At 50.5% G+C, this 50,857-nt stretch carries 35 protein-coding genes and 9 pseudogenes; 15 read left to right on the top strand and 29 right to left on the bottom strand.

What is annotated here, in order from left to right:
• Positions 1-201: 201 nt before the first annotated feature.
• The 12 genes and pseudogenes from glmM to JCM15908_RS13650 form a co-directional block, all read right to left on the bottom strand.
• Positions 202-1,595: pseudogene (gene glmM, locus JCM15908_RS13660) on the bottom strand (phosphoglucosamine mutase).
• A 24-nt stretch (positions 1,596-1,619) separates the two neighbouring features.
• On the bottom strand, positions 1,620-2,246 hold the full coding sequence (bamK, locus tag JCM15908_RS10050; protein WP_025003228.1) for a BamK family beta-barrel-assembly machinery protein: 627 nt from the start codon (positions 2,244-2,246) through the stop codon (positions 1,620-1,622).
• Positions 2,247-2,907: 661 nt separating this feature from the next.
• A complete protein-coding gene (locus tag JCM15908_RS10040; RefSeq protein ID WP_025003227.1) occupies positions 2,908-4,347 on the bottom strand; it encodes an NADH-quinone oxidoreductase subunit N in 1,440 nt (479 codons plus the stop codon).
• A 12-nt stretch (positions 4,348-4,359) separates the two neighbouring features.
• Positions 4,360-5,871, bottom strand: coding sequence for a complex I subunit 4 family protein (locus JCM15908_RS10035; protein WP_025003226.1), 1,512 nt, complete (start codon positions 5,869-5,871; stop codon positions 4,360-4,362).
• 4 nt (positions 5,872-5,875) lie between these two features.
• Positions 5,876-7,900 (bottom strand): NADH-quinone oxidoreductase subunit L, encoded by a 2,025-nt coding sequence (gene nuoL, locus JCM15908_RS10030; protein WP_025003225.1) that lies wholly within the window; start codon positions 7,898-7,900, stop codon positions 5,876-5,878.
• 12 nt (positions 7,901-7,912) lie between these two features.
• A complete protein-coding gene (gene nuoK, locus JCM15908_RS10025; protein WP_025003224.1) occupies positions 7,913-8,221 on the bottom strand; it encodes an NADH-quinone oxidoreductase subunit NuoK in 309 nt (102 codons plus the stop codon).
• Entirely contained in the window at positions 8,218-8,757 is a 540-nt protein-coding gene (locus JCM15908_RS10020; protein WP_025003223.1) for an NADH-quinone oxidoreductase subunit J family protein, read from the bottom strand. Before JCM15908_RS10020 ends, nuoK begins: the two co-directional genes overlap by 4 nt.
• 13 nt (positions 8,758-8,770) lie before the next feature.
• Positions 8,771-9,304: a 4Fe-4S dicluster domain-containing protein gene (locus JCM15908_RS10015; protein ID WP_025003222.1), complete on the bottom strand. Its 534-nt coding sequence runs from the start codon at positions 9,302-9,304 to the stop codon at positions 8,771-8,773.
• A gap of 43 nt (positions 9,305-9,347) precedes the next feature.
• A complete protein-coding gene (gene nuoH / locus JCM15908_RS10010) occupies positions 9,348-10,442 on the bottom strand; it encodes an NADH-quinone oxidoreductase subunit NuoH (protein ID WP_025003221.1) in 1,095 nt (364 codons plus the stop codon).
• A gap of 46 nt (positions 10,443-10,488) precedes the next feature.
• Positions 10,489-12,062: pseudogene (locus JCM15908_RS13655) on the bottom strand (NADH-quinone oxidoreductase subunit D-related protein).
• An 18-nt stretch (positions 12,063-12,080) separates the two neighbouring features.
• Positions 12,081-12,971: an NADH-quinone oxidoreductase subunit B gene (locus JCM15908_RS10000; protein WP_025003220.1), complete on the bottom strand. Its 891-nt coding sequence runs from the start codon at positions 12,969-12,971 to the stop codon at positions 12,081-12,083.
• Positions 12,962-13,311, bottom strand: a pseudogene (locus JCM15908_RS13650) (NADH-quinone oxidoreductase subunit A). The gene JCM15908_RS10000 and the pseudogene JCM15908_RS13650 overlap by 10 nt, the downstream one beginning before the upstream one ends.
• Before the next feature lie 298 nt (positions 13,312-13,609).
• On the opposite strand from JCM15908_RS13650, the gene JCM15908_RS09990 reads away from it, so the two are divergent.
• Complete coding sequence (locus JCM15908_RS09990) at positions 13,610-14,332, top strand: SDR family NAD(P)-dependent oxidoreductase (protein WP_025003219.1); 723 nt, start codon at positions 13,610-13,612, stop codon at positions 14,330-14,332.
• A 516-nt stretch (positions 14,333-14,848) separates the two neighbouring features.
• Here JCM15908_RS09990 and JCM15908_RS09985 read toward each other — a convergent pair.
• Entirely contained in the window at positions 14,849-15,760 is a 912-nt protein-coding gene (locus JCM15908_RS09985) for an ATPase (protein ID WP_025003218.1), read from the bottom strand.
• A 108-nt stretch (positions 15,761-15,868) separates the two neighbouring features.
• On the opposite strand from JCM15908_RS09985, the pseudogene JCM15908_RS13645 reads away from it, so the two are divergent.
• A pseudogene (locus JCM15908_RS13645) lies at positions 15,869-18,240 on the top strand (mechanosensitive ion channel family protein).
• Between the two features lie 274 nt (positions 18,241-18,514).
• Here JCM15908_RS13645 and JCM15908_RS09975 read toward each other — a convergent pair.
• Together JCM15908_RS09975 and JCM15908_RS09970 are read right to left on the bottom strand one after the other, a co-directional pair.
• Positions 18,515-20,086, bottom strand: a complete 1,572-nt coding sequence (locus JCM15908_RS09975; protein WP_025003217.1) for an Rne/Rng family ribonuclease — start codon at positions 20,084-20,086, stop codon at positions 18,515-18,517.
• A gap of 283 nt (positions 20,087-20,369) precedes the next feature.
• Positions 20,370-20,648 (bottom strand): HU family DNA-binding protein, encoded by a 279-nt coding sequence (locus JCM15908_RS09970; RefSeq protein ID WP_025003216.1) that lies wholly within the window; start codon positions 20,646-20,648, stop codon positions 20,370-20,372.
• Positions 20,649-20,978: 330 nt separating this feature from the next.
• Between JCM15908_RS09970 and coaW the strand changes: the two are divergent.
• Positions 20,979-21,811: pseudogene (coaW, locus tag JCM15908_RS13640) on the top strand (type II pantothenate kinase).
• A 150-nt stretch (positions 21,812-21,961) separates the two neighbouring features.
• Positions 21,962-22,453: a 3'-5' exonuclease gene (locus JCM15908_RS09960; protein ID WP_025003215.1), complete on the top strand. Its 492-nt coding sequence runs from the start codon at positions 21,962-21,964 to the stop codon at positions 22,451-22,453.
• A gap of 3 nt (positions 22,454-22,456) precedes the next feature.
• Here the strand turns inward: JCM15908_RS09960 and JCM15908_RS09955 are convergent, their stop codons facing one another.
• The 8 genes and pseudogenes from JCM15908_RS09955 to nhaD all read right to left on the bottom strand — a co-directional run bounded on the left by JCM15908_RS09955 (position 22,457) and on the right by nhaD (position 32,138).
• On the bottom strand, positions 22,457-24,505 hold the full coding sequence (locus JCM15908_RS09955; RefSeq protein WP_025003214.1) for a TonB-dependent receptor: 2,049 nt from the start codon (positions 24,503-24,505) through the stop codon (positions 22,457-22,459).
• A 41-nt stretch (positions 24,506-24,546) separates the two neighbouring features.
• On the bottom strand, positions 24,547-24,690 hold the full coding sequence (locus JCM15908_RS14850; RefSeq protein ID WP_234396439.1) for a hypothetical protein: 144 nt from the start codon (positions 24,688-24,690) through the stop codon (positions 24,547-24,549).
• Between the two features lie 5 nt (positions 24,691-24,695).
• Positions 24,696-25,028, bottom strand: a complete 333-nt coding sequence (locus tag JCM15908_RS09945; protein WP_148295571.1) for a carboxypeptidase regulatory-like domain-containing protein — start codon at positions 25,026-25,028, stop codon at positions 24,696-24,698.
• An 85-nt stretch (positions 25,029-25,113) separates the two neighbouring features.
• Positions 25,114-25,932: a GLPGLI family protein gene (locus JCM15908_RS14185; protein WP_025003212.1), complete on the bottom strand. Its 819-nt coding sequence runs from the start codon at positions 25,930-25,932 to the stop codon at positions 25,114-25,116.
• Positions 25,933-26,350: 418 nt separating this feature from the next.
• Positions 26,351-26,683 carry a cupin domain-containing protein gene (locus tag JCM15908_RS09935; protein WP_025003211.1) on the bottom strand — a complete coding sequence of 111 codons (333 nt, stop codon included), beginning with the start codon at positions 26,681-26,683 and terminating at the stop codon, positions 26,351-26,353.
• A 101-nt stretch (positions 26,684-26,784) separates the two neighbouring features.
• A pseudogene (locus JCM15908_RS13630) lies at positions 26,785-30,043 on the bottom strand (TonB-dependent receptor).
• Positions 30,044-30,759: 716 nt separating this feature from the next.
• On the bottom strand, positions 30,760-31,011 hold the full coding sequence (locus JCM15908_RS15635; RefSeq protein ID WP_373277430.1) for a hypothetical protein: 252 nt from the start codon (positions 31,009-31,011) through the stop codon (positions 30,760-30,762).
• 14 nt (positions 31,012-31,025) lie between these two features.
• The gene (nhaD, locus tag JCM15908_RS13625) at positions 31,026-32,138 is read right to left on the bottom strand and encodes a sodium:proton antiporter NhaD (protein ID WP_373277429.1); all 1,113 of its coding nucleotides are present in this window, start codon (positions 32,136-32,138) and stop codon (positions 31,026-31,028) included.
• A 135-nt stretch (positions 32,139-32,273) separates the two neighbouring features.
• Here nhaD and JCM15908_RS09920 point away from each other — a divergent pair, with 135 nt between their 5' ends.
• Genes JCM15908_RS09920 through ligA form a run of 4 tightly spaced genes read left to right on the top strand, consistent with a single transcriptional unit; the run spans position 32,274 to position 35,491 of the window.
• The gene (locus JCM15908_RS09920; protein ID WP_025003210.1) at positions 32,274-32,696 is read left to right on the top strand and encodes a (deoxy)nucleoside triphosphate pyrophosphohydrolase; all 423 of its coding nucleotides are present in this window, start codon (positions 32,274-32,276) and stop codon (positions 32,694-32,696) included.
• Positions 32,697-32,727: 31 nt separating this feature from the next.
• The gene (locus JCM15908_RS09915; protein ID WP_025003209.1) at positions 32,728-33,393 is read left to right on the top strand and encodes a B3/B4 domain-containing protein; all 666 of its coding nucleotides are present in this window, start codon (positions 32,728-32,730) and stop codon (positions 33,391-33,393) included.
• A gap of 23 nt (positions 33,394-33,416) precedes the next feature.
• The gene (locus tag JCM15908_RS15630; protein WP_373277428.1) at positions 33,417-33,545 is read left to right on the top strand and encodes a hypothetical protein; all 129 of its coding nucleotides are present in this window, start codon (positions 33,417-33,419) and stop codon (positions 33,543-33,545) included.
• Positions 33,521-35,491, top strand: coding sequence for an NAD-dependent DNA ligase LigA (gene ligA / locus JCM15908_RS13620; protein ID WP_373277427.1), 1,971 nt, complete (start codon positions 33,521-33,523; stop codon positions 35,489-35,491). Before JCM15908_RS15630 ends, ligA begins: the two co-directional genes overlap by 25 nt.
• A gap of 278 nt (positions 35,492-35,769) precedes the next feature.
• Here the strand turns inward: ligA and kdsB are convergent.
• Together kdsB and JCM15908_RS09895 are read right to left on the bottom strand one after the other, a co-directional pair.
• Positions 35,770-36,518, bottom strand: a pseudogene (kdsB, locus tag JCM15908_RS13615) (3-deoxy-manno-octulosonate cytidylyltransferase).
• A gap of 24 nt (positions 36,519-36,542) precedes the next feature.
• Positions 36,543-37,520: a GNAT family N-acetyltransferase gene (locus tag JCM15908_RS09895; protein ID WP_036893132.1), complete on the bottom strand. Its 978-nt coding sequence runs from the start codon at positions 37,518-37,520 to the stop codon at positions 36,543-36,545.
• A gap of 108 nt (positions 37,521-37,628) precedes the next feature.
• On the opposite strand from JCM15908_RS09895, the gene JCM15908_RS09890 reads away from it, so the two are divergent.
• The 3 genes and pseudogenes from JCM15908_RS09890 (at position 37,629) to JCM15908_RS13610 (ending at position 39,557) form a co-directional block, all read left to right on the top strand.
• Positions 37,629-38,429 (top strand): Rossmann-like and DUF2520 domain-containing protein, encoded by an 801-nt coding sequence (locus tag JCM15908_RS09890; protein ID WP_025003207.1) that lies wholly within the window; start codon positions 37,629-37,631, stop codon positions 38,427-38,429.
• A 17-nt stretch (positions 38,430-38,446) separates the two neighbouring features.
• The gene (locus JCM15908_RS09885) at positions 38,447-38,965 is read left to right on the top strand and encodes a KdsC family phosphatase (RefSeq protein WP_025003206.1); all 519 of its coding nucleotides are present in this window, start codon (positions 38,447-38,449) and stop codon (positions 38,963-38,965) included.
• Between the two features lie 17 nt (positions 38,966-38,982).
• Positions 38,983-39,557, top strand: a pseudogene (locus JCM15908_RS13610) (Maf-like protein).
• A gap of 133 nt (positions 39,558-39,690) precedes the next feature.
• On the opposite strand, the gene ypfJ reads toward JCM15908_RS13610, so the two are convergent.
• Positions 39,691-40,575 carry a KPN_02809 family neutral zinc metallopeptidase gene (gene ypfJ / locus JCM15908_RS09875; protein WP_025003205.1) on the bottom strand — a complete coding sequence of 295 codons (885 nt, stop codon included), beginning with the start codon at positions 40,573-40,575 and terminating at the stop codon, positions 39,691-39,693.
• 218 nt (positions 40,576-40,793) lie between these two features.
• Here ypfJ and JCM15908_RS09870 point away from each other — a divergent pair, with 218 nt between their 5' ends.
• The 3 genes and pseudogenes from JCM15908_RS09870 (at position 40,794) to JCM15908_RS13605 (ending at position 44,742) form a co-directional block, all read left to right on the top strand.
• Positions 40,794-42,533 carry a bifunctional metallophosphatase/5'-nucleotidase gene (locus JCM15908_RS09870; protein WP_025003204.1) on the top strand — a complete coding sequence of 580 codons (1,740 nt, stop codon included), beginning with the start codon at positions 40,794-40,796 and terminating at the stop codon, positions 42,531-42,533.
• 58 nt (positions 42,534-42,591) lie between these two features.
• Entirely contained in the window at positions 42,592-43,419 is an 828-nt protein-coding gene (gene nudC / locus JCM15908_RS09865) for an NAD(+) diphosphatase (protein ID WP_025003203.1), read from the top strand.
• A gap of 22 nt (positions 43,420-43,441) precedes the next feature.
• A pseudogene (locus tag JCM15908_RS13605) lies at positions 43,442-44,742 on the top strand (NCS2 family permease).
• Positions 44,743-45,555: 813 nt separating this feature from the next.
• Here the strand turns inward: JCM15908_RS13605 and JCM15908_RS09850 are convergent.
• Both JCM15908_RS09850 and lepA read right to left on the bottom strand, forming a co-directional pair.
• On the bottom strand, positions 45,556-46,152 hold the full coding sequence (locus JCM15908_RS09850) for a Crp/Fnr family transcriptional regulator (protein WP_025003202.1): 597 nt from the start codon (positions 46,150-46,152) through the stop codon (positions 45,556-45,558).
• Positions 46,153-46,172: 20 nt separating this feature from the next.
• Positions 46,173-47,954 carry a translation elongation factor 4 gene (gene lepA, locus JCM15908_RS09845; protein ID WP_025003201.1) on the bottom strand — a complete coding sequence of 594 codons (1,782 nt, stop codon included), beginning with the start codon at positions 47,952-47,954 and terminating at the stop codon, positions 46,173-46,175.
• 201 nt (positions 47,955-48,155) lie between these two features.
• Here lepA and JCM15908_RS09840 point away from each other — a divergent pair, with 201 nt between their 5' ends.
• Positions 48,156-48,548, top strand: a complete 393-nt coding sequence (locus JCM15908_RS09840; RefSeq protein WP_036893130.1) for a DUF8479 domain-containing protein — start codon at positions 48,156-48,158, stop codon at positions 48,546-48,548.
• 182 nt (positions 48,549-48,730) lie between these two features.
• Here JCM15908_RS09840 and JCM15908_RS09835 read toward each other — a convergent pair whose 3' ends face one another.
• A complete protein-coding gene (locus JCM15908_RS09835; RefSeq protein WP_025003199.1) occupies positions 48,731-50,314 on the bottom strand; it encodes an NAD(P)/FAD-dependent oxidoreductase in 1,584 nt (527 codons plus the stop codon).
• Between the last annotated feature and the right edge of the window lie 543 nt (positions 50,315-50,857).

Here is a 50,857-nt window from a genome sequence, read left to right as displayed (position 1 = left end):
GCTAACCGTATACAAATTCGAGGCCTCCGAAAAACGGCCCGAATCGTCCCGGAAAAAGGCAAAAAAGCAGGCCTGTCCGCCTAAAAACCTTCCTCCATGACTCCTCTGCCGGAACAGCATCAGACAAAGTAAAAACATATAGCCGGAAAGCCCCTCAGGGACTTTCCGGCTATAGTTTCCGATACGCTCAGACAACCGGCCCTACCGCTGCAAACCGTACACGACCTGCATCATCTGCCTTCCCAATTTATCGGCCATTTCGGCAGTCGCGGCTTCACTGTAGACACGGATGATAGGCTCCGTATTGGACTTGCGCAAATGAACCCATGCGTCGGGGAAGTCGATTTTCACCCCGTCAATATCGTTTACCTGAACATTGTCAACATGCTCATACTGCTCCTTCACCTTCATCAGGATAGCATCGACATCGGTATCTGGTGTCAGGTCTATGCGGTTCTTTGCCATGCTATATTGGGGGAACGTCTTGCGGAGTTCGCTGGCTTTCATTCCCTTCCGGGCCAAAGAACTCAGGAACAGGCCTATCCCCACAAGTGCGTCGCGTCCGTAATGGCTTTCCGGATAGATAACGCCGCCGTTTCCTTCTCCGCCAATGACGGCCCCGACCTCCTTCATCTTTGTCGTAACATTCACCTCGCCTACGGCAGAGGCATAGTAAGTTCCTCCATGACGTTCGGTAACATCGCGCAAGGCACGGTAGAAGAAAGATTGCTGACCGTGCTTCCCTGAACGTGCTCCAATATGTAGTCGGCAACGGTTACGAGGGTATATTCCTCGCCGTACATCTGTCCGTCTTCCTGTATGAATGCCAGACGGTCAACGTCCGGGTCTACGACTATTCCCAAGTCGTAGTTTCCTTCAGCCACCTCGGACATAATGCCGCCCAAGTTCTTTTCTATAGGCTCGGGATTGTGAGAGAAATCGCCATCGGCTTTCCCGTTCAGGAATTTATACTCTACCCCGAGCTTATCCAACAGCTTGGGCAGAATGATGCCGCCTACGGAATTGATGGAATCTACAACGACGCGGAAATGCCGCTGCCTTATTGCCTCAATATCTATCAGCTTCAGCGACAGCACTTCGTCAATATGGCGGTCGTCAAGGCTGCCGTCCTCCGCATAGCTGCCCATTCCGTCAACGTCGGCAAATTCAAACGCCTCACGTTCTGCTATATCAAGAACCTCGTTTCCGTCTTCCTTCGTAAGAAACTCACCGTGTTCGTTCAGGAGTTTCAGGGCGTTCCAGTTCCGGGGATTATGCGAAGCCGTGATGATGATTCCGCCGTCAGCTCCTAAAAGGCGCACGGCAATTTCAGTAGTAGGCGTCGTTGCCAGACCGATGTTCACGACGTCTGCACCTATTCCCATCAACGCACCGCATACAATGTTCCTGACCATATCGCCGGAGATGCGCGCATCGCGCCCGACTACAATCTTCAGCTTCTTTCCGGGATTCTTGTTTGCTATGAAAGTTGCATAGGCAGAGGTAAACTTCACGATATCCAACGGACTCAGCGTTTCCCCGACACGGCCTCCGATGGTTCCACGGATGCCGGAAATGGATTTTATAAGTGTCATATAATGTTTTTTTACTGTTCTATATTAAAGCCCGCGCTGGAAGGTCAAATCGTAAAGACATGGATAGACACCGTTCACCGCAGCCTTCTGTCCCTGAGACGAGGGCACTATCAGCTTCACGTGTGCCAAGGGCTCAAGCCTGCCTATCTTCAGATAAGGCATTGCAGCCAGCCATCCATTGGGAACGGCCGTGGTCTGATAGGCTTTATACATCAGACTGGATCGTGAATCGAACGAAGCACTGAAAGTACCGCTGGTATTAGTTACGGACATCTTGTCTACCATTCCGCCATAATACAGGACATTGTTGGTCAACTGCAAGGAGTCGGTCATCAGATTCCGTTCCGAGAACCGGCAAAGAACAGTGGTGGTTTCACCTTTCTTTATGTCCTCGCCCACGCCCTTGCTGACAATTTGCATATATACGCCTGTATTGGAAAACAAAACATATTCGTTCTTTGCAACATTCGTCATGGAGTTCTGCCGGGCAAACTGCTCTTCGCTGATAACCTTAATCCCCTGCTTGGTAATATAGGCGTTAATGGCATTGGTCTCGCGTTCCAACTGGTCTGCATAAGTATCACTATCACTGCAGGCTGCAAACAAGAAAACTCCCAGAAAGAGGGACAACAAATAAAATATTTTCTTCATTATCTTTGCTAAAATTATCTTCTTTGCAAAGGTAAGAAAAGTATTTAAGAATCAGGAGAATTGAAATTAGAAAATATATTAATAAGCAGTTTGTCAATATGAAGCAGCATGCTTGAGGAAGTGGGTACAGCCTTCTTCTTCAATGTCGCCAAACACCATTCCGCATGGCGCAGGAAAGCATGTTTGGAGGAAGGCGCAGCTATTTATCCGTACCATAGAACTTAAACTTCATGGGTACGGTCTTTTCAAGATGTGGCGGAAGAGTAACAAGATACATACCTTTACGAATAAATAACTATATGGCAGGGACTGAAGCAAAAGGCAGAAGTATAAAAGAAATTCAGGTTCATTTTCCCTGTTACCCGCTATCATCATGCGGACACGGCTTTTCCGGCAAACGAAGAAGCCGCTTTCGCCATGCCGAAGTGCCGCTTTCGCAAACCGAAAACAGCTATCCCGGAAGAACGAGAACAAACAGCTGACATACAGAGCATTATGATTTGACTCTTCAGCACAGAATAATAACGGGCCAAAAACAATAAAGAGAATAAATATAAAGATAAACGGCAATACACGACAAAGCAAACGAAGAAGTGCCCAAAGGGAATTATATCCCTTTGGGCACTTGCTTATTTTTGTTCAGGAATCTACCTGACCTGTACTATACAGCTGCTGCTATCCATTCGTAAACCAAACTGAAAACACCGAAGACCATGATGCCTGCCGTGCAGACAGCAAGAGCGAACTTGGAGTTGCAATCGCTCTGAAATGTTGGCAGAGGATGGTCGGCATGCTTTATATACATGGCCTTGACTATCTTCAGATAATAGTAGAGCGAGATAACGGTATTGAGCAGGGCAATGAAGACTACAGCGTAGGACCATGCTCCCATCGTCGTACTGATGTCTGCACCGTTCAGACCCGACATAAACACGAAGAACTTTGAGAACATACCTGCAAAAGGTGGAATACCACCAAGAGAGAACATGGCCAAAGTCATCAGGAAGCTCAACCGGGGATTGGTCTGATAGAAGCCGTTATAGTCGTCGATGTTCGTCTTTCCGCCATTGTTTTGCTCTACGACGGCAATAATCGTGAAAACAGCCATATTGGCTACGACATAGATGAGCACGTAGTAGCTGAGAGAAGCTACAGAGGTTGCCCAGTCGTTACCGATGGCAGCCAGCATGATATAGCCTGCCTGAGAGATGGAACTGAAAGCCATGAACCGCTTCAGCTCACCCTGACGCACTGCAAAGAAGTTGGCTATGGTGATGGAAAGTACAACTACTATCATCATCAGCACATGCCAGTACTGCATCATCCCTCCAAAGACATGGAAGAGAATACTCAGCAGCGTAAAGGCAGCTGCTCCCTTCGAGATAACGCTCAAGTAGCCGGTAATGGTTGTCGGTGCACCCTGATAGGTATCGGCAGTCCAGAAGTGGAACGGAACAAGGGAAATCTTGAAACCGAGACCACTGAAGAAGAACACCAACCCCATAATGGTCAGCGGCGTAGCCTGCATCTTCGTAGCAATATCTTCAAAGTAAAGCGTACCGAACGCACCATAGAGAAAGCTGATACCATAAAGCATCACACCACTTGAGAACGTCGCAGTAATAATAAACTTGGCGGCAGCCTCGGCAGAGTTCTTGCGATAGGTATCGAAAGCAACCGCACATGCCAACGGAACAGAAGCCATCTCAAGACCGAGGAAGAACATCAGGAAGTTGCCTGCACTCATCATCGCAAACATACCCAACAGGGTAGATACGATAAGCATGTAGAACTCGCCTTCCTTACCGCTCTTCTCCACCCATGCACGGCTCTGGAGAACAACTATGAAAGTACCCATGGAGAGGATGGCCTTCATCACGTCGACGGAGGCGGAGGTTACATACATTCCACCGAAAGCTGTCTGTGCTTCCATCGGAAGAAGACACACAAAGGTGTTCAGAAGCAGGAGAACCGAAGCCAGCGGATTGAACCACTTGCGCTCTTCAGTCTTTGCCGTTGCAAAGTCGGCAACGAACAAAACTATCAGGATGGCAACAAGACTTGCCTCCGGAATCATCTTAAAGAAATCACTATAATTCATTTCGCCAGTTTATTAAAGATTACCCAATGTTGGTACATAGTCCATAATATGGTTGAAGATTGGATGAACCGCATCAATAATCATATTCTCAAAGAAGAGCGGACACAAACCCAGACCTGCCACACAGAATATCAGTGCTCCTATGGAGAAACGCTCATCCCATGTAGCATCGTGCAGCTCATAGAACTTCTTGTTAGGAATAGTCTGGAAGAGAATTTTTCCAACCACACGAAGAATATACACTGCCGTTACTACGATGGATGTACAGGCGATGATGGTCGCTACGCGATGGAACATGCCTGCGTTTTCAAACGAACCTACGAAGATGGTCATTTCAGCAACGAAGCCGGAGAAACCCGGCAGGCCGAGATTGGCAAGACCGGCTACGACATAAGAGACGGCGAGGAAAGGAACCACTTTCATCAAACCGCCAAGGTAGCGCACGTCGCGAGTTCCTGCACGGTGGTAAATCATACCGATACATGCAAAGAAGAGGGCGGTCATCAGACCATGGGAAAGCATCTGAAGAATAGCACCCGTAATAGCAGTCTGGGTGGTCATTACCAATGCGAACAGCACCATACCACAATGGGATACCGAGGAATAGGCGTTAATATACTTAAGGTCGGTCTGCACACAGGCCGAAAGCGCACCATAGACAACGGAAATGGTTGTCAGCACGAGAAAGACAGGTGCCCACATAGTCAGAGCGTCGGGCATCAGGAACATCGCAATACGAAGACAGCCGTAGCCGCCGAGCTTCATCAGCACACCTGCGTGGAGCATGGACACAGCCGTCGGAGCTGAAGCATGACCGTCAGGAGACCATGTGTGGAATGGGAAGAGTGCACCCAAAACACCAAATCCAATGAACACGAACGGGAAGAAGATGTTCTGTGCCGTCTTAGACATTGCATGCATACGTGCAAGCTCTATAACGTCCATTGTAGTAGCACCGCTGAAATAGTAGATACCGAGAATACCGAGAATCAGGAGAGCAGAGCCACCCATCAGCATCAAGGTCAGTTTCATGGCAGAATACTCCTTCGGGCCTGTTCCCCACACACCAATCAGGAGATACATCGGGATAAGGGCAACCTCGTAGAACATGAACATCGTGAACATATCCGTAGAGATAAAGAATCCGAATACACCCGAAGCCAGAAGAACGAACCAAAGGAAATACTCCTTCTTCATCGGTTCAAGCTGCCAGCTGGCGAAAGTTCCCGTGAAGACAATGATGGCCGAAAGCAGAATCATCACAACGGAGATACCGTCTACACCCACCGAGAAGGCAATGTGCATCGGCTTGAACCACATCACGGAGTTTGCCAGCAGCATGGCATCGGTATTGCCTGCGCTGCGCTGCTGAACGAAATAAATAGTCAGCCAAATAGCACCTATCAACAATGCCGTAGAGCCGGCTACCATCACACCGCGTACCTGATTATCATTCTTGGCAACCCAAAGACCACCAAGCATCAGGACGGGGATAATTACAAATACAGTTAATATCCAACTCATTTCTTTATATCAAGCAAAGTAATACTAATGTTAAAGCTACAGTACCGGTAATGAACCATACGGCATACTGGCGCACATCACCGCTCTGCCATGGACGGATACTTTCTCCTGCCTCCTGAGTACCCCAAGCAAGGAAGTTGAAAGTGCCGTCAATAACACGACGGTCGAACCATGCTATAGGCATAGAGAAGCAACGGAACACCACCTTATGGGTAAAGAACTGCCATACGTCATCTATATAGAATCTGTTGAGAGCCGCCTTGTGCAACACAGGCATCTTCTTCGCCAACATGTCAGGTACTGGATTGTGCTTGGGCATATACATCCAAGTTGCCAGACTAATACCAATGGCTGCTGCCAAAAGACTGAACCATGCTACGCTGGAGAAGTGGAAATGCTGCAGATGAATCTCTGCACTCTGTCCGGTTGCGGAAACAAAGTGTCCGAAAGGTATCCAACCGGCAAATATAGAAATAATGGCAAGGAATACCAAAGGCCCCCACATAACGAACGGAACTTCCTGCGGACGACGACGGTTCTCCGGGTCCTGCTCATAATAGGAGTTGCCCCAGAATATCACGTAGTAGAGACGGAACATATAGAATGCTGTCATACCAGACACAAGCGTCATGAACCAACCGAGCATCGGTGAGAACTGGAAGCAGGCCGATACTATTTCGTCCTTAGAGAAGAAACCTGCGAAAGGCCATACACCACTGATGGCTATACAACCAATGAGGAAGCAGGCGTTCGTGATAGGCATATACTTGTGCAGACCACCCATATACTCCTTGAAATTACTGCCGATAATGACAATAATGGCACCTGAGCAGAGGAACAGGAGGGCCTTGAACATAGCGTGTGTGAAAAGGTGGAACATAGAAGCCATATAACCTAAGCCGCCTTCCTCATCGTTAATGGCATAGCAAACACCGAGAGCAACGAGCATATAGGCAATCTGAGAAATGGTTGAGAATGCCAGGCCTCGCTTGATATCGCGCTGTGCGCAAGCTACTGCTGCAGCATAGAAAGCCGTAAACGCTGCTATATAGGCAATCCAATGAAGCTGTTCGATTGCCCCAAACTTGATGTAGATTGGGAATAGCGAGGCTACTTGGAACACACCGGCAACCACCATCGTAGCAGCATGAATCAGAGCTGACACAGGCGTGGGGCCTTCCATGGCATCCGGCAACCAAATATGGAGTGGGAACATGGCAGACTTACCAGCACCACCAATGAACATCAGGAAGAGAGCAGTAGGAATTGCCCATGCAATCTCTGGGTTAGCAGCTATCGAAGCCAACTTATCAGACAATCCCGGATTTACATTAAGGTCGTAATTGAACGTTCCTACATAGAAGCTGAAGAAGAGAATACCTATCAAGAAGAACAAGTCGGCAAATCGTGTAACGATAAATGCCTTCTTACTGGCGTGTACCGCAGTATGCTTCGGATAGTAGAAACCAATCAGCAGATAGGAACAGACACCCACCAACTCCCAGAACAAATACATCTGGAAGACATTCGTAGCTACCACAAGTCCAAGCATGGACATTGTGAAGAGGGAAAGATAAGCGTAAAAACGTTGGAATCCGTGCTCATACTCCTCAAACTTATAGTTCTCATCGCGTTCAGCCATGTAGCCGAATGAATAGATATGAACCATAAAGCTCACCGTAGTAATGACTATCAGCATCATCACACTGATAGGCGACAGGCGGAGGCCGATATTGAAAGTCAACAGTTCCGTAAACTTCAACCAAGTTAGATTGAAAACCGTTACCGTAGGATAAACGCCGCTTGACAGACGACCGTCAACGACACGGAAAGTTTGTCCCATTGCCGAATACTCACCTGTATAGAAGAAATAGTGGTAGGCCGTATAGAGACTCAGCACAAATAACGTACCCAACATACAGGTTCCAATGAGACCCGCAACCTTACGAGGCATCTTCATTCCGAACAATCCAAGCACAATTGCACTCAGGAACGGGAGAAGAAGTATCAAAAATGCGTAATCAAACATATCTGTTTCTTTTTATAATTTCATATTTTCAATACTGTTCACTTGGTCGCTATGGAAATGGCGGTAAACATTTATAATGATAGCGAGGGCTACAGCCGACTCGGCAGCACTTACTCCAATAGAGAAGAGGGTAAAGAACATACCTTCATATCCTCCGGGGAAGAGCAAACGGTTGAACGCTGCAAAGTTGATGTCGACGCTATTGAGAACTAACTCTACGGAGATAAGCATAGCAACGAGGTTACGCCGGGTAACAAAGCCGAAGACTCCGATAAAGAATAACAATCCGCTAAGGATAAAGAAATATTCTACAGGTATCATTTACTTTCCTCCTTCTTATTTTTGTTCAAAATAACCAAACCACCGATAATGCAAGCCAAGAGGAATACGGAAATGAACTCAAATGGGAGAACATAGCCATATTTATCTGCACTCATCAGGGTCTTGCCCACTATATCCATCGTAATCTCATTGGCTAAAGCATTTTCATTGCCGGTGAGTATATTGATAAACTGGTTTTTCAACAAAACCAAAATCACCGTGGCAACTCCTACCAGAGCAATGAAAGCAGCAAGGAAAGTACGCTTTCCCAACCAACGTTCAGAGAGTCCCTGCAATGTACGCTTGCTTACCAATTGTATTGCAAAGATGTACATCATCGTAATGCCGCCTGCATAAATGCTAATCTGAGCCGCACCAAGGAAAGTATAATCAAGCAGGAAATAAAGACCTGCAACGCCAAAGAGCACGAACAACAATCCTGTTGCCGCACGCATGATGCGCTTCGTCGACACGCAGAATACGGCAGAAGCCAATATTACCACAGCGAGAATTGCAAACATAACTAATCTTGCCATAAATCCTTATCTCCTATTTCTTTTTAGTGTTGAACGTTCCAACCTCCCAATCAGCCCCGCCTTCAATAAGGTTAGGCAACGAACCACCCTTGTAGATCTCTTTATCAAGGTGAAGCACCAACTTGGAACGGTCGAAGACAGCGTTCTCGAAATCGTTAGTAAACTCTATAGCGTCGAAGTTACAAGCATTGACACAGAGTTCGCAGAACATACAATCGCCCAAATCATATTCATAATCAAGCAACTGTTTCTTCTTTCTACCCGTTTCCTCATTGGTTACCATCTCCGAAAGAATCTTGATAGTACCGTTCGGACACGCTTTCTCACACATCGTACAAGCCGTGCACTTGTAATTTTCATTTTCATCACGCTTGAAAACCAAACGTCCACGATGACGTTTGGCAACGTGCAGTGTTGTCTTGCGGTTTTCAGGATACTGCTCGGTAGACTTTGGAGTAAAATACTCCTTCATCGTTACCTTCATACCGAGAGCCAGTGTCTTGAACGCACTCTTGACCTCACCGAAATATGATTGTTTGTTTTCCATTTAATAATGTGAAAATCTTAATATCTAATTTAAATGATAAAGCCTAAGCAATGGTGAAAGTCCAACCGAAAGCCACGCATACCGTCATAAGGACGAGGATGACAAGGCTCAACGGCATCAGATACTTCCACTCCAACTTCAGAATCTGGTCTACACGGAGACGGGGGAACGTCCACCTAATCCACATCAGCAGGAAGACCACAAAGAAAGTCTTAGCCAAGAACCAGAAAAGACCCGGAATCAAGTCCATCACGGCATCAAAAGCCTCAACACCTATATTAACAGGTGCCCAACCACCCAAGAAGACTGTTGTAGCCAAACCAGAGATAACGAAAAGGTTGAGGTATTCTGCCAAGTAGTAGAAGCCAAAACCCATACCGCTGTACTCTGTATGATAGCCGGCAGTCAGCTCACTCTCGGCTTCAGCCAAGTCGAACGGACCACGATTGGCCTCTGCATTACCTGCCACGCAGAACACAAGAAAAGCAAGCAGAGCCGGAATATGACCTTGGAAAATCAGCCACTGCCACGGACCAGTCTGCGCCTCAACGATACCCGAAATCTGCATCGTACCAGTCAAGATAACAGCAGAAATCAAGCAAAGTCCCAGAGAAAGTTCATAGGAAATCATCTGTACTGCACCACGCATGGCAGAGAGGACAGAATACTTGTTGTTACTTGCCCATCCGGCAATAAACACACCTAGGACTCCAATGGAACTAACAGCAGTAACGAGGAATATACCTACGTTAAAGTCAAGGATATGCGCACCGTTGTTCCATGGAAGGAACGAGAAAGTACCTACAGAAGCAGCTATCACGAGGAAAGGTGCCAAGTAATAAAGCAGCTTATCCGCCTTGTCGACAATGAAGATTTCCTTAATCAGCATCTTCAGCACATCAGCGAGCACCTGCAACGTTCCCCACCATCCTACACGAACCGGGCCGATACGGCACTGGAAATACGCACAGACCTTACGTTCCATAAAGATAAGGATGATAGCCAAGACTGCGTACGCGATAAGGATTATCAGACCGACAAGCACACATTCTATCAGGATGGCAGAAAAGTTGCCGAGTCCACAAGTTACCCGAAGCAGCTCATCAAACCATTTTGTTACTATACTAAAATCGAACATTGTATGATTTTATTCTTTATTAGTTACTCTTTAATAACATCTCGCATTAACGGTCGATGTCGGGGATAACAAAGTCAAGAGCTGCACCTGTCGTAACGAGGTCGGCAATCTTCTGTCCTCGGAGCATCTTGTCCATTGCACCTACAAGGGTAAGTCCCATTGGGCGGAACTTCAACCGGTAGGCACTCTTATCCCCACGGGAATCAAGATAAGCACCAAACTCACCGCTCGCACCCTCAACAGAGAAATACCACTGACCTTCCGGCACCTTAATGATTGGCTTCTGCTTGATATAGAAATCGCCTTCGGGAATATTGTCTATCAGCTGCTCAATGATATTGAGACTCTGATAGATTTCCTGAATGTGGCAATAGTAGCGGTCCATAGAATCGCCGTGAGTCAGGACAACCTCCTCAAAGTCCACCTTATCGTACATGGCATACGGATGGTACTTGCGGACATCGTTTCTCCAACCGCTCGCACGGCCGGCAGGACCTGTTACTGCATAGTTGATGCAGTCGTCCTTACCCATCGGGCCGATACCCTCGAAACGCTGGTGAGTAATCACATTGTCGCCAAAGACATCCAGATACTCTTGAACCATCGGGCGGAGATACTTACAGAGCTTCTTCACGTTGGAAACAAAGTTCGGGTCAATATCTGCCTGACAGCCACCGATTCGGTAATAATTCTGAATCAAGCGGCCTCCTGTCGTCTCCTCCATCACGTTCAGCACATGCTCACGGTCGCGCATGCCATAAAGGAAAGCGGTGAGAGCACCCAAGTCCTGAGCACAACAAGAGGTGTAGAGCAAGTGGTTGTCTATACGCTGTAACTCATCCATAATAGTACGGATGTAGCGGATACGGTCGGTCAACTCTATCCCCATGCCCTCCTCAATGACACCTACCAATGCGTGGCGGTGCATCATGGCGGAGAGATAGTTCATTCGGTCGGTCAGCGCAAGCGTCTGAGGATAGGTAAATCCTTCGGACAGCTTCTCTATACCACGGTGAATATAACCGAGATGCGGATAGATTCTCTTGATAGTCTCACCGTCAAGTACTGTCTGCAAACGAAGCACACCATGAGTAGAAGGGTGCTGAGGGCCGATATTCACAACGAAATCGTCGCTCGTAAACAGCGCATGCTTTGTCGCAACGAGGTTTCCATTCTTATCAAGATTCCACTCTGTAGTAGTATCCAACTCAACGTCGTCGTCCGTAGAATACATGTTCTTTGCCGGATCCATATCGTAATCCTTGCGCAAAGGATAGCCCTTATGGTCGTTTCGCAGGTAAAGGCGGCGCATATCGGGATGCCCAAGGAACTTCACACCGTAGAAGTCGTAAACCTCACGTTCCAACAAGTCGGCGTCAGCCCAGAGCTTGCATACCGTCGGAATGACATAATCATCGCCTACCTGCTTGGCTATCTGCTTCACAGAGCAACGCTCGTGAGTAGCGGTGTTTTCGAGAATGTAGATACATCCCAGCCTTCTTCCTTGCCGAAGTCCTCACCTACAATTGTAACAAGGTAGTCGAAATGCCTTTCATTCTTCAGTTTCGCCATTTCCCGGGCAAAACCATCAAAGCCAAATTCTTTGTTTTCTAACTTCATATTCTCGTACCTTATATATTATTTGTTAGTAGTAGATTCATCAGAAGGTTTCCTGACCGTATCCAACTGGTCAATTTCCTTACCAAGGTTCTCCACATCTTCCTTCGTTACAGGCTTATCTACAACAATGGTGTCTTTCTTCTGAGCAGCTACAGCAGGCTGTGCGTCTGCGGTTTTTGGAGTTGCGGGCTTGGCAGCAGGCCGAACCGGCTTCGGAGCCGGTTTCTTGGCAGCAGCCCAAGCTGCCTCGCGCTTCTCCTTGATATCCCCGGGTCGTATTCCCAGCTTCTCATCGAAAATCAGTTCGGCATTACTCTTGCCCAATTCTCGCTCGTCAGCTGTCTGTTTGTGATTAACACCGCCAAAGAATTTCTCAATCTTCACCTTCCTCTGAAGCTGCATCATACCGTATATGATGGCTTCCGGACGCGGAGGACAACCCGGAATATAGACGTCTACAGGGATTATCTCGTCAATACCGCGCATCACGTGGTAGCTGTCCTTAAACGGTCCTCCCGAGATGGCACATCCTCCCACGGCTATGACATACTTCGGTTCTGCCATTTCGTCGTAGAGACGCTTCAGGGCCGGAGCCATCTTGTTGGTAATCGTACCGGCACACATTATAAGGTCGGCCTGACGCGGAGAGTTACGTGTTACTTCAAATCCGAAACGGGAGAAGTCGTAACGCGCACAACCGACAGACATAAATTCGATACCGCAACAAGATGTAGCAAAAGTCAGGGACCATAACGAATTGCTGCGTCCCCAGTTTATCAGCTGGTCCAAATTGCCCAAGACGAGGTTGGTTCCACCATCGTTCAGGTCGTTTGCCATCTTTTCCAGTGTATCGTTGTCCTTCCATTCCCCGTAAGGAACAGATTTGATTTTCGGCTTTCTTATTTCCATTCAAGTGCTCCTTTCCGCCAAGCGTATGCAAGGCCAAATACCAATACCAACATAAAGAATCCTATCGTGCAAGAGCCAGAGGACCGAACGACTTGACAACGACAGCCCATGGATACAGAAAGACAGTCTCCACGTCGAACATCAGGAAAAGGATAGCAAAGAGGTAGTAGCCGACATGCATTGGCAACCACGAAGTGCCATGCGTCGGAATACCACACTCATAGGGTTCTCCCTTTACCGGATTGTACGACCGCGGACCTATCAGCTTGGCTATGGCGTATGCAGCCACTACCAAGAAGGCAGCCGTTACCAAAACGGTGATAAAAAGTGTGAAATACATAAACTTATATAGCTATAATTTGATTGTGCGATTATGGTCTACACGAAAATGTTTTTAAACGTTTGCAAAGTTACAAAATAATTTGTTAACCTTGCAAGAAAAACAATGAAAAATACACACGTTTTGCCAACTCCACTTTACAATGTCAACCATTGGAGCCAATATTCAGAAAGGGCATAAAAAGACATTTAGAAACCGAGAATGGAAGTTTTGATTGCAGAATTAACTACTTTTAAGTGTCTTTTCTCCTCCCAACTCGCATTTAAGGCGTATCTTTAACAAAAATAACTCGCACAACATGAAGAAATGTATTATCATAGGAGCCTCTTCCGGCATAGGAAGAGAGATAGCCAGACTTCTCATTGACGACGGGTGGCAGCTGGGCATAGCTGCCCGGCGGAGAGAAAAGCTCATGGAGACACAGCAGTTAGCTCCCGACAGGGTGTCCATCAGGGAAATAGACGTTACCGACAGCAGTGCTGCCGAAAGTCTCAACTACCTGATTAATTCGGTAGGGGGAATGAACCTCTTCATATATTCCGCAGGAATAGGATGGCAGAACAGGGAACTGGAAGAGGAGAAAGAACTTGCCACCGTACAGACCAACGCTACAGGATTTGCCCGGATGACAGGCGAAGCATACCGCTACATGGCACGGAATGGCGGCGGACAGATAGCCTGCATATCGTCCATTGCCGGAACAATGGGCTTAGGCCCTGCACCAGCCTACTCTGCCACCAAGGCAATGCAGCAGACCTATTTGGAAGCACTACAGCAACAGGCCAACCAAAGACGGCTGAATATCCAAATTACGGACATACGTCCGGGATTTGTAGATACCGACCTGTTGGGGCACGCCCACTACCCCATGATGATGAAAGTTGCCGATGCAGCCCGACTGACGCTCACCGCCATCAAGAAAAGAAAGCCTGCCGCCACAATAGACTGGCGGTGGCGGCTGCTGACCCGTGCTTGGAAAATGATTCCCAAATGTATATGGAGGAAGATGAAAATAAGCTGATGGAGAATGGAGAAATAACGGCTGACTGACTATCATCCCCAAGAGAGTTGATACGCATGCAGGACATGCTTTTCACCCTTAAACAGCCATTTGGCGAAAGTACCCGTTTCGTACCGCGAAAACGGCACTCTCGATTCATGGAAACAGCGGAATGGCAGTGCAGTTGCCGGAATATGGGAAGAGAAAAGGAAACGGGATGCGAAGCATAAGCAACCTGCAGGGGCAGGCCCTGTGCCTGTCCGAAGCACAAGGAGCGGACAGACACGCGGTCTGTCCCTACACATTAATTGGCATCAGTAACAAATCCCCGTCGGAGACATGCTTCGTCCATGCTACCGCATCGCCCGGAACCGCCTCTATGGGCACAGATGCGCAAAGGAGGATATAAACATCTGATAATCAGCTGTATTGGATGCGTAAAACGAAAGTGGCACTGCGGCACTGCGAAACGGGCACTTTGACCATCTGAAAACGGCACTCTCATCCGACGCCTATACTACATCCGGCAGAGCGTCCTCACCACTGCCGCTCCAAATGGAACTTTATCAGTCCGTCAAGTGGCGAGCGGTGGACTTCGTCCAACACATAGCCATTAAGGGCAGCACTCTGTTCGAGCTGTTCGCGAAAAAAATAAGCGATGCTTCCTACAGCAGAAACATGCCGGCCTGCATGCTCGCCGTAGCGACATATATTATTATTAAAGAAAGCATTGAAGTTATCTATTACAATCTGATGAAGCTCAGAGACTCCTATATTTCTCATAATGAACTTTGCGGTACTTGCCAAAAAGCGATTGGCCAATGGCTCACGATAGACTTTTGAGATAATATCAGTGTATGTAAGTCCAGTTTCCCGCAGATACATTTCCTTAATCTGTCCGGGCAATCTGCCTTTGAACATTCCGTTAAAAAACAGCTTTCCAAGCACCGCTCCGCTGCCTTCGTCGCCCAAAATATATCCCAACGGTGGAACATTGTCCACAATCCGGCTACCGTCATACCAACAGCTGTTAGACCCTGTCCCCAGAATACAGGCTATTCCAGACTCGTTACCACAGAGCGAACGGGCAGCACCGAGCAGGTCGCCTGCCACCTCGATGTGTGCAAGGGGGAAAAGAAAGCTCAGACAATCTTTCATGGCAGGCACTACGGCAGCCGTACAGCCCGCCCCATAAAAGGCTATCGTCTCTACGGATGGAATGATGCCGGCAGACAGCACACCATGAAGCTCCGTCCTTTCTACCGTCTCTAAAAGAGGACGCAGTTCCTGTCCTAAAATATGTCTGATTTCCTCGGGCGACTGATGAAAAGGATTGATGCCCTGCGTCTTCACGACCATACGCCGATACGTCTTCTGTCCTTTGTCAATAATGGGATAGACCAAGGCCCAGTCGGTCTTGGTGCTTCCGCTATCTGCTATCAGAATCATGGTTTACTTCTTTTTGCCACAAAATTAGCAAAAAATTTCATAATAGTAAACACAGAACACCAAACTTTCCGTATCTTTGCACAACTATCACAGTGAACCTATCAGGAAATGAACAAGCGAATATACTTTATCCTTCTTCTTGGGGTCTTCGTGTTTCTGCCTGCCCATGCCGTGCTGCAGGAAGACTCGCTCAAGAACTCTCTTCAGGTACTGCGGCACGAGCTGATTACCCGTCACTACGAACAGACCGAACAGCTCACACGCTCCAAGATTATCAACAAACAGGTCATGGGGCAGTTAAAGGAAATCGGCGAGAACTCCGCCCAAATCTCGCTGATGCTCTATTCGCAGTCTACCGACAACATCTTCGATCTCACTTATGCCTGCCACGAGGCAACCGCCCTGTGGAACGATTTTCAGGCCAAGACGCGCCCGTTTCAGCAAATGATAATGGAGAGCAACGAGGAGATAGCCCGTTACGACTCTCTTATCAACGTGCTCAGTACCATGTACACCTACGGAATGTCGGAGAAGACCAAGGTTGACCGCAATGTCTGCCTGACCTTGGCTGTCAGTATAAGGAGGATGTTGCAGGAGAACATTGACTCTTATCAGGAATACGTCAGATACTACCAGTATAACCAGACACAGCTACAGGGCCTCGATGCCTTTGCCCAAAAGCGGTACAACGAGTTCCAGTCGAGTATCTTCTTTAACAGGAGCGACAACTACCTACAGTTTCTGCGCACATTCCCTGTCAAGTTTCTTCAGTTGGGCAGCACGCTCAAAGAGAAATACCTGCCCCTGAAGGTCGTCAATTCGCAATGGGATGTTACGTGGCTTATCGGCCTGTTCGGCATGATGCTTGTCTATGGACTTATTTCCATCCTCTTGAATTATCTCAGTATCCGTTTTGTCGTCGGACGGGTAATGAAGACAGAGCGGTTTGCCGATCATAGCAAGTGGTTCCGCTCCAAGCGCACCTGTATCACCATGGTTGCATCGGTCATCACCTTTGGACTCATCATGATGGTCATACGCTTTTTCTCTCCCTCCAACTTTGTAGAACTCGCGAGTAATCTGCTATTAGAGTTTGTATGGCTGCTGGCTGTCATATTCACATCGCTGCTGCTGCGCGTCAAGGGTGAGGAAATCGGCAATACCTACCGACTCTACTACCCTATCATCCTCGTAGGATTTTTGGTTATCACCTTCCGCATTATCCTCGTTCCCGGGCTGATTGTATATCTCGTCTTCCCGTTGCTCCTGCTTGTAAATACCCTTTGGCAGACATGGGTCATCTACAAGCACCGCACGCAGGTACCGAAGTTCGACCTTTATCTGGCCTATTGTTCGCAGGTAGTCTTTGCCATTGCCTTATCGGGGCATGGGTAGGGTATGTGTTGCTGGCCGTTCAGCTGGTTATCTGGTGGATGATGCAGCTGGCCTGCATCCTGACCATAGCCTGCGCCCATAACTATTTGGACAAATACCGCGACAAGCATCATCTCGCCCAAGTCCCGGTCTCAAAGGCATGGTTCTTCCGTTTCCTCTATTATGTAGCCTTACCGGCAGCCATGGTACTGTCGTTCATCCTTGCAGTCTATTGGGCTGCCGATGTCTTCAACTTTGGCGAACTCACTTGGAAAGTCATACACACAGACATTATCAACACAACAAACTTCAAGCTAAGTATCTTCACGATAGCTGAAGTCATCATCCTGTGGATGGTATTCAACTATATCAACCACACGGCAAAGGGCTTCATCAAGCTCTACCTGAGTAGTAAAGACCCCACTACGGCCGTATCGCGCAGCGTAATGATTATCAATGTATTACAGGTAATCGTATGGGGAGCGTGGCTGCTGACGGCTCTCAGTATATTCAAAGTAAACAACACGTGGCTTGTAGTGGTTTCAGGAGGTCTTTCGACAGGTATCGGTTTCGCCATGAAGGATATTCTGGAAAACATATACTACGGCATCTCTCTCATGGCAGGACGTATCAAGATAGGCGACTATATCATCTGCGACGGCATCCGGGGAAAGGTCAGTTCCATCAGCTATACTTCTACCCTCATTGAGGCGACCGACGGGTCGGTCATTGCCTTTCAGAACTCACAGCTGCTCACCAAGAACTACAAGAACATGACGAAAAACCATGGCTACGAACTGGATGTTCTCGAAGTGGGGGTTGCTTATGGTACTAATATCAGTCAGGTGAAACAACTGCTGATTACAGCCATCACCAACCTTGGCATCACTTTTGAGGAAAAGCCCGTCAAGGTAGTACTCAAGAGCTTTGACGATAGCTGCATCACGCTGAAAATACTTGTATGGGTCAATGTACTGACGCAATACGGGGACGATGGCAGAATCATGGAATGTATTTATGACACACTCAGCGAGAACGGAATAGAAATTCCATTCCCACAGCGTGAAATCACCATCAAGCAGAACAGCCTTCCTACCGAAGCATAGCGAGATAATCTTATATTTGTTGAGCGATATTCAGTTTTGCATAGCAAGGTTGGAGTAAACCAACTGGAACTTGGTGGCATGCGTTTTACAATAGCTCAAGAGGGTTATCCGTCTTCTGAGACGCATCTTTCCCTTACATGCAAGAACGGGGCAATACAGACCGAACAATACAGAAACAAGGAAAAAGGTCTGCCAATCCAAGATTGACAGACCTTTTTCCTTGTCTTTTCTCTATTCCTTCTCTCTTTCCCAATGGGGAAAAAGAGGAACGGACTTAGGATTTATCGTTTGCTTCCTTCATGTCAAGAAACTGATGCTTGGCATCATAGAACTCGTACTGGAGGAATGAGAGCTTTTGAGACGGGATGATGTGCACGCCAAAACCATACTTCATCTGCCACTTGCGCCTAAGCGAGATAACTCCCTGATTGATATAGGCTGCCACGTATGGATGTACGTGGAGATAGAATTTTCTGATACCAATCTTGTTGATGAGTCTGTCAATCTTGCGCTCAAGTTGGTCGGTAAAGAGGATACTTGACCGTATCTTTCCCGTACCGAAGCATGTGGGGCAGTCTTCGTCCACATCCACGTCCATTGCCGGACGAACCCGCTGACGCGTAATCTGCATAAGGCCAAACTTACTCAACGGAAGGATATTATGGCGCGCACGGTCTTTCTGCATCGCCTTACACATCCTTTCATAGAGCATCTGCCGGTCCTCTGCCAGATTCATGTCAATAAAGTCTACTACGATGATACCTCCCATATCGCGAAGACGCAACTGGCGTGCCAGTTCGTCGGCAGCTCCGAGATTGGTATCAAGCGCGTTCTGCTCCTGTGCCTTCTCCTTTGTCCGGTTTCCACTATTCACATCAACGACGTGCATGGCCTCCGTATGCTCAATGATGAGATAACAGCCGTGTCCATAATTAATGGTTTTGCCGAAACTTGACTTTATCTGCTTCGTAACATCAAAATTATCGAAAATAGGCAACTTGCCGGTGTATTGTTTAACTATGCCTGCCTTTTCAGGGGCTATGAGTGAGACATAGTGCTTAATGGCCGTACATATTTCCTCGTCATTGATGTAGATATTCTCGTAGGTGGGATTGAAGAGGTCGCGAATCATAGCTACAGCACGTCCTGTCTCTTCAAACACGAGCTGCGGACGCTCCTGCGTTTTCTGTACCTTCGTGATGGCCTCATTCCAACGATTAACAAGCACCTTCATTTCGGCATCAAGTTCAGCCACACGCTTTCCTTCCGCCACTGTACGCACGATGACACCAAAGTTCTTCGGACGTATGCTCTGTATAAGCTGCTTCAGGCGAGCGCGCTCTTCACCGCTTTTGATTTTTGTGGAGACGTTGACTTTCTCCCCGAAAGGAATGAGTACCAAATAGCGTCCGGCAAAAGAGATTTCTCCAGTCAACCGCGGTCCCTTGGTAGAGATGGGTTCTTTTACAATCTGCACCATCACTTCCTGACCAACTTGGAGCGTAGTCTGTATGCTTCCGTCCTTTTGGAGGTCAGGCAAATGGCTGGCTTTTTGAATGGGGTAAAGTCGTTTCCGGTCGCTCTGTACTTGTTTGAGATACTTTGCGAAGGAGTTGAACTTACTTCCTAAGTCAAGGTAATGAAGAAAAGCGTCTCGCTCATAACCTACATCTACAAAGCAGGCGTTCAGCCCCGGCATCAGTTTCTTAACCTTAGCCACGTAGATGTTTCCTACCGAAAAATTAGCCTCTCTCGGCTCGCGCTGATATTCTACTAGTCGCTTATCCTCAAGCAGCGCAATAGATATTTCTTTCGGTTGGGCATCAATTATTACTTCGCTTGTCATTTTCCTTCTATTCTTGTAGGCATCTTTCCAATGTCTACCTTATAATACTAAAAGGCGAGACGTGTCGCCGCACTTCCAGGGAAAGAAGCTTAATTGCGATGACATGCCCCGTCAAGTTATGAAAGACTTCTATAAGCTTTCGGCCCGTAGGGCTTACTTGCTCTTATGTCTGTTCTTTCTTAATCTCTTCTTACGCTTATGCGTAGCCATCTTGTGTCCCTTCTTCTTTCTTCCGTTTGGCATAGCTTTTTAATTTTAAATTGTTATTGTATCTATTATTTAATTATTTCTTCATGTCTTCAATGAAGGTCTTTGCCGGCTTGAAACTTGGGAAGTCGTGAGCCGGAATAGTTATGGTGGTGTTCTTTGAGATATTACGTGCAGTCTTCTCGGCACGGTGCTTTACGATGAAACTGCCAAAGCCGCGCAGGTATACGTTTTCTTTCTTGGCTAACAAACTATCCTTAATAGCATCCATAAAGGACTCTACAACGGCAGAAACGTCTTTTTTGGCAATTCCTGTCGAGTCTGCTATCTCATTGATGATATCTGCTTTTGTCATTTCGTTCTTTTTATACTTTAATGTTTTACTTTTCTTTCCTATTTCATCATAACGGAGTGCAAAGATACTCATTTTCAGATAAATAGAAAAATGTTTTTCGGATTTTTTGCAAAAACTCTTCTTTCAGGCTTTGCCCTCTCCTTTTTTTTGTATCTTTGCGCCATCATATAGAGGAGCTATACACTATGACACACAGGGAAACAGACAGCTGCAAAGCAAATATACACACATAATAACGCTGCCCTGACTTCACTGCCGAAATGGTGGGGCATATCAATTCAGCCACTCCCTGTACTTCATTCCTCTTTTACAACTATAATATTAAGGTATATGAAAATAGCAATCGGAATAGACGTAGGAATCTCCACAACGAAGATAGTCGGCATACAGGACGGAAAGGTGGTAAAGCCGCTCCGCATCAAGGCTACCGACCTGTTACTTCTCTATACGGAGCATTCGGAAAATATTTGTACGACAACAAAATCGAACTGACAGACATAGACAAGGTCATGTTGACAGGTGTTGGCTCGGCATATATCGACAAGCCGGTCTATGGTTTACCTACAGAGAAAGCCGAAGAGTTTCTTGCAGACGGCCTCGGTGCCCGTTTTGAATCGAAGCTCCAGCAGATGATTGTCGTCTCAATGGGGACGGGCACATCGCTCGTACAATGCAAGGGAGACGACATCCGACACATTGGAGGAATAGGCGTGGGAGGAGGAACGCTCAACGGACTTTCGCGCCTGCTACTGAACACAGATGACATCAAGCAGATATCCTCCCTTGCCACGCAAGGAGACATCTCTCATATCAATCTGCTCATTGGCGACATTTCCGCCCGACCGCTTCCGGGACTTCCCATGAATGCCACGGCCTCGCTCTTTGCCAACGCACAAGGCAACGCCAGCCGGGAAGACATCGCCCTTGGCCTGATATGCCTCGTCCTGCAATCCATTGGCTCCGCTACCATTCTCAGTGCCCTGAATACAGACATCAAGGACTTTGTCCTAATCGGGAACTTAACCTTGCTTCCACAATGCGAGTACCTTTTCCCTATGATGGAGAAACTATACGACGTGCGTTTTATCATCCCGAAATATTCAGAATTCTGCACGGCCATTGGTGCCGCACTGCAAGGCATTGACCACCCCAAAGGGAAATAATTGTAAAAGTCCGGGACGCAAACAAACTGAAAACGCAGGAGCTCACCCCCCGGAAAGCCTATAGAAAAGCAAAGACTCCTACATCTATACAGCTAACATGGCATATCCTGCAAGACAACAAACACACAAAAAACTACAAATAAGGAATAAATGAAAGACTTTGCGGCAATAGATTTCGAGACTGCCAACTTCGAGCGCAGCAGCGTTTGCTCGGTAGGAGTAGTGATTGTCAGGAACGGAGAGATTGTTGATTCTTTCTACTCGCTTATTCAGCCCGAGCCGAATTACTACTTATCGAAATGTACCAATGTGCACGGGCTGACCCGTATGGACACCGACGAAGCTCCTGTGTTCAGCGAAGTGTGGGCACAGATAGAACCGCTCATCGAAGGCCTGCCCCTTGTCGCCCATAACAGCCGCTTCGACGAAGGATGTCTTCGTGCTGCTTTCCGTACTTATCAAATGGACTATCCCGGCTATATTTTCTTCGATACCCTCGCTGCCGCCCGTCGTGCCTTTCCCCATCTTTCCAATCATCAGCTCCATACCGTTGCCGCTGAGTGTGGCTATCATCTGAAAAGACACCATCATGCCTTGGCCGACGCGGAGGCCTGTGTGTGGATAGCAAGGGAAATATTGTAAAGACTACATATTGAAAATCACCTTTGCCAATATTTCTCTCGGGCGAAGAATCGTCTCCGTGTAACTGAAAGAAGTAGAGCCTATGGCTCTGCGCCTGTATTCCTGCATACCAAACAAATTGTTCAACGACAGCACAAACTCAAAAGCACGATGCCTATACGAGACTGAAACATCGGAAAAATGAGTAAATGATACCGACTTGTCGTTGCCGTGGTAGAACTCGCCTACGCAGTTCAGCTGCCAATCTCCCAAGAAAAAGAACAAAGACAGGCGTTCATTGAAAAAGCGGACAGGGTCTGCCGACGGAGCGTTTCCTTTCCTACTTTCCATACGGCTATTTATCAACCGACCGTATGTGTCTATGCTCAGCCATGAAACTGGACGCATAGAGAGGCTCAACAATAGGGACGAACTTACGGTTCGGAACGGACGACAAGCAGAGCCGAGCAGCATGTAGTATTCGTTCTGCGTCCGCGACGCCCTTAACGACAGCAAACTTGATGCCCAATCAAACGACTTGGAAAATTCACCTCTCACCGTAAGGAGATGGGAATGGGTAAGCCAGTCTGTAAATGAGGAATAGTAAACGCCATCCTTCAGCCTGCTCTCCATCATTCTCGTATCCAATGTCGTATAATACATAATGGATGCGTTGGCAAACCATCCATTCACGACGTCCCTGTACTTCAGCGTCGACATCAGACTATGGCTGCGGGTAGCCTCCAATCCCTCCTGTCCCCGAAAGAACCTCCTATAGTCCGAAAAGACAGGCAGACCAGTGGTAGAAGCTAAATCCTGCGGAGCCCATACATAGAAGTATCTTGCCGTCATTTGGAGACGGGCATTGAAGTCGTAACTGAGCGAGACATTCGGCTCGACGCTGACCCTCCATTGGGTATTGTTCCTATCCTTCCTGTAATAGCCGTCCAGCTTCAGGGCTACATCAGCGGAAAATCCCGCATGCTTGTAGCTGAAGTTTGGAGTAATAAAGATATTATAGGCTGCATAGCGGTCTTTACGCAAGCTGTCTCCCGTAAGATAGTTGGAAACCGACAAACGCTGTTGCTCCATCCTTCCACCCAGCAGATACGACATATAGAATCCTGCCATCCTGTGCCGGAAAGCCACCGAAGCCTCGGCGTCCATCTGGTGCAAATCGGCAGTCTCCCTGTTACCGTTGAAAAGTAATAGTTTTCCGGGCAGATAGTTATAGGCAACAGCCCCGTTAAGCGTAACGCTACGTCCGCGGGACAGACTGACAATAGACTTCACGGCATCGCTCACATACATCTTCCTCGGCTCAACCATCTGACTTATTCCCCGTCCGTTCAGCAGATACCGGCCAGCCCCCGAATCGAAGTCGATGTATCCTTTCAGGGTGTTTTCCGTAAACGTCTTGTCGTGATTGGCCTGATACATCAGTTCCGCCGTGTATTGTCTCCGGAACGCCCTTCCGCTCCGTTCCTCGCTGACCAATGAGTCGCCGTCCACATTGGTATATACCGTCTGCCCGTACTGCTGATATTTCTGGCGGTCAAAGAGTGCCGTCGCCTGTAGACGGAGCGTATTTTTCTTTGGCGTAAGAAAGCTCCAGTTGGTAGCCAATATATGCGTATTGTTGAATGTGTATCGGGAATCAGACAGGTTGGGAGAGTTCATCGAAAGCCGGGACACCAGTCCGCTAACCGACCTTTCGTTATTTTTTCCATAGCCGATGTCGCTGATTTCGTGCTCTATGTCCTTACCCGTGTTGGTAGACTTATACATCGACACACTCTGCATCCTGCGTGCAAAGAACATCTCCATCAACTTTTCGTCATAAAGCATCTTTTCCGGCTCTTGCAGAGAAGCGCCGGCACCAAGATGCGCCACGCCCTGCCAAGTAGTCTTCACGTCGTCGCGCAAGACGATATTTACCGCAGCCTGCTCGCTGAACTTGATGTCGCGCAGGGCGCGGATGGGCTGATGGTTCTCCATCACCTGAACCTTCTTCACCTTCCGGGCATCAAGATTCTCGCTCAGCATGGCATACTTTCCCCCTGCCATGTCCATCCCCTCTATGTAGAACTTGTTGATAGGCGTACCGTTATACTCTATCTGCCCGAGGGATTCACCGTTATGCCGGGCATCTTGGCCAGCACGTCGGCAATGCTGCGGTCTTGCTTCTGCATGAACTGGCTGACAAGATAGTTGAGCGTGTCTCCGTCCTGCCGTATTTTCTGCGGCTTCACCTTCACCTCTTTCAGTTCAAAGACCTTCCTCGAGAGACGGACAATCTGCCGTTCGCGAAGTCGGCTACGCCTATCGCCATCCTCTCCCGGCCCACCTGCGTAAAGCGAATGGAATCCACCTTTGCAGTTGCAGGAGCTGCAAGATGAAACGACCCATCCTTATCAGTCCGCGAGAATTTCACCGCCCTCTTCCCGTTCAGCAGAATCACCGAGACACCCTGCAGCGGCTCGGCATCTTCGTCCACGACTCTACCCGAAAAGGTCTGCGCCATACAGTTTACGACTCCCAATACCCATGACAGGAAGAAAATGTATATCCACTTATTTGAACTTTCCAGCCTCATCCGATTATAACATATAGCAATCCTAATCCACGTTCTACCTCATAAACTCTACCTGACATGTATGATTTTTATACACATAACGCCCTTATGGCACCTTCTCCATCATACAGGCACGGTTCTTGGAATTGTCCTCACGCCGCCCGTACTTGTCGTACCCAATAGCTGTTGTATTGAGCATCTTGCCGGTAAAGGATGTAAAATCCTCCGATTGCAACTTCATCAGGGCCAGCAAATACTTGAGCGTGCACTGGTTATAATCTTTGCCTGACAGAGCTACGGGCGCAGCCCTTCCGCTTTCCATCCCCACACACTCAAAGCGGAAGAGCTTCTCGTCATCCTGTGCAAACAAAATCAATCCGGGAAGACCACGCAATTTCCACGGCCCGTCACTCACAGGTATGTCCATCGTGTACCAAGCCGTCCAGCCTACTCCCCGAAACGTTGTCCGTGCCTTTTGGCAATCATAGCCCAGTATCACCGTGTCTCCGCTTAAAAGCTCCCAGTCCTGTTCCGGCATTGGGCCGTCTACCCTGAAGTTTTTCATGGTTTCCCAAGTGTAAACCATCTGGTCAGGCTTGGGGAAGTTTTTAAAAACCGTAAACGAAGTACATCCTCCACCTACCCCCTGCCGCTTTTTTTCCATTCGAATAAGGTCATGATCCCTCACACCGATGGCCCTAAGGCTATCCGATATTTGGTCTTGCCGTTCATTTTTCAGGCTGAAATACCTTGACTGGCCATTAACTATATCCAGACAATGGTAATCCTTGGCCTCATTACTGCCATAAAGCGTATGATAGTAATAATCGTAAGTAATACGCATGTTAATGCTGTCAGGAACAGCCGCGCCCGAAGAAGATATGCCCAATAAGGAAAACAAGAATAAAGAAAGGATATGCTTCATAAGCTAAATTACAAAATGTTTCTTTTAGAGAACCAAGAAGAGCCATAATGTTTTCCAACACTACATTGTCCTCTATAGTGATTTGTTACAAACATAACAAAAATAAATGTAAAAAATAAATTCTTTTGTATTTTTAACCTTTCACTATTCCCCAACGAGTCAAAGCGAAATATAAATTCGTTCGGAGCAAACACAGGCACAATGACTGCCCGTGTGTCCTGATGCCCGACAGAGATTCAGCACTTAAGCAATGAACGATGGGAGACAAAACGGAAGATGCCACACATTGAAAAACACAAAAAGAAAAGACCGAAAAACGAAAGTGTCCCTTTCGCACCGTGAAAGGGGCACTTTGAGCATGCCAAACGGGCACTTTCGCTTGACGACCAAGCCATAGCGACAGGCAGGCAGCCCAGACTTATCCTAACGCCGGGACTATTCCGAGGTACACGACGTCGTGGTCGGTGCGGTTCTCTACCCAATGGAAATGCCCCTCGGGGCAATAGTGCACCTGCCCTACCCTCGCAGTCTCCTCCCTGTCGTCGTAATGAACGGTCAGTTCTCCGCTGACGACATACATCACCTCGAACGAACCTACATGCTGGTGTCTTCCCGTGGAAGCCCCGGGACGGAGGGTGGAATACATGATGCGCGCCTTTTCGTCAGTATAGTTACGGGTGGACAGCCTTCCCTTGCCGCCCTTGAATCCTTCGATGTTCTCTTCTGCAATCTTGTCAAAATCTATAATCATAATATTTAATGTTAGGTATGATACCACAAAGGTACGAAAAAAACGGCTGCCCTCCAACAGGGGGCAGCCATTTTTTATACACTTTGGCTGATTCGGCCCGGTTAGAAAGTATAGCGCAGCCCTACCTGACCGCGCCAGCGGCTGTAGTAGGTGCTGTAGTTGCGTGCAACCCGCGTGCCGTCGAACTTGAAGACGCCGTCGCCTCATAGCTGAGAGGGGTATAGTAGACGCCGAACCCGTCGCCGTAGGTGTGTCCCCAGTCCTTGTTCAGGAGGTTGCCTACATTGATGATGTCGAAGCTCAGCTCGAGCGAGTTGATTTGCCTGCCCACCCTGAAGCTGTACTTCTGTGCAAGATGCACGTCGAAATGATGCTCGAAGGCAAGGTTGTCGGCATAGCGTTCAAAGTATTCTCCGCGGTGGTCGCGCATATACGAGTCGTCTGCTATCCACTGCTTCATCAGCATGCGCTGCTGGTCTTCGGTGAGAGTTCCCTTGAATCCGTCGCCTATCACCCTCGTAACCAGCGGATAGGTGTTGTTGCTGTTGTTTACGAATGTGGGCACGAACTTCATCTGGTCTATCTGCGCGTCTGTCGGAATCCACATGATGTCGTTTCCTGTCGCGCCGTCGCCGTTCATGTCGCCATTCATCTCTATGACGTATGGCGAGCCGCTTCTGCCCTGATAAATCAGGCCGACGGTGGTCTCCCACTGCTTCTGCGCTCCATAGCTGGCATGATAGTAGCACTGGCCTGAATACGGTGGGGAACGTTATAGGCACTGAATCCCAGCTCCGGGTCGTTCGGGTTGCGGTAGGTGGTGTTGTACATCCAGTTGCTTCCCGCAACGGCACTCGTACCGCTGTTCACGCTCATGGAGCGCGTCCACGTATAGCTTGCCATCAGGTCGAGCCCGAAGTCGAAGTGCTTTTCGCCCTTCAGCGAGAGGTTGACGGTATAGCCCTTATTGGTGTTGTAGAGCGCGTAGATGTTGGCGAACGGAGTTCCCTTGGTGGTACGCTCCAGCATGGGGCGGTTGTCCCAGACGTAGCCCGTCGCCTGCCCGAAGGTGGTGCCCGTCTTGTCTACTGCGAGGTTCTTATAGTAAATGTCGTTCAGGGTCTTCGAGTAGATGGCCTCTGCCGTCCAGTCGATTCCCAAGGCTTTGAAGTCGAGGCCGAGATTTGCTTTCAGGGTCTGCGCAAACTTGAAGTCGTCCTCGAAGACGTCCACTTCCTGATTGCCCACCGATGCGTTCAGCTTCTCGGCATTGGCCGTCTGCCGGTCGGGATTCAGATAGAGTTCCAGCCCCTTGGGATTGTTGACGGAATAGGTGGAGAGCTGAATACCCGTCTTTGCGAAGTTGTTGCTTATCCACACGAAGGGGATGCGCCCGGTGAAGACACCGACTCCGCCACGGAGAATATACCGGCGGTCTCTGTTGACGTCCCACCTGAATCCTACGCGCGGACTCCACAGCGGCGTGCTCGAGAGCTTGTGATTAGTGCGCACTCCCCATCCCCGTCCGGCTGCGTACTGGTTGAAAGGCTCGTTCGCGGTAGGCGTGTCGAAGAAGAGAGGAATCTCCATGCGCAGACCGTAGGTAAGCTGAAGCGACTGGCTGACGTTCCACTTATCCTGAGCGTAGAATCCGAGCTGGCCGGCCGAGAAAGGCGTCTTCCAGCGCGGGTCGCCCGTTACGCCGACGTTGGCCATGCCGAAGCGGTACTGGCGGAAATAGGCGTAGTCGGGGTCGATGGTGCCGTTCATGAAGTCGTCGTAGTACTTGTCGAAGTGTGCCTTGTCAGAGAAGTTGTAGGTACCGTAGGTGTCCTGAATGAAGAGGTTGGCAAACTTGTAGACCTCGTTGTGGGTTCCGAAGGTGAACGTATGGTTGCCCTTGTACCACGTGAGGTTGTCTTCCAAGGTATAGATGTCCTGATCGAGCGAGTTGGCCATCGACGAGCGTTCGTTGCCGATGTTCAGCGAGCCGCCCGTAACCGACAGCTGAATCATCGGGAACGGGGAGGCCACATTGCGCTTGTCGCGCACACGGACGTAGCTCAGGCGCGCCTCGTTGCTTATGACGGGCGAGATGCGGCTTTGCAGCTCGGCCGTGAACGAGTTGGTCTTGCTCGTAAAGGGATAGAAATAGTGGTCGTCGTTGAGCGACGAGGCACTGCTCGTATTGTTGAGCTGCTTGGCGTCGACGAGACTCCAGCGGAACGAGAACTTGTTGAAGTCGTTGACGTTCCAGTCTATCTTCGCGCCCACCTTGCTGCTCTTGGTATAGATGTCGGGGTTGGCAAATCCGCCATCGTAGCCGAAGCCCTGCCGGGCAGCCATCTCCTTGATTTTGCCGAGCACCTCGTCGGCCTCCTCGGCATTGACGCGCGAGCCGTCCTGACGGTAGCCGTTGAGATTGGGGTACGACTTGTTGGAGTTCTCGTAGTTGACGAAGAAGAACAGCCTGTCCCTGACAATCGGGCCGCCGAGGGTAACGCCCCACTGGTATTCCTCCTGCTTCTGGTACTTGGGAGCGTAGCCCGTGCCGTCGGCATAGGGATAATGATGACCGATGAGGCTCTGGTTGTTGCCGAATCCATAGACGCTGCCGTGGAACTGGTTCGTACCCGACTTGGTGATGGCGTTGATGGCACCGCCCGTAAATCCGCTCTGGCGGACGTCGAAGGGCGCGACGTTCACCTGAATCTGCTCGATGGTCTCCATCGAAACCGGCTGCGCGCTGGCCTGACCGCCGTTGGAGCCGCTGGCAGCGAGGCCGAAGACGTCGTTGTTCATAGCTCCGTCTATCATGAAGGAATTATAGCGGTTGTTCGTGCCGGCGAACGACATGGCACCGCTGCTCGTAGTCGCAAGCTGCGGATTGAGACGGGCCACGTCGGCTATGCCGTGCGTGATGCTCGGCATGTCGGCTATCTGCTTGGAGTTCAGGCTCTGGGCCGCGCCCGTCTTGGTGGCATTGAGGCCGGCGTTGCCCGTAACCACCACTTCCTGAAGCTCCTTCGAGTCTTCCTCGAGCGTGCAGGAGAAGTCCTCCACCTCGCCCAGACGCAGGCTGACTCCCTCGAAAATCCTCGACTTCTGCCCGATGTAGGCAATCTCCAACCTGTAGGGCCCGCCGACGCGCATGCCCTGAATGGTGTACCGCCCGTCAATGTTGGTGATGGCGCGGTAGACCGTACCGGAAGGCTGATGCGTGGCCGTTACCGTTGCTCCGATAACGTCCTCGCCATGCGACGTAACCTTTCCGCTGATTCCTGATGTCGTTACCTGCGCCATGACGGAAGCGGTAATCGCGAAGAACATCATCATCAGAAAAAATAATCTTTTCTGCATACTGATTTGAATTTAATGGGATAAGATATGAATTATGTATATACTGCCACAAAATTAGTTAAATTTTTCCAAACTAACGTTACAATAACAGGAAAACTTAATGAAAAACCACGCCGAACACAAAAGAAAGCAAAAAGAAGCTCCCTCCTGACGACACCCCAAAAGGCTTTCAGACCGCAAGCCCCTCCGCCGGAACATGCAAGGCCTTCGCCCCCGGATGCCTGCACGGCTCTCCGCGCGATGAAAAACACGACAAGAACAACACGCCCCAAAGCATCTGCGGACACGGGGCAACCGAAGGTGAACCCCCTCCGCCCCGCTGTTTCCCCGTCATTCCATCATAGCTTTGCAACGGGCTGTTTGTCAGACGGTTACGGATTGCCCCATCTTCCTTGAAAAATAGTACGTACTTTTCAGTCAAAACGTACGGACTTTTTCCCTAAAACGTACGGACTTTTTGATTGGAAAGTACGGACTTTTTCGCCAAAACGTACGTACTTTTTCTACAAAGCGTATAATGCTTTTTGCAGAAAACAATTTTGCCCCGTCTATTTTCGCACAATCATCCCTTGAAAAAAGCAGGACAATACCCGGGAAGCATCCGCAATCCGGCCTCCCGATACGCAAGGCAGGGCCGGATGCACCATGCAGCCAGCCCTGCCCCGCCATTGCGGCAAGGCAGACCACTGGCCCGTCTTGCCGCACCGGCTATAATATTATAACGGAGTCGTGAACAGATAGGTACGAATCAGCCAATAAGAGAATATTCCGGCAATGTACCCGACAAACGCTATCCACGTAATCCGCTTCATGTACCATCCGAAGGTTATCTTCTCCAGTCCCATGACAACGACGCCTGCGGCACTGCCCACGATGAGCATCGAGCCGCCCACACCGGCACAGTATGCCAGCAGCTGCCAGAAGATGCCGTCAATGGCCATGTCGCCCGCCGGGGTTATCGGGTACATGCCCATGCTGCCGGCTACCAGCGCACATTGTCCACTATCGAGGACAGCACTCCTATGATGCCCGTTACGGCATAGTGGTTTCCGTCGAAGAAGACGTTGAGCGAGCTGCCCAGCTTCGTCAGCACGCCTATCTCCTCAAGGCAGGCCACCGCCATCAGGATGCCGAGGAAGAAGAGAATCGTAGACATGTCTATCCGGCTGAGGATATTCGTTACGCGCTTGCTGAAGTCGTCCCTGCCGCCATTGCTGCGCTGCAGATGATGGTAGAATATCTCGGTAATCGTCCAGAGCACGCCCAAAACGAGCAGGATGCCCACGAACGGGGGAAGATGCGTAATGGACTTGAACACCGGGACAAAGCACAGACCACCCACGCCGACAAAGAAGATGGTCTTGCGCTGCTTGTCGCCGAACTCCTCGTCGGCCGTTCTTTCCTCGCCGCCTTCTACGGCTCCGCCTATCTCACCCTTGAGCATCAGCTGCAATATCAGTGCGGGAATCACCATCGATACCAGCGACGGAATGAATATCTCGCTGATGACGCCTGCCGCCGTAATCATGCCTGCGTTCCAAAGCATAATGGTCGTTACGTCGCCAATCGGCGAGAACGCACCGCCCGAATTGGCGGCAATGATGATGAGCGAGGCATAAATCATCCTGTCCCCATTGTCGCGGATGAGCTTGCGGAGAATCATGATCATCACGATGCTCGTCGTAAGATTGTCGAGAATGGCCGAAAGGAAGAAAGTCATAAAGGCGATGCGCCACAGGAGGGCACGCTTCGACTTTGTCTTCATCACGTCCTTCACCCAGTTGAAGCCGCCATTCTGGTCCACAATCTCCACTATGGTCATCGCCCCCATCAGGAAGAACAGCGTTGTGGCAGTGTCGCCGAGGTGATGGCTTATCACACCGTTGACAAACTGGGTCAGCTCCTCTCCCGTCCCCGTGAAGTCATGGTGCATCAGCTGAACAAACGGTGCCGGATCGAACATATAGAGCGTCCAGCAGAAAACAAACATCAGCAGGGCTATGGCAGCCTTGTTGATTTTAGTCAGACTCTCCGTGGCTATGAGCGCATAGCCCATTACGAAGACTACAATGATTGCAATTGTAAGCGTAGACATGATGATTTTGAATTAAATGTGGGCGCAAAGATAATCAAAAGATATGATTTGCACGACAACGACAAAGATATTTTTCAAAAAACAGACTGGCTTTTCAACGATTTTGTAGTACATTTGTGGCAAATATACAACAATATGTACAAGAAACACCTCAACGTAGTCTGTGCCGTCATCAGCGATGCCGGAAAAATCCTCTGCACGCAACGGCTGCGGAAAGGACCCGGCTACACGGCAGAGCACTGGGAATTTCCCGGCGGAAAGACCGAACCCGGAGAGAGCGACCATGAGGCCCTGCTGCGCGAAATAAGGGAAGAGATGGACTGGGATATATTCGTCGGAAGGAAAATCGCCACCATAGAGCACGAATATCCCGACTTTTCCATCACGCTGACCGCCTACGACTGCATGGCACGCGACTGCGACTTCAAGCTCCTTTCGCACATAGACGCAAAATGGCTGACCATAGACGAGCTGCCGTCGCTCAGATGGACGGAAGCGGACAGGAAGCTCCTGAGCCTTCTCCCGGGCACCGCGTCCGAACAGTCCCCGGCACATTAACACGTTAATCCACCACAACAAACAGGAAACCATGCAGATAATCGTATCAGACGAAATAAAAGCCGTATGCCCGATATTCGTCGGGGCATGCGTCGAGGCAGAAGTGGAGAACACTCCCTACAGCCAGCCCCTATGGGACGAAATACACGCGCTCGGAGAACGCATGAAGAAAGAACTGACCACCGAGTCGCTCAAAGACCTTCCGGGCATAGCCGCCACCCGAACCATCTACCGCGCCTGCGGCAAAGACCCCTCGCGATACCGTCCTGCCTCCGAGGCTCTCATACGCCGCATACTGAAAGGAAAAGAGCTTTATCAGGTCGATACGCTCGTCGACCTCGTCAACCTTGCCTCCATGGCATACGGCTACAGCATCGGCGGATTCGATGCCGGCAAGATAAACGGAGATACCCTTACGCTGGGAATAGGACGCGAAGGAGAACCATACGAGGGTATAGGCCGCGGCAACATCAACATAGCAGGGCTGCCCGTCTACCGCGATGCCACGGGAGGAGTGGGCACACCCACCTCTGACAACGAACGCACGAAAATCAGCCTCCACACCCGTCGCCTCCTCGTCCTCGTCAACGGGTATGACGGCAACGAGGAGAAGGTGCGCGAAAATGCAGAGTTCATTCAAAGGCTTCTTAGGGAATACTGCAACAGCGACGGCGGAAACTATCAGCTATACCGCTGAAGGCAATTGATTCAACAACCGATATGCAAGACAACAAACAAGAAGAAATAAGACAGCTCGTAGAGAAGCTGAACACCGCCTCCGACGCCTACTATAACGGAAAGGGCGAGATGATGTCCGACCACGAATGGGATGCACCTTCGACCGGCTGAAACAACTGGAGAAGGAGACGGGCACCGTCCTCCCCGACTCGCCAACGGAAAACGTCGGTGCGGACAAGCTCGCAGGGCAAAAGGAGGAACACGAGTTCCCCACACTGTCGCTGGCAAAGACCAAGAACGTGTCCGAACTGGCAAAATGGGCAGACGGACGCCCGATATGGCTGTCATGGAAACTGGACGGACTGACGCTTGTCGCAACCTACGACAACGGAAGTCTCGCCAAGGTGGTTACGCGCGGCAACGGGCATACCGGCACCAACATCACCCACCTCGCCCCCGCCATCAGCGGCATACCGCCCAAAATCAAGAACACGGGACACGTGGTCATCCGCGGCGAAGCCGTCATCAGCTATCCCGACTTTGAACGATTCAACATAGAGAACGAAGAGGAATATGCCAACCCCCGGAACCTTGCCTCCGGCTCGCTGACACTCAAGGACATCAACGAAGTCAGGGCGCGGCACATCCGCTGGATACCATTCACGCTGGTCTATACCGACGAGGAGATAGTCTCATGGGGCAGGCGCATGGACTTCCTGAAGGAAAACGGCTTTACCCCCGTCGACCACGAGCTTATCGGACAGCCGACTGCCGACAACATAGGCAGGGTGATAGAACAATGGACGCTGCTCGTCACGGGAGAGAACCGCCGGCAGCGTTTCCCCTACCCTGTAGACGGGCTGGTCATCTCCTACGACGATACCGAGTTTGCAGCCACAGGCTCGGTTACGGGACACCATGCCACCCGTGCCGGCTATGCCTTCAAGTGGCAGGACGAGAGCGCAGAGACCGAGCTCGACCATATAGAATGGTCGTGTGCAGCCTCCACCATATCGCCCGTAGCCGTCTTCCGTCCCGTAGAGCTTGAAGGAACGACCGTCAAACGCGCCAGCCTCTGCAACATATCGGAGTGCGAACGTCTTGGCATCGGCGGAAAGGGTACCAGAATCTCCGTCATCAAGGCCAACAAGATTATTCCCAAGGTTGTCAGCGTAACGGAGCGCATCGGAGAACTTCACATACCGGAATCATGCCCCGTATGCAATGCCCCGACAGAAATCACTGAGAGCGAGAGCAGCATGACCAAGACTCTTCATTGCACCAATGCCAATTGTCCGGCAAAGCAGCTGAAGAAGTTTGCCCGGTTCGTTTCCAAGGAGGGAGTGAACGTCGACGGATTCTCCGAGCAGACCCTACAGAAATTCATCAATCTTGGATGGGTGTCAGAGTATGCCGACATATTCCATCTTTCGGAACATGCAGCGGAACTACGCCATATCGAAGGATTTGGAGATAAAAGCGTCAGAAATCTTCTCGCCTCCATAGAAAATGCACGCAACGTAGAAGCCCACAAGCTGCTTTTCGCGCTTAATATTCCCGAGATGGGGCAGGATGCCTGCAAGCGTATTCTGTCTGTGTTCCCCTTGGAAAAACTGATGGAAAGTTTCTCCTACGGCAGCTCTCCCAAGAGCGGTACGGCCGTAGAAACCTCCCTGTTTGCAGAGGAAGCCTCATCCTCCGCCCCGAAAAGCCGAATCAGGGAGCAGCTCTCAGCCATTCCCGGTATTGGTCCCGTAACAAGCAGCAGGCTGGCCGACTGGATGCAAGACCCCCGCAACTACGCGATATTGACCCGGCTCATGGCCGAACTGAAAGTAACACAGCCTTCCAACGAGGCGAAGGGGGCGAAATGCGAAGGACTGACGTTTGTCGTTACTGGCGACGTACACCACTACAAGAACCGAAACGAACTTAAAAAATACATTGAGAGCCAAGGCGGAAAAGTAACGGGAAGCGTATCGAAGGCTACCAACTATCTCATCAACAACGATGCAGAAAGCACTTCGGGAAAGAATCAGAAGGCACACGCCCTTTCCATTCCCATCATTTCCGAGGAGGAATTCATACGGCAGTTTGCTCAAATCGCAGAAGAATAAAGACTATTCACGGCATGCTGACAGCCCCTCCGTCTGTCCCAAAAAGAGAATCAAATGTATGCAGGACAAGGAAAGGGCAATGAAGACAAACGAAGCCGTCTGTCCCATGCAACAAGACGATTTCATCAATGTATAGAGACGACTATATGAAAGTGGCACTTTCGCAATGCGAAAGTGCCACTTTGACTATACGAAAAAGGCTTGTTCGTTTGCCCGTCAAGCCTACCTCATATTTGCATGCAGGTATAATGGGGACGGCAGCGGATAATAACAACCATCTATCTGGAGCTTAGAAGGCTCTCGGCCTTCGCCAAATCGGCAGGCGTATCTATTCCCACGGTCTCGACATCGGTCAGTCCCACCTTTATCTTATATCCATTCTGCAACCATCTCAGTTGCTCCAGACTTTCGGCCTGCTCCAAAGACGACAGCGGAAGCTCGGTTATCTCTCTGAGCACGTCGGCACGATAGGCGTACAGACCGATGTGCTTCAGATAGGGGAAATGTGCCGCCCAGCCTTCCCTTTCCGCGCCTCTGACAAAGGGAATTACCGAACGGCTGAAGTACAGGGCATAGTTGTTGTTGTCTAAGACTATCTTGGGCGAGTTCGGATTTTCCACCTCCTCCATACTCCCAAACCTCTTTCCCAATGTCGCTATCTGCGTCTGCGAATCGTCGAAGCAGCCAATGACCGTCTTTATCTGTTCAGGCTGAATGAACGGCTCATCGCCCTGTATGTTCACGACGATGTCGAACGGTGCGTTTATCCTTTCCAGTGCCTCGCGTATTCTGTCCGTTCCGCTCTTGTGCCGGGTGCTTGTCATAACGCTTTGCCCCCGAACGAGACAACGGCATCGAATATCCTTTCGTCATCCGTAGCCACGTACACATCGTCCAGTATGATGCTTGCCTGTCCTACAACATGTTCTATCACCATCTTACCGCCCAATTTTGCCAACGGCTTCCCCGGAAACCGTGAAGAGGCATAGCGTGCAGGTATGATACCTACTACTTTCTTGTCTGTCATTATAGTCTGTTTTAGTTACTGCTTTCAGAATCTGTAAACCCATGCAAGCATCCTGTTTATCCACGAAAAGCGGATGTGGAACCACCTGTACGACGTAATGGGCTTCCCTCCAAATTCCAACAGGAAGTCCTGATACTTGTTGTGGGAATAGGGAAGCCCCACATTCAGGAAATGAATATGCCTTGCACCACGCCTGTAGGCTTCCTCTATGACATTCCATACAGTTATGACGCGCGGGTAAAAGAAGGAGTAGCTCCGCTTCCTTGCCATCTCATACCACAGCATGGCATCCCCCTTGGAGTCTACGACGACGCTTCCTCCGATAATGTGTCCCTTGAACAGGGTAACATAGACATGCCCGTTGGGATTAGCTGCAATTTGCCGCATCAGCTCCATGTCGGGGATATAGCGTTGCTTCCTGAAACGGTAATAATGGCAAAGAAGCCGGTGGAACTTCTCTATTTCCCCGTCGTTGTGCGCCTCGCGCGTCTGCACACCTCCCCTTTGCGCCCTTCTTATTCTGTGCAGGGCCTTTTCCGACAGCCGCTCTTTCGGATGCCGGCTGTGCAGCGAGTTGTGAATCTGCATCCACGGCACAGGAAAGAAGCCGTTTTCGCGGAATATGCTGTAGGCAAACATTTTCCTTGACACATCGCTGACCTCTATGCTGAGGCAGCGTTTGGTCATAAAATACTCCTTTATCTTCCCAAGCATCAATCCGAACAGTCTGGCCCGCTCTTCTTCCGAAAGACCTTCGCGGTACTCGCCTTCCCCGTATATTCTCCCATGATAGAATAGCGGCAGCGTTATCCAGTTTCTTTGGTGGCGCAGTTGGGCAAGGAGGTGGGCAAGAACAGTGTTGTCATCTGCATAGACAACCGCCATACAGGGGGCAAGTCCCGGTGTATGCTCTATCATCCAGAACAACTCTCGGCTGTGGAAGAAGTCAAAAGCGTCGAGCCGAGGCAGCTGGGTACCGTCTGTTATGATGTCAACCTTCATAGTCAGAATATCGTCGCAAAAATAGCAAATGTTTTCTAAAAAAACAACAGATAGCGGAATTATTCTTCTTTAATGATTACTTTTGTACTCATATATAATATACTGATTATGAAGATTGTGCTTATCGGAGCCGGCAATTTGGCTACAAATCTGGGCAAGGCACTGCTCGCAGCAGGGCATGACATCCTGCAGGTGTATAGCAGAACTATGGAATCAGCCTCGCGTCTCGCAGTTCAGGTGGGAGGCTCTCCTACGAACGACCTGAACAGGTTGGTCTATACAGCCGATGTCTATATCCTTTCCGTAAAAGACAATGTGCTTGCGGAACTGATTCCAAAGGTATGCAAAGGAAGGGAGAAAAGCCTCGTCGTCCATACAGCAGGCTCTATACCGCTGGACAGCTTTATGGGGATGACATTCCATTACGGGGTATTCTATCCCATGCAGACCTTCTCCAAGGACAGAGAGGTTGATTTTCAGGAGATTCCCGTCTTCATAGAATACAACGACAACTTTGCCAAGCGTAAGTTGGAATTGCTTGCCCACAGCATTTCAAACCATGTAGCCCGGCTGGATTCTGCCGACAGGAAGTACTTGCACTTGGCTGCCGTCTGGGCCTGCAACTTCACCAACCACTGCTACGACATGGCCTCAGAGATACTCGAAAGGCATGGGATGTCTTTTGAGATTATGCTTCCGCTGATTGACGAAACCACGAGAAAGATACATAAGATTTCGCCGCAGGCAGCCCAAACAGGGCCTGCGGTACGCTACGACGAGAACGTCATACGCTCTCAAAGTGAGCTGCTGAAGGACATTCCCCTCGCCAAGGATATTTACGAGCGGATGTCGGTCAGTATTCACCGCCGTAATCTTGAATCTGCACAGACAGATTCACGTAATGTTTAATTATTTGATGTATTGCAATGATAAACTATGATTTAACCCAAATCAAGGCTGTTGTCTTCGATGTGGACGGAGTTCTCTCTATGGGAACAATACAGATGGATGCTGACGGCGAGCCTGTCAGGACCGTCAACATAAAAGACGGATATGCCATACAGCTAGCCGAAAAGCTCGGCCTGCATATTGCCATTATGACGGGAGGACATAACGAGAATATCAGGAAACGGTATGAATACCTTGGAGTAAAGGATGTGTACCTCAACTGCTCGGTGAAGATAAAGACATGGGAGGAGTTTCTTGAGAAGTATCGACTTAGAAACGAAGAGATTATCTATGTAGGCGACGACATACCCGACTATGAGGTCATGCTGAAGTCGGGCTGTCCCTGCTGTCCCAAGGATGCCTGTCAGGAGATAAAGTCCATAGCCCGGTATGTCAGCGATGCGGCAGGAGGATGCGGTGTGGCAAGGGATGTCATCGAACAAGTACTGAAAGCACAGGGGAAATGGAAACTTAATGCCAAAGCATTTGGATGGTAAATATCGAGACAAGGACAATGAACAAGACAAATTATCATATAATTCTGGCGAGCAATTCGCCCCGGCGCAGAGAATTGCTGAAAGGCCTCGGACTGGAGTTTGAAGTCAAGGTCCTGCCCGACGTAGAGGAAGACTATCCTTCCAGCCTGCCAACGAGTGAGGTTGCCGCATATATAGCAGGGAAAAAGGCAGAAGCTATAAGGATTTACTGGGTGAGGACGAACTGGTGATTACGGCCGACACGATCGTTATCGTAGACAACACGGTACTGGGCAAGCCTTCCGATGAGGCGGAAGCCCAAGGCATGCTTCAAGCACTAAGCAACAAGACGCATCAGGTGGTAACGGGCGTCTGTCTGACGACAAGGAAGAAGCAGTGCTGCTTTTCCGTTTCCACCGACGTTACATTCAAGAAACTGTCCGAAGAAGAGATAGACTACTATATCGCCAACTATCAGCCTTTCGACAAGGCCGGCGCGTATGGTATTCAGGAATGGATAGGCTATGTAGGTGTAGTTGGCATCAGGGGGAGCTACTTCAATGTGATGGGACTGCCCGTACAGAGAATATGGGAGGAAATTGGGAAGATATAATCCCCCTTGAAATGTAATTGGGCACACGCAATATGACAACAGGCAGCGACGGAGACTAGTGTCCGTCGCTGCCTGTTGTCTGTATCTTCTTGCGGAATCTGCCTGTACGAAGATTACAGACAGGAGGGAACGATTAGTCTAAATCGCCTTCGGCAAATGTTGTCGTATTCCAGTCGCCTGTCTCCAATCCCTTCTTGAACCAATACATTCTCTGCTCTGAGTTGCCATGCGTAAAGGTTTCGGGTTGGGAATAGCCGCGTGCCTTTTCCTGAAGATAGTTGTCGCCTATCTTTTCCGCACAGTCTATCGCCTCCTCTATGTCTCCATCGGAAAGGCTCTGATAGTTGGCGTTGTCATAATGTGCCCAACATCCGGCATAATAGTCGGCAAGAAGCTCAAGCTTCACGCTGAGTTTGTTGGCTTCAACCTTATTCACCTGCGACATCTTCGCGTGACAGCGTGCGAGCGTTCCCCGAAGATACTCAATGTGGTGTCCCACCTCATGGGCAATGACATAGGCGTATGCAAAGTCAAGGTCGCCTTTGGCCTGTAGCCCCAGTTCTCTTCTCATGGTAGAAAAGAAGCTGAGGTCAATGTACAGCTTCTGGTCGCCACTGCAATAAAAAGGACCCATGGCTGCCGAACCGTTGCCGCATGCCGTCTGCGTGCTGCCCGTATAGAGTACAAGAGTAGGAAATTTGTATTCCATGCCATGCTGTTGGAACTGCTCCGTCCACACGTCTTCGGTTCCTGCAAGAATCTTTTTAGAGAACTTAGCCAGTTGCTGCTCCTCTTCCGTAAACTGCTGCTGACCTCCTGCCGGACGTTCTTGTACCTGCGACTGCATCTGCTGCTGCATCACGTTGCCTACTACATCGCCAAGATTTCCTCCCGACATAAATGTCATAATGGCGATGAGGATGATGCCTCCGATACCCCCGATACCAGCCTTCGCGCCTGTACTCATGCCCCGGCGGTCTTCGATGTTATTGCTTTCTCTTCTTCCTGATAGTCTCATAATCCGTAATTTTTGGCAAAGGTAATAAGAAAATAAGACTTTTATAGGGAAACAGCAAGAAAAGCAGTGATATTATATGTATTATATCTGATTTCGGCAAACAGAGAAGATATCGGAGACACGGACAAGTTTCACGAAAGAATAAACAAAGAAACGGACTATTCTCCCTTTTCTGCCATATTATTTGTACTTTTGCAAATCAATTCATAGAACAACAAATGAAAAGAATAGCTTTGGCTTTTATGGCACTTATGGCTCTCGGCACACAGACATTCGCACAACACGGCAAGGACATAACGCTCCATTTGGTAGAGACGTCCGACGTCCACGGCTCGTTCTTCCCCTACGACTTTACCAACCACCGCACCCTGAAAGGCTCAATGGCAAGGGTGATGAGCTACGTCTCGCAACTGAGGAAGAAAACAGGATCAGACAATGTGTGCCTGCTCGACAATGGCGACATCCTTCAAGGCCAACCCATTTCCTACTATTATAACTATGTCAGGACAGACAGGGCGAACATTGCCGCCAGCGTGCTTAACTACATGGGCTATGACGCGGCTACGGTGGGCAACCACGACATTGAGACGGGACACCCGGTATATGACAAGTGGATAGGCGAGACGCGCTGCCCTATGCTCGGGGCAAACATCATAGACACTAAGACACACAAGCCGTATCTCCTGCCCTATACTACCATCAATAAGAACGGAGTAAAAATCTGCGTCATCGGCATGCTGACACCTGCCATTCCCAACTGGCTGGAGGAAAAGCTCTGGGCGGGTCTGCGCTTCGATGAGATGGTTGGCTGTGCCCGGCGGACGATGGCAGAAGTGAAGACAAAAGAACATCCCGACGTGGTGGTCGGACTGTTCCACTCGGGATGGGACGGCGGCATCAGGACTGCCACGTACACCGAAGACGCCTCCAAGCACGTTGCCGAACAAGTACCGGGATTCGACGTGATATTCTTCGGACACGACCACATACCGCGCAATACTACCATCACGAACAGTGAGGGGAAGCAAGTAGTCTGCCTCGACCCTGCCAACAATGCCCTGTGGGTGGCGCAGGCGACGCTGAAACTCCGCAGACAAAAGAACGGAAAGTACACGGTTATCAACAAGACGGGCAGTCTGGTGAACGTGCAGGAAGAGCAGCCGGATGCAGCTTACATGATGCACTTTCAGAAAGAGATAGACGAAGTCAAGGCGTGGGCAGACCGCCCCATCGGAAGGTTTGAGAATACCATCTACACCAAGGACAGCTTCTTCGGCAATTCGGCCTTCAACGACCTCATCCTCTCCTTGGAGCTGAACATCACGCATGCCGACATTGCCTTCAACGCTCCCCTGCTGTTCAACAGCTCCATCAAGGAAGGCCCCGTCACCGTCGCCGACATGTTCAATCTTTACAAATACGAGAACGGACTCTACGTGCTGCGAATGACGGGAGAGGAGGTTTGCAAGTACCTCGAAATGAGCTATGACCTCTGGGTGAACACGATGAAGTCGCCCGACGACCACCTTCTTTTACTGGACGACACGCGAAACGACGCACAGCGGATGGGATTCAAGAACTTCACTTTCAATTTCGATTCCGCAGCCGGCATTGATTACGAGGTCGACGTTACAAAGCCCGACGGACAGAAGGTGAACATCCTCCGCATGAGCAGCGGTGAACCGTTCGACAAGGCAAGATGGTACAAGGTGGCGGTGAACAGTTACCGTGCCAACGGCGGCGGCGAGCTGATGACAAAGGGTGCCGGAATTCCGCACGACTCCCTACAGAGCCGCATCGTCTGGAGGAGCGAACTTGACCAGCGACAATATCTGATGGAGGAAATAGAAAAGGCCGGCACGCTCAATCCGCAGCCTCTCCACAACTGGAAATTCGTGCCCGAGGAGTGGACCATACCGGCAGCGGCACGCGACCGCAGGCTGCTCTTCGGGGAGTAAAGCCCCTGCCTCCTCAAAGCGAGGAACAACCAACCGCATACAAATTCAAACACTGAACATGAAGAAATACTGGTTTATCTTCTGCAAGGGAGAACTCATGCTGCAAAAGACAGCCGACGGCCATACCATCCCTCTGTCGGAAGAGCCGCCCGTGCCCCTGCGGTCATGGACACATGTGCTGACCGTCACCCCGATGGAAGAGGACGGCAGGGAGGTGCGTGCCGTCATGCTCGATACGCCCGTTACCGGCAATCCCGACTACGAAATGTGCGGACTGCGCAACTCCTATTACAGATTGTCCCACAGCCTCTACCTCAAGGCCGGCAAGTGTCAGGAACTTCTCTACTGGGATACCAACACGAAGTTCTGCGGTGTCTGCGGCGCGCCCATGAAGCTGCATACCGACATCTCCAAGCTATGCACCAACTGCGGCAAGGAGGTATGGCCGCAGCTGGCAACGGCCGTCATCGTCCTGATACACCGCGGGGAGGAAGTCCTGCTCGTGCATGCCCGCAACTTCAAGACCGACTTCTACGGTCTGGTTGCCGGATTCGTGGAGACCGGCGAGACGCTTGAGGAGGCCGTTCACCGCGAGGTCATGGAAGAGACCGGCATCACCATCGGCAACCTCCGCTACTTCGGCTCGCAGCCGTGGCCCTATCCCTGCGGACTGATGGTGGGATTCAATGCCGACTACGCGGACGGCGACATCCATCTCCAGCGCAGCGAGCTTTCAAAGGGGGCATGGTTCACCAAGGACAACCTGCCCACCATTCCCGAGAAGCTCTCCATTGCCCGGATGCTCATCGACGACTGGCTGGGGCAACCGGACCCGTCCGCACGGGAAACCCGTCTAACATTCCATAATACCCCTGTAAAATCCTAAAATCATTTTATAAACAACAATCATGAATTTCTTTGAGAAAACACTGGGATTCGACCCAAAGACCATGAAGTTCCGCACCGAGCTGATTGCCGGAGCGACAACGTTCCTCACCATGAGCTACATCCTTGCAGTAAATCCTGCCATCCTCTCATCTACGGGGATGGACAAGGGCGCGCTCTTCACGGCTACCGCCATCGCCTCGGCCATAGCCACGCTGCTGCTTGCCTTCATGGCAAAGCTGCCGTTCGCGCAGGCTCCGTCGATGGGGCTGAACGCCTTCTTCGCCTACACGCTCTGCCAGGCCATGGGATTCTCGTGGCAGCACTCCCTCGCCATCATGCTCATTGAGGGCATCGCCTTCATCGTCATCACGTTCTTCAACGTCCGCGAAATGATACTCGACTCCATTCCGGCCAACCTGCGCTACGCCATTTCGGCAGGCATCGGCATGTTCATCGCCTTCATCGGACTGAAGAACGCAGGCATCATCGTCTCCAAGGAAGGCACGTTCGTAGGCCTCGGCGCCTTCACCGGCCCTTGCCTGCTCGGCATCCTCGCCATCCTGCTCAGCGGCGTACTGATGGCGCGCAACGTCAAAGGCTCGCTCTTCTGGAGCATCATCATCGCCACGCTTGCCGGCATCCCGATGGGCGTTACGGAGATTCCTTCCGGGTGGCTGCCCGTCTCCGCACCGCAGGACCTGTCGCCCATCTTCTGCAAGTTCGACTTCACGGGTCTGATGAACCTGAAGACCGTCCTCGTCGTCTTCTCCCTGCTCATCATCAACATCTTCGACACCATCGGAACGCTGATGGGACTGGCCGAGAAGACGGGCATCGTCGGGGAAGACGGAACCATACCCCGCGTCAAGGAAGCCATGATGAGCGATGCCATCGGCACAACCTGCGGCGCGATGCTCGGCAGCTCCACGCTGACCACCTACGTCGAGAGCGCGAGCGGCATTGCCGAGGGCGGCAAGTCGGGCGTAACGTCGTTCACGGTCGGCATTCTCTTCCTCATAGCCCTCTTCCTCTCCCCGGTCTTCCTTCTCATCCCGAGTGCCGCGACGAGCGGCGCGCTGGTCATGGTCGGCGTCCTGATGCTCGACTCGGTAAAGAAAATCAACCTCAATGACATCAGCGAGTCGTTCCCGGCCTTCATCACGATGATAACCATGGTGCTCTGCTATTCCATCGCCGACGGCATCTGTCTCGGTATTCTTTCCTACGTCATCATGAAGCCTGCACGGGCCAATGGAAGTCGCTCAACTGGACGCTCTGCATCCTCTCCGTCCTGTTCGTGCTCAACTTTATATTCGGATAAGCTGAAACGAGAAATATACTGACCGGAAACCGTGTTTCGGACAAGCCCCGTGCCTGTCCGAAATATGATTGTCGGGTAGAGAAAACGGACGAGGCGGACAGACACGGGGTCTGTCCCTACAGGTTAATCGCAACGGGCAGGGTGTTTGCGCACGGGAATCTGTTCATCATGTCCCGACAGGTTAACTGCAATGGGCAGGGTGTTTGCTCGCGGAAATCTGTTCATCATGTCCCGACGGGTTAACTGCAACGGGCAGGGGATTCGCGCACGGGAATCTGTTGGTTGTGTGCATGCAAGCAGCCTGTGCCGACGGGCTGGTACGTTTCTCTGCAACTTCCCGACGCGGCTCCCGATAAAAATTATCGTGTTTTTTCAGGAGAAAGATTATAGCTTTTCATCGGACAGAATACACCTTTTCCGGAAAGGCATTATAGGTTTCGGTGAAAAAGTACGTACATTTCGGCAAAAAAGTACGTACGTTTTGATTGAAAAGTACGTACATTTTGACTGAAAAGTACGTACTATTTTTCAAGGAAGATGGGACAATCCGTAACCGTCTGACAAACAACCCGTTGCAAGCCTATGAGGGAATGACGGGGAAACAGCGGGGCGGGGGAATTTTCCTTCCGCTTTCCCGTGCCGGGCAATCGCTTGAAGCGCATTTTGTTTGTCTTGTTTTTCATGTCGGAGAAAGTGCCGTGGAGATGTTTCCAAAAACATTCAGGGACAGACCGACGGCCCGCCCCTGAATAAAATTAATTAATTATTATGTTAAATTCATGTCACCACAAGCATGTTCTATTCTGTATAGGGTTAGTCCAGCAGCGTCGCCGCGCGCACGCGGCTCAGCGTCTCTGGCGTCATTTGCAGATAGCTGGCGATGTAGACGAGCGGTGCGCGGAGCACCACCTGCGGATTGAGCTTGCACATCTTCCTGTATCGCGCCTGCGCCGTCTCGAAGCGCACGAGGTCGGCATGCACCTGCGATATAATCAGGCTCTCCTCGAGTATCTTGCGGTAGAGTATCTGAATGTTCACGTTGTGCAGTGCCACCTGCTCCAGCTTCTGCTTGGGAAGGGCGTAGGCGAGGGTCGGCTCGAGGGCTTCTATCTGCAGTCTGGTCGGCTCCTCGCGGAAAAGGCTCTCGATGCACATGACTATCGTGTGGTCTTCGCCCAAGTGCTCGGTTATCTGCTTGCCGTTCTTGAAATAGAACTGCCGGATCAGTCCGCGCTCTATGTAGTAGATTCTGTCGCAGACCTCGCCTTCGGAAAGTATCATCTCTCCCTTGGCAAACTTCATCGGCACAAGAATACTCTCCAGCACGTCCAGCTCGTCGTGCGTCATCGTGCTGTACTTCCTCGCCAGTTCGCGGGCAATGTCCCTCGTATCGTTAATAGTCTCTTTCATATTCTCTAAGTCTCCTTTCTTTAATCCAACTTCAATACGGCCAAGAAAGCCTTCTGGGGCACCTGCACGTTGCCAATCTGCTTCATGCGCTTCTTGCCCTTCTTCTGCTTTTCGAGCAGCTTCCGCTTCCGGCTGACGTCTCCTCCGTAGCATTTCGCGGTAACGTCCTTGCGCACCTGCTTCACCGTCTCGCGGGCGACAATCTTCGCCCCGATGGCTGCCTGAATGGCAATGTCGAACTGCTGCCGCGGAATCAGGTCCTTGAGCTTCTCGCACATTCTCCTTCCAAACACCGCGGCATTGCTGTCGTGGGTGAGCGTGGACAGGGCGTCGACGGGTTCGCCGTTGAGCAGTATGTCCAGCTTCGCGAGCTTCGAGGGCCGGAAGGAGTCTATGTGGTAGTCGAACGAGGCATAGCCCTTCGAGATGCTCTTCAGCTTGTCGTAGAAGTCGATGACTATCTCGCCGAGGGGAATCATGAAGATAAGCTCCAGACGGTTTCCGCTGACGTAGTTCTGGCTTACCAGCTCGCCGCGCTTGTCGAGGCAGAGCGTCATAATCGGGCCGATATAGTCGGCCGAGGTAATGATGGACGCCTTGATATAAGGTTCCTCTATGTGCTCTATCATCGTCGGCTCGGGCAGTCCCGACGGATTGTGCACCTCCTTCGCGTTGCCGAGCTTGTCGTAGACCATGTAGCTCACGTTGGGTACGGTCGTTATCACGTCCATGTTGAACTCGCGGTCGAGCCGCTCCTGAATGATTTCCATGTGGAGCAGGCCGAGGAAACCGCACCTGAAGCCGAACCCCAAGGCTTGGGAGCTTTCGGGAAGGAACGTCAGCGAGGCATCGTTCAGCTGCAGCTTCTCCAGCGACGCACGCAGGCCTTCGTAGTCGTTGGGGTCAATCGGATAGACGCCTGCAAAGACCATGGGCTTCACTACCTGAAATCCCTCGATGGCTTTCTCGCACGGCCGCTCTATGTGGGTGATGGTATCGCCCACCTTCACCTCAGTGGCCGTCTTGATGCCCGAGATGATGTAGCCCACCTCGCCCGTAGAAAGCTCCTTGGCAGGCTTCATCTCCATCTTCAGCACACCCACCTCGTCGGCGGTATATTCCATTCCCGTCTGGACGAACTTCACCTTGTCGCCCTTGCGGATGGTTCCGTTCTCCACCTTGCAGAGCGTGATGATGCCGCGGAAGGAATTGAAGATAGAGTCGAATATCAGTGCCTGAAGCGGAGCCTGCCTGTCGCCTTTCGGACAGGGAATACGCTTCACGATGGCTTCGAGAATGGCAGGGATGCCCTCCCCCGTCTTGCCGCTGGCACGGATAATGTCCTCCGGCTCGCAGCCGATGAGGTCTACTATCTCGTCCTCCACCTCCTCGGGCATGGCGTTCGGCATGTCAATCTTGTTGATGACGGGTATAATCTCCAGATTATGGTCGATTGCCATATAAAGATTGGAAATAGTCTGGGCCTGCACTCCCTGCGTGGCATCCACTATGAGCAGCGCCCCCTCGCAGGCAGCGATGCTTCGCGAAACCTCATAGGAGAAGTCGACGTGTCCCGGAGTGTCAATCAGATTCAGAACATACTTCCTGCCTTCAAGCGTATGCTCCATTTGTATGGCATGGCTCTTGATGGTGATGCCCCGTTCGCGCTCCAAGTCCATATTGTCGAGCATTTGCCCCTCCGTTATCCGGATGGTCTGGGTATATTCCAAGAGGCGGTCGGCAATCGTGGACTTGCCATGGTCGATATGAGCAATAATGCAGAAGTTCCTTATATGGTCCATATTTGGTAAGACTTTTTTAATGCGCAAAATTACCAATAAAAAACGAGAAAAGCGAAAACCTTTCCGTGAAAATGGATAAATTATAGTATCTTTGCCCATAATTTTGGCAGAGTGATTCGCAAGGGGCTACAGGCAAATGCCGTCAGGTATTCCGCTTTCCCCTGCCGTCATGTCAGGCCGACTCACCATTCAACCATTGTCATGAAGAAGTATCTTTTCATTTTCCTCGCAGCCTTGGGCCTCTCCGGCTGCCGCCAGAGCCTTGAGGACAGGGCAGCAAAGGACTGCAAGGAGTTCACCGAAGCCAAGTGCCCTACCCCGACAAGAGACAACACGCGCATGGACAGCATGGTCTACGAAGCAGGCACGCGGACCATACATTATTATTACACCCTCGTGGGGGACGCCGACAACAAGGCCGTCATAGCCCAAAGGAGAAAAGAACTGCGCAAGGCACTGCAAGACGCGCTGAGAACAGACATGGGAACCCGGGCTTACAAGGAAGAAGGCTTTGTGTTCCGATACACCTACCGTTCGGAAAAGTCGCCACAAGAGGTCTTGGTAGACGAGACTTTCAAGAAGGGCCAGTATTAGGCACAAGGAGTAAATCCCGACCTTAGACAGGCACGGCCCTCCTTCCCTTGCTGCCCTTTAGACAGCGACAAAACGAAAACGGCACTTTGGGCTTGCGGAAGTGCCACTTTCAGCTTGCGAAAACGGCACTTTGACCCTGCCAAAGTGCCGTTTTCATTTTGTCAGCCTGCCTGTCCGAAAAATCACGAAAGCGAAATGCCGCTGCAATATTCGGCTGCCATCTCTGCACAACGCTCTCCGTCTACTCCCGCACTGACTATGCCGCCGGCATAGCCTGCACCCTCTCCGCAGGGGAAAAGTCCCTGCAAGCGGACGTGCATAAGCGTCGTGCGGTCGCGCAGGATGCGGACAGGCGAGCTGGTGCGGGTCTCGGAGGCTATCATCACCGCCTCATTGGTCAGGAAGCCATGGGCATGCCTGCCGAAGGTCTTGAAGGCTTCCTGTAGCCGCTTGGCCACGAAAGGCGGCATCCAAAAGTGGAGCGGGCTGGAAATCAGTCCCGGTGCGTAGCTCGACTTTGGCAGGTCGTATGACAGGCGGCCGTTCACGAAGTCTGCCATCCGCTGGGCCGGAGCTGTCTGCCTGCGGTTGCCCTGCTGCCAAGTATCGCGCTCAAGCCTCTCCTGATAGTCCATGATGCGGAGAAGGCCGTCGCCCTCCACATCCTCGGGATTGAGCTGGACGACCATGCCCGCGTTGGACCACTTGGTGCCACGGTTGGCCGGACTCATGCCATTGGTAACCGTCTGTTCCGGGCCTGTGGCCGAAGGAATGACAAAACCTCCCGGACACATGCAGAACGAGTACACGCCGCGGCCTTCCACCTGCGTAACAAACGAATACTCTGCCGTAGGAAGATATTTTCCCCGGCCGTTCTTGCTGTGATATTGTATCTGGTCTATCAGCTCGGCAGGATGTTCGAGGCGCACGCCTACGGCAATCCCCTTGGGTTCCATCTCTATCCCGGCCCCGGCAAGATAGCGGTAAACGTCGCGGGCAGAGTGGCCTGTGGCAAGAATGACCGGCCCTCTGAACTCCTTTGTCCCATAGGGCCGTACCGACATATCCTCAGCCCTGACGCCTGCCACCTTGTTACCTTCGAGCAGGATGGCTGTCATCTTGGTCTGAAAATGCACCTCTCCCCCACTCTTCAGGATGGTATTGCGCATGTTCTCTATCACCCTCGGCAGCTTGTCCGTCCCGATATGCGGATGTGCATCGGACAAGATACCTGCCGAGGCCCCATGCTGACAAAACACATTGAGCACCTTCTCCGTCGGGCCACGCTTCTTGCTGCGCGTGTAAAGTTTACCATCAGAGAACGCACCGGCTCCTCCTTCGCCAAAGCAATAGTTAGACTCAGGATTCACCTCCTGCGTCTTGGTTATCAGTGCCATGTCTTTTTTCCGTTCACGGACGTCCTTGCCTCTTTCGAGAACGACCGGCCGATACCCCAGCTCTATCAGCCGGAGCGAGGCGAAAAGCCCCCCGGGACCTTCGCCGACAACTATCACCTGCGGCTTTCCGCTCACGTCCGGGTATTCCGTGCGGACGTAGGCCTCGTCCTGCGGATACTCATTGATATACGCCCTGACTGTCAGGTTGACGTATATGTCCCTATGGCGCGCATCTATCGAACGTTTCAGCACGCGAACCTGCTTGATGGTACGGGCGTCGAGCCCCTTTTCCCGGGCAATATACGCCTTTATGTTTTCCTCGTCGCAGCCTACCTGAGGCAACACTCTTATCTGATATTCTTCTGTCATATAGCAATTGGAAATGGAAGGCCTGGCACGGAGATGTGTCATTTGCCGTTCTGCACCATTGCAGACACGAGCATTTACAGCCGTGCAGCCATGTATTCTCATCTCTCTTTTCCTTCCCGATATTCTTGTTATTCTGCTGCAAAATTACGCAAATATCCACAGAAAGCATCGGATATTGCGCGATTTATTCGTATTTTGCGCCCAAGTTTTGTCCGTTCTCTACCAGAGCCTGACCGAGCACGACGTGCCGGTGATTGCAGACAAACTTTTTGGGCAGTCCGAACCTTCATTACGACCATGCTCCCAAAAGCTCTTAAGCCTTTTGTAGTGTCTTCAAGACCTTTCCGGGGAAAGGTCCAGACCCTTTTCCGAAAAGCGCGCGAATTATCTCCAAAAAGCCCGCGAGCTTTTTCCGTCTGCCCATCTGCTTGTATAAAATAGTACCGATTTCCGGCAGGATTGGCCGTTGTTTTCCGGGCTTCAGGGAGGCCTCAAAATTATATACGGTTAGCGGAAAATTTCTATACGTATAGAAATATTTTT

This window comes from Prevotella dentasini JCM 15908 (assembly GCF_000614065.1).
In the GTDB taxonomy this organism is placed as follows: Bacteria; Bacteroidota; Bacteroidia; order Bacteroidales; family Bacteroidaceae; genus Prevotella; species Prevotella dentasini.
This window is presented reverse-complemented; position numbering and strand designations above follow the sequence as displayed.

What these genes read in the sequence shown, in the direction of transcription:
- bamK (WP_025003228.1), bottom strand. Translation starts at nt 2,246, where the DNA reads ATGAAGAAAATATTTTATTTGTTGTCCCTCTTTCTGGGAGTTTTCTTG.
- JCM15908_RS10040 (WP_025003227.1), bottom strand. Translation starts at nt 4,347, where the DNA reads ATGAATTATAGTGATTTCTTTAAGATGATTCCGGAGGCAAGTCTTGTT.
- JCM15908_RS10035 (WP_025003226.1), bottom strand. Translation starts at nt 5,871, where the DNA reads ATGAGTTGGATATTAACTGTATTTGTAATTATCCCCGTCCTGATGCTT.
- nuoL (WP_025003225.1), bottom strand. Translation starts at nt 7,900, where the DNA reads ATGTTTGATTACGCATTTTTGATACTTCTTCTCCCGTTCCTGAGTGCA.
- nuoK (WP_025003224.1), bottom strand. Translation starts at nt 8,221, where the DNA reads ATGATACCTGTAGAATATTTCTTTATCCTTAGCGGATTGTTATTCTTT.
- JCM15908_RS10020 (WP_025003223.1), bottom strand. Translation starts at nt 8,757, where the DNA reads ATGGCAAGATTAGTTATGTTTGCAATTCTCGCTGTGGTAATATTGGCT.
- JCM15908_RS10015 (WP_025003222.1), bottom strand. Translation starts at nt 9,304, where the DNA reads ATGGAAAACAAACAATCATATTTCGGTGAGGTCAAGAGTGCGTTCAAG.
- nuoH (WP_025003221.1), bottom strand. Translation starts at nt 10,442, where the DNA reads ATGTTCGATTTTAGTATAGTAACAAAATGGTTTGATGAGCTGCTTCGG.
- JCM15908_RS10000 (WP_025003220.1), bottom strand. Translation starts at nt 12,971, where the DNA reads ATGGAAATAAGAAAGCCGAAAATCAAATCTGTTCCTTACGGGGAATGG.
- JCM15908_RS09990 (WP_025003219.1), top strand. Translation starts at nt 13,610, where the DNA reads ATGAAGAAATGTATTATCATAGGAGCCTCTTCCGGCATAGGAAGAGAG.
- JCM15908_RS09985 (WP_025003218.1), bottom strand. Translation starts at nt 15,760, where the DNA reads ATGATTCTGATAGCAGATAGCGGAAGCACCAAGACCGACTGGGCCTTG.
- JCM15908_RS09975 (WP_025003217.1), bottom strand. Translation starts at nt 20,086, where the DNA reads ATGACAAGCGAAGTAATAATTGATGCCCAACCGAAAGAAATATCTATT.
- JCM15908_RS09970 (WP_025003216.1), bottom strand. Translation starts at nt 20,648, where the DNA reads ATGACAAAAGCAGATATCATCAATGAGATAGCAGACTCGACAGGAATT.
- JCM15908_RS09960 (WP_025003215.1), top strand. Translation starts at nt 21,962, where the DNA reads ATGAAAGACTTTGCGGCAATAGATTTCGAGACTGCCAACTTCGAGCGC.
- JCM15908_RS09955 (WP_025003214.1), bottom strand. Translation starts at nt 24,505, where the DNA reads ATGGACATGGCAGGGGGAAAGTATGCCATGCTGAGCGAGAATCTTGAT.
- JCM15908_RS09945 (WP_148295571.1), bottom strand. Translation starts at nt 25,028, where the DNA reads ATGAGGCTGGAAAGTTCAAATAAGTGGATATACATTTTCTTCCTGTCA.
- JCM15908_RS14185 (WP_025003212.1), bottom strand. Translation starts at nt 25,932, where the DNA reads ATGAAGCATATCCTTTCTTTATTCTTGTTTTCCTTATTGGGCATATCT.
- JCM15908_RS09935 (WP_025003211.1), bottom strand. Translation starts at nt 26,683, where the DNA reads ATGATTATAGATTTTGACAAGATTGCAGAAGAGAACATCGAAGGATTC.
- JCM15908_RS15635 (WP_373277430.1), bottom strand. Translation starts at nt 31,011, where the DNA reads ATGTACCCGATAACCCCGGCGGGCGACATGGCCATTGACGGCATCTTC.
- nhaD (WP_373277429.1), bottom strand. Translation starts at nt 32,138, where the DNA reads ATGTCTACGCTTACAATTGCAATCATTGTAGTCTTCGTAATGGGCTAT.
- JCM15908_RS09920 (WP_025003210.1), top strand. Translation starts at nt 32,274, where the DNA reads ATGTACAAGAAACACCTCAACGTAGTCTGTGCCGTCATCAGCGATGCC.
- JCM15908_RS09915 (WP_025003209.1), top strand. Translation starts at nt 32,728, where the DNA reads ATGCAGATAATCGTATCAGACGAAATAAAAGCCGTATGCCCGATATTC.
- JCM15908_RS15630 (WP_373277428.1), top strand. Translation starts at nt 33,417, where the DNA reads ATGCAAGACAACAAACAAGAAGAAATAAGACAGCTCGTAGAGAAGCTG.
- ligA (WP_373277427.1), top strand. Translation starts at nt 33,521, where the DNA reads ATGGGATGCACCTTCGACCGGCTGAAACAACTGGAGAAGGAGACGGGC.
- JCM15908_RS09895 (WP_036893132.1), bottom strand. Translation starts at nt 37,520, where the DNA reads ATGAAGGTTGACATCATAACAGACGGTACCCAGCTGCCTCGGCTCGAC.
- JCM15908_RS09890 (WP_025003207.1), top strand. Translation starts at nt 37,629, where the DNA reads ATGAAGATTGTGCTTATCGGAGCCGGCAATTTGGCTACAAATCTGGGC.
- JCM15908_RS09885 (WP_025003206.1), top strand. Translation starts at nt 38,447, where the DNA reads ATGATAAACTATGATTTAACCCAAATCAAGGCTGTTGTCTTCGATGTG.
- ypfJ (WP_025003205.1), bottom strand. Translation starts at nt 40,575, where the DNA reads ATGAGACTATCAGGAAGAAGAGAAAGCAATAACATCGAAGACCGCCGG.
- JCM15908_RS09870 (WP_025003204.1), top strand. Translation starts at nt 40,794, where the DNA reads ATGAAAAGAATAGCTTTGGCTTTTATGGCACTTATGGCTCTCGGCACA.
- nudC (WP_025003203.1), top strand. Translation starts at nt 42,592, where the DNA reads ATGAAGAAATACTGGTTTATCTTCTGCAAGGGAGAACTCATGCTGCAA.
- JCM15908_RS09850 (WP_025003202.1), bottom strand. Translation starts at nt 46,152, where the DNA reads ATGAAAGAGACTATTAACGATACGAGGGACATTGCCCGCGAACTGGCG.
- lepA (WP_025003201.1), bottom strand. Translation starts at nt 47,954, where the DNA reads ATGGACCATATAAGGAACTTCTGCATTATTGCTCATATCGACCATGGC.
- JCM15908_RS09840 (WP_036893130.1), top strand. Translation starts at nt 48,156, where the DNA reads ATGAAGAAGTATCTTTTCATTTTCCTCGCAGCCTTGGGCCTCTCCGGC.
- JCM15908_RS09835 (WP_025003199.1), bottom strand. Translation starts at nt 50,314, where the DNA reads ATGACAGAAGAATATCAGATAAGAGTGTTGCCTCAGGTAGGCTGCGAC.